The 57,671-nt window shown below is 70.3% G+C and carries 44 protein-coding genes and 4 pseudogenes; 26 read left to right on the top strand and 22 right to left on the bottom strand.

Features of this window, described 5'->3' with window-relative positions:
• Positions 1-76: 76 nt before the first annotated feature.
• The 5 genes from JXZ78_RS17495 to JXZ78_RS17475 all read right to left on the bottom strand — a co-directional run bounded on the left by JXZ78_RS17495 (position 77) and on the right by JXZ78_RS17475 (position 4,243).
• The gene (locus tag JXZ78_RS17495) at positions 77-811 is read right to left on the bottom strand and encodes a GntR family transcriptional regulator (RefSeq protein ID WP_050502707.1); all 735 of its coding nucleotides are present in this window, start codon (positions 809-811) and stop codon (positions 77-79) included.
• 127 nt (positions 812-938) lie between these two features.
• Complete coding sequence (locus JXZ78_RS17490) at positions 939-2,240, bottom strand: ATP-binding protein (protein ID WP_078624459.1); 1,302 nt, start codon at positions 2,238-2,240, stop codon at positions 939-941.
• A 480-nt stretch (positions 2,241-2,720) separates the two neighbouring features.
• Positions 2,721-2,933, bottom strand: a complete 213-nt coding sequence (locus JXZ78_RS17485) for a hypothetical protein (RefSeq protein WP_030021842.1) — start codon at positions 2,931-2,933, stop codon at positions 2,721-2,723.
• A gap of 2 nt (positions 2,934-2,935) precedes the next feature.
• Positions 2,936-3,184, bottom strand: a complete 249-nt coding sequence (locus tag JXZ78_RS17480; protein WP_030021841.1) for a hypothetical protein — start codon at positions 3,182-3,184, stop codon at positions 2,936-2,938.
• Positions 3,185-3,655: 471 nt separating this feature from the next.
• Positions 3,656-4,243 (bottom strand): TetR/AcrR family transcriptional regulator, encoded by a 588-nt coding sequence (locus tag JXZ78_RS17475; protein WP_030021840.1) that lies wholly within the window; start codon positions 4,241-4,243, stop codon positions 3,656-3,658.
• A gap of 100 nt (positions 4,244-4,343) precedes the next feature.
• Here JXZ78_RS17475 and JXZ78_RS17470 point away from each other — a divergent pair, with 100 nt between their 5' ends.
• The gene (locus JXZ78_RS17470; protein WP_030021839.1) at positions 4,344-4,802 is read left to right on the top strand and encodes a nuclear transport factor 2 family protein; all 459 of its coding nucleotides are present in this window, start codon (positions 4,344-4,346) and stop codon (positions 4,800-4,802) included.
• A gap of 170 nt (positions 4,803-4,972) precedes the next feature.
• On the opposite strand, the gene JXZ78_RS17465 is transcribed toward JXZ78_RS17470, so the two are convergent.
• The 3 genes from JXZ78_RS17465 to JXZ78_RS17455 all read right to left on the bottom strand — a co-directional run bounded on the left by JXZ78_RS17465 (position 4,973) and on the right by JXZ78_RS17455 (position 8,933).
• Entirely contained in the window at positions 4,973-6,583 is a 1,611-nt protein-coding gene (locus tag JXZ78_RS17465) for a M4 family metallopeptidase (RefSeq protein WP_030021838.1), read from the bottom strand.
• Positions 6,584-7,040: 457 nt separating this feature from the next.
• On the bottom strand, positions 7,041-7,568 hold the full coding sequence (locus tag JXZ78_RS17460; RefSeq protein ID WP_030021837.1) for a DUF4232 domain-containing protein: 528 nt from the start codon (positions 7,566-7,568) through the stop codon (positions 7,041-7,043).
• Between the two features lie 210 nt (positions 7,569-7,778).
• A complete protein-coding gene (locus tag JXZ78_RS17455; protein ID WP_030021836.1) occupies positions 7,779-8,933 on the bottom strand; it encodes a right-handed parallel beta-helix repeat-containing protein in 1,155 nt (384 codons plus the stop codon).
• A 449-nt stretch (positions 8,934-9,382) separates the two neighbouring features.
• On the opposite strand from JXZ78_RS17455, the gene JXZ78_RS17450 reads away from it, so the two are divergent.
• From JXZ78_RS17450 to JXZ78_RS17435, 4 genes are all read left to right on the top strand, one after another.
• Positions 9,383-9,697 (top strand): hypothetical protein, encoded by a 315-nt coding sequence (locus JXZ78_RS17450; RefSeq protein ID WP_030021835.1) that lies wholly within the window; start codon positions 9,383-9,385, stop codon positions 9,695-9,697.
• Positions 9,698-9,879: 182 nt separating this feature from the next.
• Positions 9,880-10,425: a hypothetical protein gene (locus tag JXZ78_RS17445; protein WP_030021834.1), complete on the top strand. Its 546-nt coding sequence runs from the start codon at positions 9,880-9,882 to the stop codon at positions 10,423-10,425.
• Between the two features lie 164 nt (positions 10,426-10,589).
• Positions 10,590-11,207 (top strand): flavin reductase family protein, encoded by a 618-nt coding sequence (locus JXZ78_RS17440; protein WP_030021833.1) that lies wholly within the window; start codon positions 10,590-10,592, stop codon positions 11,205-11,207.
• Between the two features lie 187 nt (positions 11,208-11,394).
• The gene (locus tag JXZ78_RS17435; RefSeq protein WP_106968842.1) at positions 11,395-12,384 is read left to right on the top strand and encodes an endonuclease/exonuclease/phosphatase family protein; all 990 of its coding nucleotides are present in this window, start codon (positions 11,395-11,397) and stop codon (positions 12,382-12,384) included.
• Here JXZ78_RS17435 and JXZ78_RS17430 read toward each other — a convergent pair.
• On the bottom strand, positions 12,333-12,626 hold the full coding sequence (locus JXZ78_RS17430; RefSeq protein ID WP_030021831.1) for a DUF2277 domain-containing protein: 294 nt from the start codon (positions 12,624-12,626) through the stop codon (positions 12,333-12,335). The two genes, JXZ78_RS17435 and JXZ78_RS17430, sit on opposite strands and share 52 nt — an antisense overlap.
• A 119-nt stretch (positions 12,627-12,745) precedes the next feature.
• Here JXZ78_RS17430 and JXZ78_RS17425 point away from each other — a divergent pair, with 119 nt between their 5' ends.
• Positions 12,746-13,237, top strand: a complete 492-nt coding sequence (locus tag JXZ78_RS17425) for a pyridoxamine 5'-phosphate oxidase family protein (protein ID WP_078624447.1) — start codon at positions 12,746-12,748, stop codon at positions 13,235-13,237.
• A 112-nt stretch (positions 13,238-13,349) separates the two neighbouring features.
• On the opposite strand, the gene JXZ78_RS17420 is transcribed toward JXZ78_RS17425, so the two are convergent.
• The 3 genes from JXZ78_RS17420 to JXZ78_RS17410 form a co-directional block, all read right to left on the bottom strand.
• A complete protein-coding gene (locus tag JXZ78_RS17420; RefSeq protein WP_030021829.1) occupies positions 13,350-14,018 on the bottom strand; it encodes an alpha-ketoglutarate-dependent dioxygenase AlkB family protein in 669 nt (222 codons plus the stop codon).
• Positions 14,019-14,154: 136 nt separating this feature from the next.
• Positions 14,155-15,150, bottom strand: coding sequence for a GNAT family N-acetyltransferase (locus tag JXZ78_RS17415; protein ID WP_308281043.1), 996 nt, complete (start codon positions 15,148-15,150; stop codon positions 14,155-14,157).
• A gap of 143 nt (positions 15,151-15,293) precedes the next feature.
• Positions 15,294-15,479: a hypothetical protein gene (locus tag JXZ78_RS17410; RefSeq protein WP_063726126.1), complete on the bottom strand. Its 186-nt coding sequence runs from the start codon at positions 15,477-15,479 to the stop codon at positions 15,294-15,296.
• Between the two features lie 500 nt (positions 15,480-15,979).
• Here JXZ78_RS17410 and JXZ78_RS17405 point away from each other — a divergent pair, with 500 nt between their 5' ends.
• From JXZ78_RS17405 to JXZ78_RS17375, 7 genes are all read left to right on the top strand, one after another.
• Positions 15,980-16,186 carry a hypothetical protein gene (locus tag JXZ78_RS17405; RefSeq protein ID WP_157851783.1) on the top strand — a complete coding sequence of 69 codons (207 nt, stop codon included), beginning with the start codon at positions 15,980-15,982 and terminating at the stop codon, positions 16,184-16,186.
• Positions 16,187-16,313: 127 nt separating this feature from the next.
• Entirely contained in the window at positions 16,314-16,565 is a 252-nt protein-coding gene (locus JXZ78_RS17400; protein WP_157851782.1) for a hypothetical protein, read from the top strand.
• Positions 16,566-16,729: 164 nt separating this feature from the next.
• Positions 16,730-17,233: a hypothetical protein gene (locus tag JXZ78_RS17395; RefSeq protein ID WP_030024983.1), complete on the top strand. Its 504-nt coding sequence runs from the start codon at positions 16,730-16,732 to the stop codon at positions 17,231-17,233.
• A gap of 124 nt (positions 17,234-17,357) precedes the next feature.
• The gene (locus JXZ78_RS17390; RefSeq protein WP_157851781.1) at positions 17,358-18,443 is read left to right on the top strand and encodes a VanZ family protein; all 1,086 of its coding nucleotides are present in this window, start codon (positions 17,358-17,360) and stop codon (positions 18,441-18,443) included.
• A gap of 477 nt (positions 18,444-18,920) precedes the next feature.
• A complete protein-coding gene (locus JXZ78_RS17385; RefSeq protein ID WP_050503084.1) occupies positions 18,921-23,219 on the top strand; it encodes a DUF6603 domain-containing protein in 4,299 nt (1,432 codons plus the stop codon).
• A gap of 4 nt (positions 23,220-23,223) precedes the next feature.
• Positions 23,224-25,488 (top strand): hypothetical protein, encoded by a 2,265-nt coding sequence (locus JXZ78_RS17380; RefSeq protein ID WP_050503083.1) that lies wholly within the window; start codon positions 23,224-23,226, stop codon positions 25,486-25,488.
• Positions 25,489-25,502: 14 nt separating this feature from the next.
• The gene (locus JXZ78_RS17375; protein ID WP_157851780.1) at positions 25,503-29,333 is read left to right on the top strand and encodes a hypothetical protein; all 3,831 of its coding nucleotides are present in this window, start codon (positions 25,503-25,505) and stop codon (positions 29,331-29,333) included.
• Between the two features lie 1,335 nt (positions 29,334-30,668).
• Here JXZ78_RS17375 and JXZ78_RS17370 read toward each other — a convergent pair.
• Positions 30,669-31,580 carry an IS110 family transposase gene (locus JXZ78_RS17370; RefSeq protein WP_050503082.1) on the bottom strand — a complete coding sequence of 304 codons (912 nt, stop codon included), beginning with the start codon at positions 31,578-31,580 and terminating at the stop codon, positions 30,669-30,671.
• Between the two features lie 651 nt (positions 31,581-32,231).
• Between JXZ78_RS17370 and JXZ78_RS17365 the strand changes: the two are divergent.
• The 3 genes and pseudogenes from JXZ78_RS17365 to JXZ78_RS17355 form a co-directional block, all read left to right on the top strand.
• A pseudogene (locus JXZ78_RS17365) lies at positions 32,232-32,432 on the top strand (IS630 family transposase); the annotation flags it as partial.
• Between the two features lie 65 nt (positions 32,433-32,497).
• Positions 32,498-33,341 (top strand): annotated as a pseudogene (locus JXZ78_RS17360) (IS5 family transposase).
• Between the two features lie 100 nt (positions 33,342-33,441).
• Positions 33,442-34,605 (top strand): IS4 family transposase, encoded by a 1,164-nt coding sequence (locus tag JXZ78_RS17355; RefSeq protein WP_208870251.1) that lies wholly within the window; start codon positions 33,442-33,444, stop codon positions 34,603-34,605.
• Here the strand turns inward: JXZ78_RS17355 and JXZ78_RS17350 are convergent.
• A complete protein-coding gene (locus JXZ78_RS17350) occupies positions 34,580-34,858 on the bottom strand; it encodes a hypothetical protein (RefSeq protein ID WP_157851779.1) in 279 nt (92 codons plus the stop codon). The genes JXZ78_RS17355 and JXZ78_RS17350 overlap by 26 nt on opposite strands.
• Before the next feature lie 18 nt (positions 34,859-34,876).
• Between JXZ78_RS17350 and JXZ78_RS17345 the strand changes: the two are divergent.
• Positions 34,877-35,648, top strand: a pseudogene (locus JXZ78_RS17345) (transposase).
• 92 nt (positions 35,649-35,740) lie between these two features.
• On the opposite strand, the gene JXZ78_RS17340 reads toward JXZ78_RS17345, so the two are convergent.
• From JXZ78_RS17340 to JXZ78_RS17330, 3 genes are read right to left on the bottom strand one after another with little or no spacing between them, the layout of a single operon-like run.
• Entirely contained in the window at positions 35,741-36,211 is a 471-nt protein-coding gene (locus JXZ78_RS17340) for a hypothetical protein (protein ID WP_030024972.1), read from the bottom strand.
• Positions 36,208-36,726 carry a hypothetical protein gene (locus JXZ78_RS17335; RefSeq protein WP_157851777.1) on the bottom strand — a complete coding sequence of 173 codons (519 nt, stop codon included), beginning with the start codon at positions 36,724-36,726 and terminating at the stop codon, positions 36,208-36,210. Before JXZ78_RS17335 ends, JXZ78_RS17340 begins: the two co-directional genes overlap by 4 nt.
• 6 nt (positions 36,727-36,732) lie before the next feature.
• On the bottom strand, positions 36,733-40,776 hold the full coding sequence (locus JXZ78_RS17330; RefSeq protein ID WP_167745496.1) for a polymorphic toxin-type HINT domain-containing protein: 4,044 nt from the start codon (positions 40,774-40,776) through the stop codon (positions 36,733-36,735).
• Between the two features lie 349 nt (positions 40,777-41,125).
• Between JXZ78_RS17330 and JXZ78_RS17325 the strand changes: the two genes are divergently transcribed.
• From JXZ78_RS17325 to JXZ78_RS17315, 3 genes and pseudogenes are all read left to right on the top strand, one after another.
• Positions 41,126-41,644: a hypothetical protein gene (locus tag JXZ78_RS17325; RefSeq protein ID WP_050503079.1), complete on the top strand. Its 519-nt coding sequence runs from the start codon at positions 41,126-41,128 to the stop codon at positions 41,642-41,644.
• A gap of 53 nt (positions 41,645-41,697) precedes the next feature.
• Positions 41,698-43,302 carry a S1 family peptidase gene (locus JXZ78_RS17320; protein WP_238783184.1) on the top strand — a complete coding sequence of 535 codons (1,605 nt, stop codon included), beginning with the start codon at positions 41,698-41,700 and terminating at the stop codon, positions 43,300-43,302.
• A gap of 1,690 nt (positions 43,303-44,992) precedes the next feature.
• Positions 44,993-45,487: pseudogene (locus JXZ78_RS17315) on the top strand (transposase); the annotation flags it as partial.
• A gap of 319 nt (positions 45,488-45,806) precedes the next feature.
• Here JXZ78_RS17315 and JXZ78_RS17310 read toward each other — a convergent pair.
• From JXZ78_RS17310 to JXZ78_RS17300, 3 genes are all read right to left on the bottom strand, one after another.
• Positions 45,807-46,325, bottom strand: a complete 519-nt coding sequence (locus JXZ78_RS17310; RefSeq protein ID WP_050502466.1) for a DnaB-like helicase N-terminal domain-containing protein — start codon at positions 46,323-46,325, stop codon at positions 45,807-45,809.
• Positions 46,326-46,911: 586 nt separating this feature from the next.
• Positions 46,912-47,799, bottom strand: a complete 888-nt coding sequence (locus tag JXZ78_RS17305) for an undecaprenyl-diphosphate phosphatase (RefSeq protein WP_030020119.1) — start codon at positions 47,797-47,799, stop codon at positions 46,912-46,914.
• 182 nt (positions 47,800-47,981) lie between these two features.
• Positions 47,982-48,683: a TVP38/TMEM64 family protein gene (locus tag JXZ78_RS17300; RefSeq protein ID WP_030020118.1), complete on the bottom strand. Its 702-nt coding sequence runs from the start codon at positions 48,681-48,683 to the stop codon at positions 47,982-47,984.
• Positions 48,684-48,861: 178 nt separating this feature from the next.
• On the opposite strand from JXZ78_RS17300, the gene JXZ78_RS17295 reads away from it, so the two are divergent.
• The 4 genes from JXZ78_RS17295 to JXZ78_RS17280 all read left to right on the top strand — a co-directional run bounded on the left by JXZ78_RS17295 (position 48,862) and on the right by JXZ78_RS17280 (position 52,575).
• Positions 48,862-49,116 carry a hypothetical protein gene (locus tag JXZ78_RS17295; protein WP_030020117.1) on the top strand — a complete coding sequence of 85 codons (255 nt, stop codon included), beginning with the start codon at positions 48,862-48,864 and terminating at the stop codon, positions 49,114-49,116.
• A gap of 123 nt (positions 49,117-49,239) precedes the next feature.
• Positions 49,240-50,415 carry an elongation factor Tu gene (gene tuf / locus JXZ78_RS17290; RefSeq protein WP_030020116.1) on the top strand — a complete coding sequence of 392 codons (1,176 nt, stop codon included), beginning with the start codon at positions 49,240-49,242 and terminating at the stop codon, positions 50,413-50,415.
• A gap of 264 nt (positions 50,416-50,679) precedes the next feature.
• Entirely contained in the window at positions 50,680-51,522 is an 843-nt protein-coding gene (locus tag JXZ78_RS17285; RefSeq protein WP_030020115.1) for a patatin-like phospholipase family protein, read from the top strand.
• A gap of 261 nt (positions 51,523-51,783) precedes the next feature.
• Positions 51,784-52,575: a spermidine synthase gene (locus JXZ78_RS17280; protein WP_050502471.1), complete on the top strand. Its 792-nt coding sequence runs from the start codon at positions 51,784-51,786 to the stop codon at positions 52,573-52,575.
• Between the two features lie 192 nt (positions 52,576-52,767).
• Here the strand turns inward: JXZ78_RS17280 and JXZ78_RS17275 are convergent, their stop codons facing one another.
• Positions 52,768-54,168 (bottom strand): MFS transporter, encoded by a 1,401-nt coding sequence (locus tag JXZ78_RS17275; RefSeq protein ID WP_050502465.1) that lies wholly within the window; start codon positions 54,166-54,168, stop codon positions 52,768-52,770.
• Between the two features lie 172 nt (positions 54,169-54,340).
• On the opposite strand from JXZ78_RS17275, the gene JXZ78_RS17270 reads away from it, so the two are divergent.
• Complete coding sequence (locus JXZ78_RS17270; RefSeq protein WP_030020112.1) at positions 54,341-54,805, top strand: DUF4442 domain-containing protein; 465 nt, start codon at positions 54,341-54,343, stop codon at positions 54,803-54,805.
• Positions 54,806-55,283: 478 nt separating this feature from the next.
• The gene (locus tag JXZ78_RS17265; RefSeq protein ID WP_030020111.1) at positions 55,284-55,928 is read left to right on the top strand and encodes a DedA family protein; all 645 of its coding nucleotides are present in this window, start codon (positions 55,284-55,286) and stop codon (positions 55,926-55,928) included.
• A gap of 15 nt (positions 55,929-55,943) precedes the next feature.
• Here the strand turns inward: JXZ78_RS17265 and JXZ78_RS17260 are convergent, their stop codons facing one another.
• On the bottom strand, positions 55,944-57,638 hold the full coding sequence (locus tag JXZ78_RS17260) for an ATP-binding protein (protein WP_050502464.1): 1,695 nt from the start codon (positions 57,636-57,638) through the stop codon (positions 55,944-55,946).
• Positions 57,639-57,671 lie beyond the last annotated feature (33 nt).

Raw genomic sequence — 57,671 nt, 5'->3', positions numbered from 1 at the left:
CGGCTGCTCAGCGCTCCGGCCCGTCGTCCCCGGACGCCCCGCCCCCTGCCGGCCCGGACCTCGCCCGCAGCCGCTCTCAGGACCCCGAAGCCGTACGGGCCCGGGCCGCGGCCGTCCTCCGACCGCCCCGCACGGCGTGTCGCCCGGCAGGCTCGTCCCCGGGCCGCGCCCACAGTGACCTCACGTGCCCCAGATGGCGCGCCATGCACGCCTCCGCCCCCGTGGCGTCGCCCGCCAGCGCCAGGTCCAGCAGCTCCAGGTGCTCCTGCGCCGAAGGCAGCAGCTCGCCGCGCTCGTCGAGACCGGTCAGCCCGTACAGGCGGGAGCGCTTGCGCAGGTCGCCGACGGTCTCCACGAGCCGCGCGTTGCCCGAGAGCGCCAGAAAGCCCAGGTGGAAGCGGCGGTCGGCTTCCAGATAGCCGATGAGGTCGTGGTCGCGCGCGGCGCGGACGATCTCCTCGGCGAGCGGACGCAGCGCGGCCAGCTGGTCACGGGCGGCCAGCCGGACCACCCGGCCCACGGTCGGCACCTCGATCAGGGCACGGATCTCCGCGAACTGGTCGAGATCGCGCTCGCTCACCTCGGTGACCCGGAACCCCTTGTTGCGCACCGGCTCGACCAGCCCCTCCCGTGCCAGGTCGAGCATCGCTTCCCGTACGGGCGTCGCCGAGATGCCGAATCCGGCGGCGAGCGCCGGGGCGGAGTGCACGGTGCCGGGGCGCAGTTCGCCGGCGATCAGCGCGGCGCGCAGGGCGTGCGCCGCACGGTCGCGCAGCCGCTCCTGGCCGGTGATCGGTCCGAGGTGCTTCACATCGCTCCCTGGGTGGGCCCCTCGCGGGGGCTCCGTACCGGCGTCGGGCAGGTGTCCAGCGTACCGGTGACGTTACGTCAAGGTGCGGACAGACGGGTCCTGTTGGGCCGATCCGTCCGCAACGCCCTCAGTGTTCCTGCGGCCCTTGCGGAGCGTCCGCCCCCGGAGGCAGCGGTGTGTCGCCGCGCTGATCGTCCCCCGCCGGAGAAGTGCTGTCCGTCGCGGGACGCCGGTCCGTGTCCGGCAGGCGGACGGTGAGTTCGGCGACGGCGCCACCGTCGGGGGCGTTGGAGAAGCGCAGGGTCGTACCGAGGACGCGGGCCTGCCCGACGGCGATCGTCAGCCCGAGGCCGTGCCCGCCGCCCTTCCGGCCCTTCCCGGGCCGGGTGCGGAAGCGCTGGGGTCCTTCGGCCAGCAGCTCGTCGGGGTAGCCGTCCCCGTGGTCGCGCACCGTGACCACCGGCCCGTCGACGGTCAGGACCACCGGCGGACGGCCGTGCTTGTGCGCGTTGGCGACGAGGTTGCCCAGGACGCGCTCCAGCCGCCGCTGGTCGGTCTCCACCCGGCAGTCCCGTACCACCCGGACCTCCGCCGTGCGTCCGGTGGCCCGTACCGCGCGCTCGGCCAGCGGCCCGAGCAGGTGCACGTCGAGATCGGCGCGCTCCACCTCCGCGTCCAGCCGGGAGATCTCCAGCAGGTCCTCGGTCAGCCGCCGCATGGCCTGGACGCGCTCCTGCACCATCTCGGTGGGCCGCCCGGCGGGCAGCAGCTCGGCGGCGGCGTGCAGACCGGTGAGCGGGGTGCGCAGCTCGTGGGCGACGTCGGCGGTGAACCGCTGCTCGCTGTGCAGCTTGCTCTGCAGGCTTGCGGCCATCGCGTCGAGTGCGGCGGCCACGGCGGCGGTCTCGTCCCGCGCGTACCCGGGGCACTGCGCGCGAGGATCGTCCACCCGCGCGTCGAGATCGCCGTCGCTGATCCGGCGCGCCACCTGCGCGGTGCGGTGCAGACGCCGGGTGACGCTCCTGGTGGCGTAGAGGCCGACGACGAGCGTCAGGGTGATGGCGACGGCCGACGACCCGATGATGGCCTGGTCGAGCCCGCTGATGACCGCCGCCCGCTGGCTGTAGTCCTGGCCGACGGCCAGAACCCTGCTGTCGGCGGGGGTCACCGCCCACATCGTGGGGCGCCCGCCGCGCTCGCCGAGCTGGGTGCCGCGCTCGCCCCGCCGTGCCATGTCGCGCAGCGCGGGCGGCAGGCCCGGCGGGTCCAGGCGCGCGTCATGGCTGAGCGGTTCCCCGGCCACGTACGTCTCGACCACCGAGTCCAGCCGGTCCAGGGCCGCGTTCCGTGCCTGCTCCTCGCTCTGCCGGCTGACCAGGACGTGGACCAGCACGCCGAGGACCGCGGCCAGGAAGCAGCACATCACCATGATGAACAGCGCGGCCTTCCACCGCAGCGTCGCCGTCCAGGAAGGCAGACGCCGCCACCGGTGCGTGCCGGCCCCCGGCTGGCCGGCGCTCACCGTGTGGCCTGTGAGGGCGCGGCGGCCACGGGCACCTCTGCGAGTACAGGTGTACGGGCCCGGGTCCGCCCGGGGAACGGCCGGGAGCGGGGGAGGTGCACAGTGTTTCCAGTCGATGGTTCGGGGCGCGGGCCAGGAGGAAAACCCTACGTCGAATGATGTTGGCTCCCCTCCGTTGCGGCAATCCGGCGATCGCGTAACGACTGCTCATAAGAGGGTGAACGGTGTCGTCACTGCCTGTGGCGACGGCGGCCGACCGCCGGAGGGGCCCGTCCCGCCTGTCCCGCCCGCCCCGCCTGTCCCGCCCGGCGGACCGCAGCGGAACGCGGCCCCGGCCTGAACCGGGGGCCGCGCCTGCTTTTCCTGCCGGTTGTCCGTTTCCGTGCCTCAGCCGAGCAGGTTGGTCCGGAGATGGGTGTGGAGCTCCGCCGGAGAGCCCTCCAGCAGCGCGTCGGCGACCTCGACCTCGACCAGCTGCTGACCCGGCCCGGCCACGAGCCCCACCTGTTCCGGGGCGGATTCGCCGGAGGCGGAGTCGGGGCCCTGCGTGGTGCCCACGATCGCGCCCGATTCGTCGAGCAGTACCTGAATCGTGGCCATGGCTACACGCTCCCGCCGCGCCATTGGAAGGTGACGGTCAGGGGCCCGGCATTACGGACCCGGGCCCGGTAGGAAAGGTGGTTGTTGCCGTCCAGCACTTCACCGATCTCCGTGGTGAACAAGAGCCCGTTGGGGTTGAGCGGGCGAGCCTGAATCAATTGCGGGCCGACGTCCCCGTTGCCGCCCCAGTCGAACGTCCATTCCTGTGTGGCACCCGGTGCGATGGTGCCACCTCCGGCGGTCCACGCCATGCCGTGCTCCTCGGTCCGTAGAACTCGTGCTCGGATTTCCCGTCCGTACGCACGGGGAGAACCCCGCAGGTGAGGGCGGGACGGCAAGCGTCACGGGTGTCCGGCGGCCGGACAAGAGGAAGGCCGAATTCATCGCGCACTTCACCGAGGAATTGGCGCAGCCGCGTGGACGCGGCGAATGCGGCGGACTGACCGGCTACGCCCGACGAAGGAATCCGCGGCTGCCGCGCGTGACGCAGTGCCGGGCGTGAGGCAGTACCGGGCGCGACGCGGTACCGGGTGTGATGCGATACCGGGTGTGATGCGGTACCGGACGTGACGGAGGCCGAAGTGCGGGGGTCGGGAAACGCGGTGTTCCGTTTCTGTTTCCGGATAAGCACGGCGTGCCGAAGCTTTCCCCAAAGCATGGTCCGAGGAGCGCGTTGTCCCCTGTCTCGGGGGCGTGACTCAGGACCTCAGGACCTCAAGGCCTCATGCGCTTGATTCCCCCCGCGGTCCCGTCGCCGCCCTCACCAGTGTCACGGCGGCATCGCGGGCGCGCAGAGCCGTGTCCGGGTCGCCGTTGATCGTGGCCGTCGTGATGGCGCCGTCGATCAGCAGCGTCAACTGCTCGGCCAGCGCGGCCGGATCGCCGGCCGGCAGCTCCCGTACGAGGCCGAAGACGTACGCGTACACGGCGTCCTTGTGGTCGCGCGCGGCGCGGGCCACCCCTTCGGAGACCGCGCCCAGCTCGCCGAAGGCGTTGATGAAGGCGCAACCCCGGAAACCCGGCGTGGTGAACCAGGCGTGCAGCCAGTCGAAGACGGCCGCCGGCGCGTCCTCGGGCGTGGCGGCGTGCTCCTTCACGTGGCCGGCCAGGGCCGCGCGCCAGCGCTCGTCGCGGTGCCGGAGGCAGGACTCCACCAGCTCGTGCTTGGAGGGGAAGGACTGGTAGAGCCGCTTGAGGGACACGCCGGACGCGGCACGGATCTCGTCCATGCCCACGGCCTGGATGCCGCGGGCGTAGAACAGTTCCTCGGCGGCGTCGAGCAGCCGTACCCGGGCTTCTTCCTGGTGCACGAGGGCCTCCCGCTTTCGCCGAGAACGATCGTTCTCTAGAGTAGCGGAGGATGCGGAGAACGACCGTTCTCCGTGTGGTTCCTCCTGCAAGGAGTCCGTCATGACGCCACGCCCCCCGCTCCCGCCGTTCGACCGGGAGAGCGCCCTGCGGAAGGTCCAGGCCGCCGAGGACGCCTGGAACACCCGCGACCCCGAACAGGTGGCCCTCGCCTACACCGAGGACACGGTCTGGCGGAACCGGGACACTTTTCTCACCGGCCGCGCCGAGATCACGGCCTTCCTCCGCGAGAAGTGGTCCCGGGAGCTCGACTACGCCCTGCGCAAGGAACTGTGGTCCTTCCAGGACGACCGGATCGCGGTGCGGTTCCAGTACGAGTGCCACGACGCCACCGGCCAGTGGTGGCGCGGCTACGGCAACGAACTGTGGGAGTTCACCGGCGAGGGCCTGATGCGGCGCCGCGAGGCGAGCATCAACGACGTACGGATCAGCGAGGCGGAGCGGCGGATCTTCGGACCGCGGCCGGCCGAGGAGGCCCGGACCCTGATCCCGGTCCGGTGAGTCCGGCGACCTGAGCCCACGCGGTCTCCGGCACCGCGACGCGCTCCGCCGGGCCGGGAGCCGGGTGTACCGGAGTCCCGGCCCGGCGGAGCGGAGCCGTGCGGTGGTCCCGGCGCGCCGCTGACGACGACGGGCGCGCCGGGACCGGTGTCACATGGCGTTCACGGGGTTCACCTGACGTTGATCGCGGTCCAGGCGGCCGCGACCGTCTTGTACTCGGTGCTGGAGGCGCCGTACAGGTCGGCGGCGGCCTTCAGCGTGCCGGTGCGGGCGCCCGCGTACTTCGTGGTCGAGGTGAAGTACGTGGTCAGCGCGCGGTACCAGATCTTCTCGGCCTTGCCGCGGCCGATGCCGGTGACCTTCGAGTTGTCGTAGGTCGGGCTGTTGTAGGTCACGCCGTTGATCGTCTTGCTGCCGCTGCCCTCGGACAGCAGGTAGAACCAGTGGTTCGCCGGGCCCGAGGAGTAGTGCACGTCGACGCCGCCCAGCGACGAGGACCAGTAGTCCTTGGACGCGCCGTCCTTGGAGGGCTTGTCCATGTAGCGCAGCGGCGTGCCGTCACCGTTGATGTCGATCTTCTCGCCGATGAGGTAGTCGCCCTTGTCGGTCGCGTTGTTGGCGTAGAACTCGGCCGCCGTGCCGAAGATGTCGGACGTGGCCTCGTTCAGACCGCCGGACTCGCCGCTGTAGTTGAGCTTGGCGGTGGCGGCGGTGACACCGTGGCTCATCTCGTGGGCGGCCACGTCCAGCGCGGTCAGCGGGTTGCTGTTGTTCTGGCCGTCGCCGTACGTCATGCAGAAGCAGGAGTCCTGCCAGAAGGCGTTGACGTAGCCGTTGCCGTAGTGGACGCGGGAGTAGGCGCCCTTGCCGTCGTTGCGGATGCCGTTGCGGCCGAGGACGTTCTTGTAGTAGTCCCAGGTCACCGCCGCACCGTAGTGCGCGTCGACGGCCGCGGTCTGGCGGCCGCCGCCCCACTTGTCGTCCGCGTCGGTGAAGAGCGTGCCGGTGCCGGACGTGCCCTGGCGCAGGTCGTACGTCTTGTGCTGGCCGCGGGCGCCGTCGGTGAGGTTGTAGGTGCTGCCGCTCTTGGTGGTGGTGAGCGGGACGGTGCCGCTGTACGAGCTGGTGCCCGTACCGGTCTCGATCGTCTCGTCCTGGAAGAGCTTGGCCCCGGTCTTCGCGTCGGTGATGACGTGCAGCTCGCTGGGCGTGCCGTCCTTCTGGACGCCGGTCACCACGGTCTCGTACGCCAGGACGGGCTTGCCGGAGGCGGCCCAGATCACCTTGCGCGGCGCGTCCTTGGCCTCGGCCTTGGTGTTCTTCTCGGCGGCGGAGGCGGACAGCGCGCTCTTCTTGGCGGTGGCGGCCGGCTGGGCGGCGTCCGTGGTGGACACGGCTATCTTGGCCTGCGTCGCCTTGTCGACCGTGCGGGTGCCGTTCTTCTTCTCGTGGACGACCAGGTCCCCGCCGAGGACCGGCAGGCCCTCGTACGTGCGCTCGTAGCGCGTGTGCACCGTGCCGTCCGCGTCCTTGATGACATCGCGGGCGACGAGCTTCTCCTGACCGCCGAGGCCGATCCGCTGCGCGGTGCCGGCGGCTTCGGCCTGCGCGCTCTTGATCGCGGTCACGCGCTGCTGCGCGGACAGCGCGACGGCCTCGGCGCCGGTCACGGCGTCGGGCTGCGCGGTCGCCGACCCGGTCTGGACGGTGACCGCGACCATCGCGGCGGAGGCGACCAGGGCTGCGGCACGGAGGGTGTACTTGCGGGGGGTGGAGGTCATGCGTCTCAACTCAGTCTCCTAGCGCGGACCGTACGGTTGCGGCCCGAATGAGGGGGAGGGCAGCCCTGTCGGGCCGCCCGGTGGTGCAGGAGTGAATCGAGAGGAGAGTGCCATCACCTGACCGTCTTTGTCAGGTCTTCAACAAGGATTTCACAGGGGGTTTGCCGAAATGCGGTTGTTTGTCGCCGATTTCTGGTCGGTTGCGGACCGCTTTTGTGAACAGTCTGTGGCGCGTGGGGTGTGGGGTGGATGACCAGGTGCGTACGGAAGGGTGTCGACGGTCCGCCGCTTCGCCACTCGGCCGTTCTGTCGGTCCGGCGTTCCGACGGTCCGCCGGTCCGACGTTCGGTCCGGCGCGGAGTACGCCGACACCGCACGCACGCCGGCCCGCACCGCGCGCCGGAAGCCCGGCGCCGCCATCGGGCGCCGGGCCTCCGTACCGCTACGTGATCCCGCCTCAGGCAGTGGGCAGCTTCGCCGACCAGGCCGTCACGGACAGCGTGCCGTTGTCCACTTCTTGGTCGAACGGGAGCACATTGTGTCCATTGCCGCCCCGCGGCGAAACCTGAAGGTACTTGGCGTGCGCGGTGTTCGCGCCGGTGTGCGTCCACACCAGGTCGGCGTAGGCGCTCTTGCCCGGCTTCAGCGTGACCGGGTGCTCGCCCGGGTCCTTGGCGAAGTACGTGTCACCGTGCCGCGCCGTGGTCTTGATCGCCGTGTGGCCCGCGCCCTCCAGTGCCAGGCCCGGGTAGCCGGATATCGTGCAGGTGCTCTTGCCGACGTTCTCCATCCGCAGGTAGGTGCCCGCGTGGTTCATGCCGGCCTGGCTCTCGCCCGCGTCCGTCGTGCTGACCTTCAGTGTCCCGGGCTGGCAGGCCTCGGCGCCGGACGCCCTCGTGCCGGCGGCGGAGGCGACGCCCGCGCTCGCTCCGGCGGCCAGGGCGGCGGCAGCGGCAACGGCGGCTGCGGTACGCAGACCACGCATGTTCGATCAACTCCCTCTTCCCCGGCATTCCGGGGAAAACGCTCGTGATGCACCCACCCGCCTGCCCCCTACACGCAATGCGACACGTGCCCCGACGGGGCGGCGGGCCGGTACGGCCTTCCTTGTTCCCGTGCACTCCACCCTGCGTGCGGGCGCTGATGAACGGCTAACACGCGGCTAACGCCGGGGGCGGGGCGGGCGCCGTCCCGGTCAGTTCATGGTCGACCCGATGGGCGCGTTCCCGGTGGTCAGGAAGGTGGTCGCCGGGAGCGAGCCGTCCGCCCGGCGGGGCCCGTACGCGGTACGGGCATCGGTGGACCGGAACGCGGGCGTCGCCACGCCGCGGTCCCAGTTGTTCCCGGCCGACACGGCGGAGGAGCCCACCTTGGCGGGCCGGTCGCCGTTGGCGGCGGCCAGATTCTTCGCCAGCCGCGCCTTGCCCGTGGCGAAGTAGAACCCCGCCTTCTTGTTGGCGTACGCGGTGTTGCGCTGGAGAGTGGTGGCGCCGGGGTTGCTGTTCTCGGTGAAGCCGTGGAGCGTGTTGTCCCAGGCCGCGTTGTTGACCACCGTGTGGGCGGCGACCGTACCGCCGCCACCCAGCTTGAAGCCGTTGCCGTTCCCCTCGAAGGCGGGGTCGTGCCAGCGGTTCTTGCCGTTGCCGTAGGCCCAGGTGTGCTCGATGGTGACCGGGCCGGCGAACTTCCAGAGGTCCAGTCCGTCGTCGGCGTTGTCGGACAGCCGCGCCCCCGTGATCCGGTTTCCGCTGCCCGAACCGAACTTCACGGCGATGCCGTCGGCGTTCTGGCCGTGCGTGGCCCGGTCGTAGTTGCCGTGACTGTCCAGGTTCCGTACGAGGTTGTCGTTGGTTCCCGCGCCGCGCAGGGTGAAGCCGGAGTTGCCGTTGTCGGCGGTCACCAGGTTCTCGAAGACGCCGCCGGTGGAGGAGGTGACGACGAAGCCATGCGCGGGCGACTTCTGGAAGGTGAGGTTCCGGACGGTCCAGTAGTCGCCGGATATCCCGGCCAGCCAGGACCCGGCGGGCAGCTGCGAACCGTCGATCCGCACCTTCTCGCTGCCGTACGCGGCGAGGGTGATCCGGGCCGTGGGCCTGCCGTCGGCCGAGCTCTTGAGGCTGCGCGTCGGGTAGTACGTACCGCCGCGCACCTGGATGGTGGTGCCGGCCGCGGCCCGCGCGACGGCGTCCTGGAGGGCCGCGGTGGTCGAGACCACGACGGCCTGGGAGGCCGCCCCGGCCGTACCGGGGGCGAGCGCGAGCCAGGCACCTCCCGCGCCGGCGGTCACGGCGACGGCGGTGGCGACGGTCAGGGTACGGGTCCTGCGGTGACGGCCGGTGCTGCTGCTCACGGCAGTTGATCCTCTCGTGGGGGACGGAAGCGGCGGCCGGCCGGGCTTGCTGCCCGGGGCCGCACATGTCCTTGTCGCCGCTGCGGAGGGAAAGGTTGCCGTGGTGGGGGAGGCGGGGCGGCGGTGGGTGCGGCGGGGTGGGGGTGGGTGTGACGGGTGTGGCGCGTGTGACGGGTCTGGGGCGCGACCGGGGCTGCGGGGCGCGTGCGAATGCGTAATGTCGTCTCACATTGAGACAGGGAGATTATGCCGGCGAATTCCCGATCCCGAGCATGCTCCGGTACGTACGAAACCCGCGTCCGCCGTGTTCGTCGCTCCGGAATTAAATAACACCGGAGCGGCGGTAAACTCGCTCTTTTGGCGACGCCCGGCTGTCTTGCCGGTGTCACCGTCGGACCAATTTAATTACTGCGGCAGGCACAGTTCACCCCCGTAGTAGGAGACTTCGAATGAAGCGCATTCCCCGCATCCTCGCCGGCCTGGGTATCGCGACGGCGGTCGCACTCGGCGCGACCACACCCGCCCTCAGTACAACGGGCTTCTTCCTGTACACCGCACCTACAGGTCAGCAGGAACAGCTCGACAATCCGCGGAGCAATACCTGCCACACGATCGAAGGGAACGGCCGGGCCTACAACGGCACCAACAAGGTGGTCGCCCTCTATGCGTCGAGGGACGACTGCGAGGGGACCGCGACCCAGTTCCTGAGGCCGCGACAGCATGGCGCGGACGTGGAGTTCCGAAGCGCCGAATTCATCCGCTAGCCACTCCCGTCGAGCCCGCCGCTCCGGCCGCCGCCGCGTCGGCCCTGCCCTTCCACCGAGTGCCGGGTGGTCGGAGCGGGCCGGCGCGGCCCGGCCGGGCGGTGCGGCCTCATAGGCAGCCCTCGCGGGCACCCTCACGGGCACGCGGAACCGTGCCCGTTCCGGAAGAAGGAGGCGGTGCAGTGGTGCACCGACGGTGGAACACCCTCGCGGTGGCGGCCGCGGCATTTCTGCTCACCATGGTGGCGGCGCCGCCTGCCGCTACGACGACCGGTTACTTCGAATACACCGAACCCGGCCCCGCCCAGACCATCAGGGATTTCTCGGGCGGTACCTGCCACACCTATTTGCAGGCCTCCGGACGCGTCTGGAACATGACCGACGTCGAGGCGGAAATCTATGCCTCGAAGAACTGCTCGGGGAACATTCTGCGCAAGTTGCAGCCCGGTCAGGAAACGCGGGCGACGTTCGGCAGTGTGAATTTCAGGACGCGACCGAGCTCGGGCTATTTCCGTTTCCGGGAAGCCGGCCGCACGCGGACGCTGCACAATCCCCGTAGTAATACGTGTTTTACGATCCGGAGTGACGGGTTCGTCTACAACGCGACGAACAAGACGGTTGAGACCTGGACCAGCGAGGAAGCGTGCCAAGGCACCGCTGACCATTTTCTCCGCAAGGAGGAGCATGCGGACGCGATGTCATTCGAGAGCGTTCAATTCATCAGGTAGCCGCACGGGCGGAATCAGCGGATTCAACTGGCTCCGCCGGCTGACGCGCGGTGCCCGCGCCCGGCACCCGGCACCCGGCTCTCGACATCTGGCGCCCGTGTCCGTACCGGACTGTCCCACGGAGGCGCTGGGCCCCGGTTCGGCAGGGATGGATACTGATCTTCATGCGTATCGACTTCGACCCCGCACAGTTCGACCGGCAGGGCTTCTACCGGCTGCTCACGGCGACCGTGGTGCCGCGGCCCATCGCCTGGGTGTCCACCATCTCCGGCGAGGGCGTGGCCAACCTGGCCCCGCACTCGTTCTTCAACATCGCCTGCGTCGCGCCGCCCGTCCTGCAGTTCTCGGCCGTCGGACGGAAGGACTCCCTCCGCAACATCGAGGAGACCGGCCAGTTCGTGGTGAACTTCGCACCGGAGGAACTCGCCGGACAGATCAACGAGACGGCGACCGACTTCCCGCACGGAGTCAGCGAGTTCGACGCGGTGGGGGTGGCTCCCGAACCGAGTCTGCGGGTCAAGGCGCCGCGGGTCGCCGCCTCGCCGGTGGCCTTCGAATGCGAACTGCACAGCACGCTGCGGTTCGGTGACTCGACCGTCGTCTTCGGCCGGGTGGTGCACGCCGCGGTGGCGGAAGAAGTCATGACCGACGGCCACCCGGAAATCCGGAAGATGCGGCCGCTGTCCCGGCTCGGCAAGGACGAGTGGGGGACGACCGGCGACGTACGGGACATCTCCCGTATCCGGTACGCCGACTGGCAGGGGCCGGCAGCGGGAGCCTGACCGGAGACGGAGACGGAGACGGAGACGGGAACGGGAACGGGGACGGAAGCGGAGGCCGGAGCCCGGTGCGAGAACAGCGCGTTTCGGCCTCCTCCCCCTTCCGTCCACTTCCGCATCACCCTGGTCTCCGAGACTCTTCAGTGACCCGGCCCGCAGCCGTAGCGGGCCACCGGCCACTGGAGATGCGATGACGAGATCGACGGGCTGCTCCGCCGCGGTGCCGGAACCCCTGACCGGCACGGCATCGGAGCCCGCGGGCGCCGCTCGCGCCTCCGTGGGGCCCTTCAGCCGCCGTACGGCACTGCGCGCCGTCGCGGCGACAGCGGTCGGTACGCCGGCACTGGCTTCCGGAGGCGGTACCGCGCACGCCGCCCGAGGCGACCGGCGGCTGCGCGTCATGACGTTCAACCTCCGGTACGCCTCGGACCAGCGACCCAACTCGTGGCCCGAACGCCGCCCGGTCATGCGGAAGTTGCTGCACCGGGCCGCACCGCACCTGATCGGTACGCAGGAGGGGCTGTACCACCAGCTGCAGGACATCGCGGAAGACCTCGGCGACGACTACGCCTGGCTGGGCACGGGCCGGGCCGGCGGTAGCCGCGACGAGTTCGCCACCCTCTTCTACGACATCCACCGACTGGCCCCGGTCGAATACGACCACTTCTGGCTCTCCGACACTCCCTACCTGATCGGTTCGGCGACGTGGGGCAACACGGTCATCCGGATGGCGACCTGGGTGCGCTTCCGGGACCTGCGTACCGGCGGGGAGTTCTACGCCCTCAACACCCACCTCGACCACCTCAACCAGTACTCGCGCGAGCGCTCCGCCACCCTGATCACCGACCGGTTGCGCGCGCTGGACCCGGCGATTCCGCGCATCGTCACCGGCGACTTCAACGTCCCCGCCCACAACAACCCCGTGTACGACACGATGCTCAGCCGGGGCGCGCTCGTGGACAGCTGGAACACGGCCGACTCGCGCAGCACCCTGTACGCCACCTACCACGGCTACCGGCCGCTCGTACGGGACGGCGAACGGATCGACTGGATCCTCACGTCACCGTCCATCCGGACCCACCGCGCCGTGATCGACACGTTCTCCGACGGCGGTCAGTTCCCCAGCGATCACCTGCCGGTGCGCGCGCTGCTGGAGTTGCCCGAGGCTCCCAAGGCCTGAGCGGCACCGCCACCGTCGCCGCTGCCGCCCCCACTGCGGCCCCGCACCTGGAGCCCGGCCAGCAGGTCGTGCGTCGCGGCCGTCACCGCGTCCACGGCCTGCTCGAACACCTCCCGGTTGTGTGCGGCGGGCGCGCGGAATCCGGAGACCTTGCGGACGTACTGGAGGGCGGCGGCCCGTATGTCGTCCTCGGTCACGTCGGGCGTGGCAGGGGGCCTGAGCGTCCTGATGCTGCGGCACATGTCTCCAGTGTGCCTCCCCGTCCCGGCCCAGGCAGGCCTTTCACTCCACTCAATCAAACATGCGCTCGAAATGATGACCCGCAGTCCCCGCCCCTTCCCCTCTCTGCTGGAATGCCGACATGAATGATCAGGATCGCGCGCGGCCCTCCGCTTCGTCCGTCGGCGCCAAGCGCTCCCAGGCCCTCGACCCGGCCGTCCGCGACCGCCTGGCCACCGAGCGGAACGTCTGGCTGTGCACGCTCCGGCCGAACGGTTCGCCGCATGTGACGCCCGTCTGGTTCGTCTTCGTCCACGGCACGTGGTGGATCGGCGCGGACCGCGCCTCGGTGAAGCTGCGCAACATCGAGAACGACCCGCGGGTCTCGCTCGCCCTGGAGGACGGCGAGGCCCCCGTCGTAGCGGAGGGGCGTGCCCGGACATGGCACGTGCCGCCACGCGCCGAGGCGGTTCCGGGCGCCGCCGTGCCGTCCGAGGTCGTCGCCGCCTTCCTCGCGAAGTACGACTGGGACGTGACCGCCACGCCACCGTCGGCGTCGGCGTCGGAACGGTCGGGCCGGGTGCTCTTCGAGGTGCCGGTCGACCGCTGGCTGCTGGCAGGCGTGGCCCAGTAGGCAGCCGCCGGCCCCAGCAGCCGCCGGCCCCAGTAACCGCCGGGCCTGGTGGCCCATCGTGCCCGGTGGCCAACGGCTGGGCCCCAGCGGCCGGCGGGCCCCGCCCCTGCCCCTATTCCAGCCCGGTGACCCGCAGCGTGATGTTGAGGCGCCCGCCCGCCAGCCCCGTCGCGGGGTCGCCGGTCCCCGGACGTACCTTCGTCACCCCGTGGTAGGCGAACCGCGACGGCCCGCCGAAGACGAACAGATCACCGGAAGCCAGCTCGACGTCGGTGTAGGGGCGGCCGCGGGACTCGGGGTTCCCGAAGCGGAAGACGCAGGTGTCGCCGATGCTGAGCGAGACGACCGGAGCGCCGGACCGCTCGTCCTTGTCCTGGTGCATCCCCATCGTGGCCCGGCCGTCGTAGAAGTTGATCAGGGCGGTGTCCGGCGTGTAGCCGTCCCCGGCGGCCGCGTCCTCGTACGCGTCGACGAGCGCCGCCCGCCCCAGCTCCACCAGCCAGTCCGGGAACGCGGCGACGCGGGCACCGTTGACGTCGTCGGCGGTGCGCCGGTACGTGTACGGCTGCCAGTGCCAGCCGAGGCACACCGTCTGTACGGACATGACGCCGCCGCGCGGCAGCCGGGTGTGCCGGAGCGGAACCGGCCCCCGCGCCCAGCCGCGGCAGGCGGCGACCAGCTCCCGCTGCCGCTCCAGGGACAGCCAGCCCGGCACGTGCACCGCGCCGGGCGCGGGCCGGGACCGTACCTGCTCCGGACCGCCGAAGCCGGGCAAGGGCATGTCCACAACAACCTCACTCCCGGACCTGGACCGGACCCAGTGTCGGTTCCGACTCCGGCCCGATTCCGGCCTCAGACCTGGCCCGTTTCCCCGGCCTGCTCCTGCACGCCCCATTTTCCCCCACCGGCGCTCCGGACTACTCCGCGGGCTCCCCACCCTCCGCAGGGTTTGCGGCATCCCCAGCCCCCGCGGCATCCCCAGCCCCCGCGGCATCCCCAGCCCCCGCGGGCTCCCCGCCCTCCGCAGGCTCCGCGATCAGCGCGGTGGCGACCCGCCGGAATCCGAGCCGCTCGTAGATCCGTGCCACCTCGTCGTCGTTCGCCGACAGGAACACCGTACGGACGCCCCGCTCACGGGCGTCGGCCACCAGCGCGGCGGTCACCGCGAGCCCCAGGCCGCGGCGGCGGGCACTGGGCAGCGTCCCCACGCCGACGATCTCGCTGACCGCGCCGACCGGCTGGTGCTGGCCGGCGCACAGCGCGACGCCGTTCTCCTCCGCCACCGCCACCGCGGTGTACCCGTCCCGTATGCGCTCCGCCACGACGTCCACCGTCCCGTCCTCGACGAGCTGCCGGACCGCCTCCGCCAGCTCGCGGGTGCCTGCCGCGCCCACCTGGGTGTCGGGCTGCCCGAAGGCGATGTACGGCACGGCGACGGCGTACGGCAGCGCCGGGTCACCGTCCTCGATCACCCGGACGCACATCGCCTCCCCGGCCCCGCCCACACCTTCCGCCCCGGCTGACGCGCCGCCACCTGCTGTCCGGCCCGCGCTCAGATCCAGGGCGAGCAGCGGGTGCTCGTGCACCACCAGCCCCGCTTCCTCCACCGCGGCGCGCAGGTGCGGCGAGTTCTCGGCCACCCATTCGAAGTTCTCCGGCACGCTCAGCTCCCGCTGCCGGTCCCGGACCCGTTCCACCTCGGCGGCGCTCACCTCGTTCCCCGTCCGCCCGAGGGCGGGCCGCGCGTAGTACGGCCAGCCCCGGCCGTCGCGTACGAAGAGGGTCAACGCCCCGAAGTCCTCGGCACGGGCGGCGCTGCGCGGAACGGCGTCGTAGTACTCCTCGATCCGGCCGAGCAACTGCTCCAGCAGCAGGTCGGCGTGGCGGTTCTCGTCCATCTCGGCAGCGTTCACGCCCGCATCCAAGCAGCGGTACGCCCCTCACCGCCATCGTTTTCCGATCACGCGCCGTCGCGAGTTTCCCTTTCGCCGTCCTCGGCCGTCGTGGCTCTCCGTTCCGCCGTCCTCGGCTCTCGCGCTCGCGGTCCGTGGTCGGCTCAGACGGCCTCGACGACAGCTCTGCGGGCCGCGAGCGTCCATATCTCCAGCAGCCGCGCATACTCCGCACGGTCCTCAGCCGTCCACGACCGGCCGCGGCGGGCACGCACGAACCGCCGGATCGCTTCGTTCGCGTCGGCCGCAGCAAGGGGCGCACCCATGCAGGGGGGAGGAGTTGGGGACATGCCGTCCATGCTAGGGGCGGCCACTGACAACGTCCCCTCGCCGAAGTGCCCCCGTCCGGCGCAGCGCTGCGCCGGCCCGGCCATGGGCACCGTACGCGCGCGGCTGACCTGCCACGACCGCTACGTGCCCGGCACGCGGGATGCTCCATATGTGTCCAGACCCACACCCTCTGACCACGCTCCGTCCACGCCCGCCATGCCCGTACGCCGATCGGGTGACCCCAACGGTCCCCGCATCAGGGCCATTGCGCCCCTTGAGCCTCCAAGGCCCCGCGACACCTGTGGCCCCTACGGCCCTGGCGGCCTCCGACGCTCTCTCCGTAGCTGCCCGCCCCGAGCCCACCCCCACCCCTCGCCCACCCGTCCTCCCACCTTTCCCTCGCTTAGGCCAACCGGGTAAATCGGGAGAAAAGGCGCGTTTCTCCTTTCATATGACCGATCGCCGAGGGTTGAATCGAAGCGTCAGTCACTCTCAGCACGCCTCAAAGGAGGATGTTGGTATGCGTTCTGTCATGCGTCCGCTCTTCGTCGGCCTCGCGGTGGTGGGCCTGTCCGCCGCCGGCGTCGTTGCGGCCCAGGCCCACGGTCACGACGACGACCTCGTCAACATCAGCAAGTACACCAACGCGCCGAGCCACGCCTCGCACAACTGGGGCAGCGGCAACTGGAACTCGGCGGCCCGATTCGGGGACCTGGAGCAGGACTGATTGTCCCAGCGCCTTGATGGCGGGCACATCCGGCTTCCCACCGGGTGTGCCTGCCGGCACGCGAACGGTCCGGGCGAGGCGCCTCTCCCGCCTCGCCCGCCGATCCGTGCCCGAGGACGCCGGCGCCATGGCGAATGACGACGAAACTTCCGAGCAGCGGATCGCCCTGCTGCAAGCCCGGTTGCAGCACTCGCAGTCCGAGCTCGCACAACTCGCCCGCAGGCGCGACGAGCTCGAATCCGCGCTGAAGTACGTGCTCGACAAGGCAGGCGGCGCGGTGACCGTCACCCGGCAGGACCGCGACCGCCTGCGCGCGGTCGCCCGCGTACACATGCGGTACGAACCCTCCGACGGCAGCTGGCACTACGAACTGCGCTGAACCGGCACCGGCCCCGGCAACGGCCCCACCGCCACCTCCGATTCCGCCACCGCCCCTGCCGCAGGCGGCAGTTCGAGAGGAATTCCCCCGCACCGCCTCCTTTCAACGGCTCCGGAACGGGTATCACACAGAAAACCCACCCACTGTGTGCCTCGGAGCCGCGGATGCAGCATGCCCTGCCCATGCCCGGAGACATAGGTCTCACCCGAATCAGCGGCAATGTGGGCCGCTTGATCCGTATCGGCCAGTGGCTGAACGGAAACGGTTTCGGGGATTACCAGCACGCCTTCCTCGTCCTGCCCGGCGACATGCTGATCGAAGCCGAACCCGGCGGTGCGACCGTCCGGTCCCTGTCGGCCTACGACGGCGTGGATGTCCTGTACGTGTGCCCGGAAGGACTCACCGACGCCCGGCGCGACGCGATATGCGCGGCCGGCCGCCGTTACGAGGGCGTCCCGTACAGCTTCCTCGACTTCCTGGCCATCGCCGTGCACCGGCTACGCCTGCCCTTCCCGGGGCTCCGGCGCTACGTCGCCGCCACGGGCCACATGATCTGCTCCCAACTCGTGGACCAGAGCCACCAGGACGCCGGAGTCCATCTCTTCGACGACGGCCGCTGGCCCGGCTATGTGACCCCCATGGCCTTGTACCAGCGCCTGGCTCATTGATCCCTCACCGCACCACCGAATACGTCGTCCGGTAACGTCACTCCGCGTCCGTCCTCCCCACCGATTCCGGTGCAGGCTCACGGGGTGGTGCTCCATCGCCTCGTCTCGACGAAAGACGTCATCGGTGATTGAAGCATCGGTCGGTGCGGTGCCCGGTCTTGTTCCGGCATTCGTCATCATCGCCCTCTTACTGGCCGTTCCGGTCGGCCTCATCGCCAAGTTACGTGGTCGTTCCGTCGTTCTGCCGACGTTGTTCACCATGGCGCTGGCCGGTGTACTCACCGTGACTCTGATGCCGAGCTCTTTAGGAAGCGAAGCGCCCGGCACATGCGATCAGGGGCTTCCCGGCGCTGCCTTCCTGGCCTCCGAATCAGCCCAGTTGAACATTCTGCTGTTCGTCCCGCTGTGCTTTCTGGCCGTTCTCCTCTTTCGGCGGCCGGTACTCGTACTCGCCGGGACGGTGATACTGACCAGTGCGATAGAACTCGCCCAGGGGCACCTGACGCTGGGCCGAACGTGCAGCTACGACGACATCAAAGCGAATGCCCTGGGCGGCATCATCGGCCTGTCCCTAGGCTGCCTCAGCCTCTGCCTCTTCCCAGGGCGCCGCCGACGCCGCTCGCCCTTCACCCGGCGGGACACGCTCTGGGGCTCCGGCGCTGTCATCGTGAGCGCCTGCGCCGTCGCGACGGCGTTTCCCGCCACCCTCACCATCGAGGACCACGAGGCGACGACCTACCGTTCGAGAGCTGAACTCGGCAGCACCGCAGCCATGCAGGAGTGGTTCGCCGGCACGGTCACCGAACTGCTGGGAGAACAAGCCAACGGCACGACAGAGATGCGCAAACCGCAGGACGGGCAGCGACGGTGGGTCCTGCGCGCCGACACCAGCCGCGGATCCGTCGTGGCCACGTGGCCGGACCGCAAGCTCGTAGAACTCAGAACAGTCAGCCACCAGCACGCAGCAGACGCCTCCTCCCGTTCCCTCCCCGACACGGAGACACGGAAGTCGGCGGAACGATTCGCCCGCACCTGGTTCCCGAAGGAAACAGCCGACGCCGAAGCCCGGTTCGAACACCCGAGAAACGATCCGCACACCCGCCTGCTCAGCTACCGGCGCTACGACCACGGCGTCATGACACCGATGCGGCTCGACATCGCCGTATCGACGACCGGACGCATAACGGGCCTGACCACCAAGGTTCTCTAGGAGCACGGCGCGCCCCGGGCTGCCCCCGCGCATGCGGGGACCAGCCGACGGCCAGCGCGACCCGCCAGCGTCCCGCCTCCACCTCTTGCCAGTGGTCGGTCACGATGCGCAAGAACGACGCCACCAAGGGGACCGACGCCGAGTCCTTCGCTGTCGGGGCGGGACCTCGTCGCACCCCGACCGACAGCCTGCGCATCGAATTGTGGCCACACCGCCGGACCTGTCGTCGAGACCGCCAGCGGCTTGACGCTGCCACGGCGAAACCGCCGCCCCGTGCATGGTCTACGCGGACCGCGTCCGCGAACTGCTCCCCGGTACCCACGGCATCATCACGCTTTTGCGCCACGCTGGGCGATTGGCACCCTTTCCCCCGACGGATACGCGACGCTAGGTTCCGAGATCGGAGGGTCACCTTCCGGTCGCATTCCGTTATTCCGTGGGCCCTGCGACGTGCCACGACAGGGGATTGATGCAGTCATGCCGCTTGCCGTCAGTGATCTTCGCAAAGCCCTGGAGATCGCCCAGGGTGAGGGCTCGTTCCAGCTCGGGCCGGCCGACCTCGGCATGCCCGACATCCTCGGCCTCTTCGGGCGCTTCCTCCCGGAGGGTGTGATCGACCTCGTCGGTGACGTGGCCGTGGAGGTGGAGCGGCTGTCCCTGGCCGGTACGATCCGGCTGGCCTCGCAGGTGACCTCCGCGGCCACCGTGTTCTTCCTGCCGGACGAGGCGTGGGCGTACGTCGCCGGGGTGCGGGTGGATGTTCGGCTGCCCGAGGGCGAGGGGCTGCCGGACGAGGTGAAGGCAATCCCGGCCGCTCTGGAGCGCGTGGGGCTCGGCGCCTTGCATGTGGTGTTCGGGGCTGAGCCGAAGGCCGGCGGCGGGGTGGAGGGCCGGCTCGGGTTCGGGACGGACCTGAATTTCCCGGATGCCGGGGCCGATCCGAAGCCCTATGTGTGGGGCTATGCGCCGCTGGGCTCCGGCCAGCAGTGGTTCGTCACCGGCAGGTTCCCGGACGTGCCGCTGGACAGTCCAGATGACCTGCTGGACTTCGCGAACCTGCGGCCCGGTGACTTCCGGCTGCCGCCGGACGTGCCCAGCGCCGTCGCGCTCGCCCTGACCGCACTGGCGATCAAGTTCGTGCCGCGGCAGGCCGAGCAGGCTCCAGGCGCGGACACCGTGGAGTACGACTGGCTGGAAGCGGGCATGGCGGTCTCGCTCGGCACCGAGTGGGAGGTGATCCCCGGCGCGCTGACGATCGAGGCGCTGGCTGCGGAGTTCCAGGTCGAAAATCCGTTGAGCAGGTCCCCGGCGTTGGTGGTCGGTGTCGGCGGGCGGGTGCGGCTGGGTGCCGACGTGCTCGTGGAGGTGCACGTCGCCTACCCGGACAAGGCTTTGAGCGGGACGCTCACCGAGCCGTTCCCCCTGGCCTCGCTGGCCGGCTCGCTGCCGTCGGGGATGGGGGTCCCCGCCGACGCGATGGTCGGTGCGCTGACCGTCGAGGGCGATCTGAACCCGCCTCCGGCCAGTGGCTACAGCTTTTCCGCCACGCTGGAGAACGCCTGGCGCCTCGGCGGCGACCGGATCGAACTGACCGGGGTGACCCTGACCGTCTCGCGCTTCGGCGACGAGGCCGCGGGTGAGGTGGGCGCACAGTGGCGGATCGGCGAGACGGGAACACTGGACGTCACCGGAGCCTGGACGAGCGCCGGCTGGTCGTTCCGGGCGCAGGGCTCCGGCATCCGGCCCGCCGACGTGTTCGCCGCAGTGGGGTTCACGCCGCCGGCGTTCGTCGCGGACCTGGCCATCGAAGAGCTGCTCGTCGAGTTCGACGACCAGGCGAACGTCACCGTGGTGCTGCACAGCACCGTCGTCCTGGGCGAGAAGAGTGCGGCACTGGAGCTGCGTCTGGCCGCGAGCGGCGGCGAGACGGCCGTCTCCGGGACGTTGGAGCTGACGCTGCCGACCCGGCCGATGAGCTTCGGCGTGCAGGCGGCGCGGGACGCGGCCGGGAAGTGGCTGGCGGCGCGGTGGGACGCGGGTAACGAGCCGGTCGAGGGCCTGGACCTGCTGCCGGCACTGGGGCTCGACGGCCCGGCCGGCACGCCGGCCGCGCTGCTGCCCCGGCTGGACTCCCTGATGCTGTGGTACGAGCCGGGCACCGGGCGGGTGGCGCTCGTAGTGGCGGCTGGATACACCTCGTGGGCCTTCGTGGCGGTGGGCCGGGCGTTCGGGGCGGCGGCCCGGCTGGAGGTGCGCGCCGCGGCCACGCAGCTGCCGATGGTCGGGGAACTGGTCCCTGCGGAGAGCGACGTGGTGGTGGAAGGTGTCGGGTTCGCGCTCACCTCGGCGGGCTGGGACGAGGCAGCCGCCGTAGCGGCGAACGCGTTGCTGGCGGAAGTGGGGGAATTGGGCACGGCAGATCACGGGCGGATCGCTCAAGGGCCGCTCCCGGCCGGCCGGGAGGCCGCAGCGTTGGCGGCCCCGGACGGCATCGCCTCCACCACCGTGCCCGCCTTCCCCGAGCAAGCCCCCGACGCAGGACTCTGCCTGACCCTCGCCTACACCTTCGGCGGGGACGGGCAGCCGCCCCTGTTCTTGGAGATCTGGAACCGCCGGGGCGGCGGCAACCTGCGGGCCCGGCGGGCCGGGCCCGCCGACGCAGGCCGCGACCTGGACCTCGCCGTCGGCCCGCTGCGCCTGAAGCGGCTCGCGGTCGGCTACACCGCTCCGCAGGTCTTCCTCGCCTTCGACGCGACCCTCCAGGTCGGCCCGGTCGAGTTCGCCTTGCTGGGCCTGGGCATCGCCGTCGACGCCGACCTCGCCACGGCCGGGGCCCGGCCGGTGCTGTCCGGCGCGACGCTGCGTATGGACCAGCCGCCGCTGAGCATCGCCGGCGCGTTCGAGAACCGCCCCGACCCTGACTTTGCCGTGCTGCTCGGCGGTTCGGTCGAGGTGGAGGCAGGGTTCTTCGCCATGACCGCGCTGGGTACCTACGCCCGCAGCATCGACGGCTGGTCCTCGGTCTTCCTGTTCGGTGAGGCCGGCGGCGCCGGGGACGTAGCCCTGTTCGGACCGCCGGCGTTCACCGTCACCGGGCTGTCCGGCGGCTTCGGCGTCAACAGTGACCTGCGACTGCCGGCGGTCGACGAGGTCGGCACATTCCCGCTCGTCCGACGCCTGACCGGCTCCGGGGCGCCGTCACCGCAGGACATCCTGGAACTGCTGATGGGACCGGAGGCGTGGCTGAAGCCGGCGCCCGGCAGCTACTGGGCGGCGGTCGGCGTCCAGTTCACCTCGTTCAGGTTCATCCAGTCCCGCGCCCTGGCCGTGGTCACGTTCGGCAAGGACCTGGCCGTGATGCTGCTCGGCCGCACCACGGTGACGTTCCCCAGGAACGCCCAGCCAGGCCGGAAGGTCCAGGCGCGCCTCAACATCGACCTCCGGCTCGCTTACGAGGACCGCAAGGGCCTGCTGTCGATGGACGTCGCCGTCGCCGACGGCTCGTTCCTCTTCCACGAGTCCGCGCGTCTGACCGGCGGCATCGCCGTCCACATCTGGACCGGAGGACCCAACCAGGGCGATTTCGCCATCACCGCCGGCGGATACCACCCCTCCTGCAACGTCCCCGCGCACTACCCGCGCCCGGCGCGCATGGGCTTCATCTGGTCACCGGACAACAACATCCGTGTCAGTGCTGAGCTGTACACCGCGCTCACCCCGAATGCGATCATGGCCGGCGGCCGCCTGGAGGCCCGCTACGAAAAGGGCCTGCTGTCCGCCTGGTTCACCGCGTACGTCCACGCTCTGGTCCAGTGGAGCCCTTTCCACCTGGAGGTGAACGTCGGCGTCCGCGTCGGCGTCGCCTTCACGATCAAGGTCTGGTTCGTCAAGGTCCGGGTCTCCATCGAGGTCGGGGTGAGCATCGACCTGTGGACCCCGCCGCTGGGCGGCCGGGTGAACGTCAAGGTCTGGTTCGTCAGCTTCAGCTTCGGCTTCGGAGCCTCCCGGCCTGCGCTGCCGCCCCAGGACTGGCGGGAGTTCCGCCAACAGCTGCCCGACCCGCTGGCCATCACCCCGCTCGCCGGACTGCTGCCCGACCTCGACCCCGCCGAGCTCGCGGCTCGCACCGCCGCGCACGCGCCGACCGCCATCACCGCCGCCGGGTTCGTCGTGGAGACCACCTCGGCGCTGCCCGCGTCGCAGACCTACGTCAACGACGACACCTTCGGTGAAGACGGCGAAGCCGTCGACATCCGCCCCATGGGAAAGCGGAATCTGACCTCCGAGCACCGGGTCACCATCAAACGCAACGACAGCGTGTTCCCCTGGAAGCAGTACGGGTGGACGATCACCCAGATCAAGCGAGGCGTGCCGAGCGCACTGTGGGGCCCGCCAGGGGAGCCGGGCCTGGGCGAGGGCCTGCTCCCCGGCCGCCTCGTCGGCCTGCGCGTCGAGGTCCCCGATCCCTCGACCGGAGACGAGGTCGGGCCGATCAGCACGGAGGCACTCGGTGTGGAGGCACTGCCGGAAGGCCGGATGCCGCTCCGCGACGCGGCCCCTGCCGGGCCGGGCCCCGCGGCCGACCCGGCCAGCCCGCGTCTGATCGCCGACACCCTGGCCGCGAGCGGGGTGACGGCCAGGCGAACGGCCGTCCACGACGCGCTGGGGCGCTGGGGGCACGCGCAGGCCGACGGGGCACTCGACAAGTACGCGGCCCGCGCGCAGACCACCCTGACCGACGCACCGCTGGTGCTTCCGACGACGATGGCGAGCTGACACCGTGGCCACCCGACCCTCCACCGCCGGCACCCGCGCCTCCCAGGAACTGCTGGACGTCACCTTCATCGACCACATGCGCCCGGCCGCGACCGCCGGCACGTACACGATCGAGGTCGAACACGTCCTCAAGGAGGGCACCACCCCGGTCGACGGCAGCGCCCCGCTGCCCTGTGCGCACGAAGAGTTCGAGATCCGCGCACCGCAGTTCATGCTCGACGGCGCCACCGTGCAGGCGGTCTACCCGGCCCGCGGCGCGAGCGGCGACTTCCGGCATGTGCTGCCGCACATCACCCTGACCCGCGCATACCTGCCGTGGGAGCGGGAGCCGAAGTGGTCGCTGGCCCAGCGGCGCGCACCGTGGCTGACGTTGATGCTGTTCCGCGCCGGGGAATTGCCCGATGACCCCGAGGCGCTGGCTCTGACAACGGAGCGGACGGTGCGGGAACTACGCGCGGACGACGAGGAGACGGTGCTCGGTCCAGAGCTGACCGGACTCGACGACCCCGCGCTGGCAGGCAACTGCCGCACCATCGACGTCCCGGCGGCGGTGTTCGAGGCCGTCCTGCCGAGAGAACAAGAGCTCTACTATCTGGCGCACGTCCGCGACGTCGACGAACCCAAGCTGCTGGCCGACGGCGAGGTCCTGACCAAGGGCACCTTCAGTGTGGTCACCGCCAACCGGTTTCCCCGCGGTGAAGGCGACCATGTGGCGCATCTGGTGTCGTTGGAGGGCTTTGACAAGCATCTGGGCGGGACCCTGCCCGGCGGCATCCGGCACGTGCGGCTGGTGACACTGTGGTCGTGGTCGTTCCGCAACGATCCGGCAGCCGCGTTCGACGGGGCCGGGATCCTGGCGAACCTGGTGGCGCCGGGCGACACCGACGCGGAAAACCTGGCCCTGCGGATGCCGCGTCCGGCGAACGCCCCCGGCACGCCGAGCGCGGAGGAAGCGTACGCACTGGAGCGGCTGCGCCTCGGGTACGTGCCGGTGCCGCACCGCCCCCTCACCGGGGAACACACCTACGCCTGGTACCGCGGCCCCTTCACGCCGCTGACCGCGCAGGACGTCCCGGACCTGGACACCTCCAACGCGCACACCACCGCCGACTTCGCTCTCGTCTACGACCAGACGTACGGCGTCTTCGACGTCTCCTACGCCGCTGCCTGGACGCTCGGCCGGACCGTGGCGCTGGCCGACCCGTCCTACGGGAAGGAGATGACGCGGGCGCGGCGGGAGCTGGCGAACACGGCGGTGCGGATGATGGCCGTGGCGAACGACCCGGTGCGCTCCGCGGCCGGCGTCTCGTCGGCCGACGGCACCCGGTTCGGTCTCGGCGCCCTGGCCCGCCTGGCCGCGCACCGCGGCGGCCGGACGCTGGCCGATGCGCTCGGCGCCCCGCAGCTCCCACAGGAGGCGGTGCCCGAACCCACCCCGTTCGCCCGGCTGAGCCGGGCCGACGCCCGCGCCTCGCTCGATGAGGACGGGCGGGCCGCGACGCTACTGTCGGTCGCTCGCCACCGGGCCGGAGCACTGGCCGACCGGCTCGACGAACTCAGGGCCCTGCGATCAGTGCCGTTCTCCTACCTGGTGCCGGACTTCCGGATGCTGCCCGAGGAGTCGCTGCGCCTGTTCCGCGTCGACCCGGTGTGGATCGACACGCTGCTGGCCGGGGCTCGGGACGTCGCCGTGCACACCTCCCTCGACCAGCGCTGTGACCGGTCGTTGCGGGCCGCGACGCTGTCCGGGGACCGCTCCGGTTACCCGGCGGCCGGACTGCTGATGCGCTCGGGCCTGGTGCCCGCGTGGCCGGACATGGCCGTCGTCGCCCGAAAGGGGACGCGGCAGCTGACGGAGATCCGGCGCGAGTTGGTGGCCTCGGACATGCTGCTGTGCTTGTTCGACGACGTTCCCGACCGTGTCCTCATCCGCGAACCGAGTGAGGGCATCCACTTCGGTGTCGACACCGACGCCGCCGGGCGCGAGGTGATCGGTCTCCGCCAGCTCCAGACAGGCCAGGACCCGCCCCTGGGCGCCACCTTGCCCGGTGAGTACTTCCCCGCCGGCTCGGACTCGGTGTTCTCCCTGTACCTGCGCCCGCCGCAGGAAGGCGGCGTCGCCGACGTCCTGCGCCTCGAAGGAGACGACGGTCTGGTCAAACGGCTGGCGCAGGCGCACTCGCTGTCCGACCTGCATCCGGCGCAGCTCGCTGTGCAACTCGTCAACGCGCCGCTGGAGCAGCGGCTGATGCCCGGCCAGGACTCGTGAAGGAGACCCCCGAGATGAGCGAAGCCATCGAGCCCGCCCCGGGCGCGGAGCCGGGCGACGCGACCGACCTGATCGTCCCCGTCCGGCTGCACGCGCTGGTCTCCAACGACCTGGTGAACTCCGCCGGCGGGCCGTTCTCCCGCTGGCGCACGGACTACGAGCTGATGCTGGAGGAAGGCACCCCGCCGGAACCGTCGGCCGGGCAGGGCGCCGAAGAACAGGTGCCCTTCGGCGTACGCCTGCAGTGGCAGTTCCCCGAAGCACTCGCCACCGGCCACTACGACGAGAAGACCGAGGAGACCACGTTCCCGCTGGTGCCGAACCGGTGGCTGATCGTACGGTACTTCGACCCCAAGGGGCAGCCGGCGCCGGACAACCGCAACACGGTGCACGCCAAGGGCTGGCTCGTGCACAGCGACTACCTGGAGAGCGACTACCCCGACCGGGACGACTTCGCCAAGCTGAAGGTGCCGCGGCTGCGGGAGCCGGAGTCGGCGGAGACGACGTTCCTCAGCCTGGTCACCGACGTCACGGACGAGCCGTGGACCGACCCGGGACGGCGCGCGCCGTACCTGACCGCGGTCGGGCCCGGACTGCCGGCCTTCGCCGCCTACGAGCCCTACCACGACGGCGTCTTCTCCTTCCACGACGACCTCGAAGACCTCAAAGACGGCGTGATCGACACGTATCCGCCGGACAACCGGCTGTCCTACCTGGCCGTCGGCTGGTACTCCGAGCAACCCGCCGACATCCTGGCGCAGGCGCTCACCATTCCCGGCCTGCTGCCACCGGACCGCACCGACCCCGAGGCCGTGCTGGCAGCGCTCGGGTGGGCGCTGCCCGGCACCGCCCCCGGCACTCTGCGCAACACGCTGTATGTCGGCACCGCGCTGGGTGTCACCTGGCAGCAGCGGAACTACCTGCCGCCGTCGGACAAGCCCGATCCCGTCAACGACCCCCTCAAGGTCGCCGTCGGGCACAGCGTCGGCGACGCCGCGGCCGCACTGACCACGCTCCAGACCCGCTCGGCCGAGACCGGTGATCTGCTGTCAGCCCTGTACCACGGCACCATCGACTCCTTCGACGACCCCGGCGGGGACGACGAGCTGGACGAGGCGCTGCGCAGCACCTGGTTCGCCGGGCACGAAGCCGGCTACACCTGGCGGCTGGTGGAGCGGCGTGACGAGGGCTTCGACGACGACGCCCCAGGCAGCGCCGCAGCACGCCGTGCCGCGCGGACGAGTGATCCGCAGTGGCTGGTACGGCTGAACGACCAGCAGATCGCTTACGACACCGAGCTGCCCAAGCTCCGGAGCCTGCAATGGCGGACCTGGACCCTGTGGTTCCTGCGGAACCGGGCGACGCGCGAGGGCGCGCACGCGCCGGGCTTCGACGCGTCCGCCGACGCGCAGCTCGACCCGGCGGCGAGCCCGGACGGCACGGCGTCCATCGCCAGGCTCACCAAGGCGCAGTACGAGAAGGTCGCGGCGCTCGCAGAGGGACTGCCGCGCGGCAACACGCCGGAAGAACTGGAAGCGGCGATCGCGGATTTCACCGCCCGGCCGGACATCGACGTCCCGGAGGGGACAGCACTCCAGCGTGAGATGTCGGAGAACTACTACACACCGGCCGACCCGGTGGTCGTCGTCGAAGGCGCCAACATCACCGATCCGCTGGCGCACGACGAGCCGCTGCCCGTGCGGCTCGCCGGGGACCTGCTGCACTCCCTCAAGATCGACGGCTCGTTCGAGGACGTACCGGCAACCCCTCCGTCTCCACAATTGGACGGGTTCCCGCCGCCGGTCAGCTCGCTGCTCGCAGAATTCGCGCTGCTGGACAAGGCGGCGTGGACACCGGCCGCCGCCCCCGGCCCGACCGCGCTGCACAACGCGATCGCTCATCCCGACCTCAACATCACCGGAAGCCTGGCCGCGTACACGGCGTACTGGAAACAGCCCTGGCTGCCGATGTACCTCCAGTGGGACGTGCGGTATGTCCCCACACCGTTCCGGACCGAGGACACCGAACACTGGGAGTTCGACGGCAACGCGTACACCTGGAAGGGCACCGGATCGACCGCCCAGGACGCCTCGTCGTCACTGCGACGGATCTTCAAGGGCCGGTCCTTCTTGACACCGACCGTGCGCTACGCGGTGGAACGGCAGCTGGACCGGTACCTGCAGACGTATCCGGACGCCGAGGCCATGGGCGTGCGCCAACTCCGCCACGACGCATCCGACCTGGACATGCTGTCGCAGACCCTCGACGGATTCCACGACTGGCTGCTGACACGAAGCGGCGAGGCCCGGCCGCTGCGCTCCCGCAACCCGGTCCCGCCCGCCCTGCAACCGCTGCTCGGGGACGCGGCCGCCTGCCCCGCGCCGAGCGGTCACAGCGACACCGACCCCGCCGACGACACCTTCCAGCCCGTCCGCGCCGGGCAGTTCTTCTTCTACGACCTGCGGATCATCGACCGCTTCGGGCGGGTTGTGGACCTCACCAACGCAGCACAGAACAATTACGAGCGCTTTGCACCCGTCCGCTCCCTCAGCGTCCTGCCCGATGCGCGCAAGCCGCTGTATCCGGACCCGATCGGCGCGCAGCGGTTCATCCAGCTGCCGCCGCGCCTGCTGCAGCCGGCACGGGTACGGCTGACCGCCGTGCCCGCCTCGGACGGCGCCGCCTCTCCCGCCCCACCGAGGGCCCGTGACGCGGGGACGCCCGCCACGCCGATCGCCGGATGGCTGCTGGCCAACCACCTGGACGAGACGCTGATGGTCTACGCACCGGATGGCTCGCCACTGGGCGAGATGCGGGTCCTCAACACCACCCGGGCGATCGCCTGGAACCCGCTCCCGCACTCGCCCTTCCCCGACCCGGCATCGCCCGGCTTCACCGCCGCCTACCCGCGCCTGGCCGGGTTCATCGCGGGGCTGCGCGGCCAGACTTCACCACACCTGGCGTTCGCCGCACTGCTGGAGACGATCGACGGCGCGTTCGACGGCATGGTGGACCCGTCGGCCCAGGACGACGCGGTCCCGTCCCGGCTCATCGGCCGCCCGGTGGCCCTGGTCGCCGCCGACCTGGCGATCGACCTGCAAGGGCTGCCGCTGACCGACCCGGCCTGGAGCACCGCCCCGGTCCCGCCCTCGGACGGCGTGGTCGCCGGGACCGCCTCGGTGGACACCGCCTCCGGTCAGGACTATCCGGGCCGCGACGGCTACTACTGGCCAGTCCGGCTGGGCTCGGCCGTGCGGTTGACCGACGGCCTGATCGGCTACTTCGCCTCGGCCACCGGCCCGGACGGCGACATCAGTTACACCACCCTGTTCACCGAGCAGCCGACCGACGCGCACCCCTATCTGCAACCGATCAGCACCGGCCACGGCCTGGCGCTGCCGGCCACGCTCCCCGGCGAGGCAGCCGTCACCCACCACCTCAGCGTCCTGACGAACCCACACGCCGCCGTGCACGCCACCACCGACATCCTGCCGACTGCCCGCCTCGCCCTGGACGCGGACTTCGTCCACGCCTCGCTGGCACGGATGAGGGCATCGTTCCGGCTGCACCCGCTACTGGCCGTGGCCCGGCCGCCGGCCGCGGAGGACGAGGCGGCACTTGCTCGGCAGCCGGAGCAGCGCTCCGGGCTCGAAGCGGACTCGATCGTCATGCCGCACCCGGCGGCCTGGCACGGTGACTGGGCCTGGGCCGAACCCCGGGACCGGGGCGGGGACGTGCCGGAGTGGCTGGAGTTCCCGATCGCGATGGCAGACACGTACGCGAATCCGGGGGAGCCGGTCGCCGAGGCGCGCGCCGGATACCTGCAACTGAAGCCCCGGACCTGACTGAGAGGCCTCTTCTCCATGAGCATCACCGTGCTGGCCGACTCACTGCTGAGCTACGCGGTCGAACCGAACCCCGACCCTCTGACGGTGTCCACGGCCAAGGACCCGGTCATCGGCCGGCTGGACATCACGGTCGGAAGCGCAGACTCCAGCCCCGTCTACTGCAAGAAGATCACCGTCCGGATCCCGATCGGCCCAGGCGCCTCGGCCCTCACCGAGAACCGCGCGCAGCTCACCTCGGCCACCGTCAACAGTGCGGACCGCTGGGTCGCACGTGAGGGTTTCGCCGACGACACGTGGCAGGTGTTCGAGTTCGTGCCGGAGCGGCCGGTGCAGGTCACCGGCCGTGCCGTCACCCTGGCCATCTCACAGATCGAGGTGAACCAAGCGGTCGGCGAGGCAGACATCAAGATCATCGAAGAGACCTCTCCGACCAACGGATCCTTCACCCCGCTGGCAACCGACGCCCCCGTGATGAAATTCCCGGCAGAGTTCCTGTTCCGGAACTTTCACCCGACCAAGATTTTGGTCGCCAACGGCGAGAAAGCCAGCCTGAAATGGGACGGCAGCGCAGACGCCAAGTACACGATGTTCTGGGGCAGAAACACCCGGGACGTCTCGGACGTCCGCGAGTGGACCACGCCCGAACCGCTCACCGCCCCCACCGGCTTCATGCTCCAGGCGACGGTGACCGACGGCGGCCAGACACTGACCCACGCTCTGACCACCGTCGTGATGGTCGAAGGCCCCGACCTCGAAGTGCGGAACCTCGTCGTCACCGGCGACCTCAAAGCCGAGTCGGGGACTGTACGGATCAAGGATCTGCGCGGCCCGTCCGGCGTTCCTCTGAAGATCGACAGTCACACCGAGTTCCTGAAGGGCAACAATGTGACCGTCACGAACCAGCTCACGGTCGGCGGCACCCTCAACGCGAAGGGCAACCTCAACGCCGTCGCCGACGACCGGACGGTTCGCATTCGTGATCTGCGGGGCCCGTACAACGTCCCTCTGAAGATCGACAGCCACACCGAGTTCTTGAAGGGCAACAACGTCACCGTCACGAACCAGCTCACCGTCGGCGGCACCCTCAACGCGAAGGGCAACCTCAACGCCGTCGCCGACGACCAGATGGTTCGCATTCGTGATCTGCGGGGCCCGTACAACGTCCCTCTGAAGATCAACAGCCACACCGAGTTCCTGGTAGGCAACAACGTCACCATCAACGGCCGGCGGGCGCTTCGAAATGGTGACACCCTCCGCTTCGTGAGCCACAGGGGCCGGTATCTTCAAGAGGAGCCCGACCGCAGCGGAGCCGCGAAGCGGAATGCAGAAACCTCACAGTCGCTCTATAGCAACGCCCGCTGGGTGACGCATCATGTCTCCTCTGCCAGCATGTCCCCTGAGGCGGGGGACGACCGAGAATCGCTGGAACCCGCGAAAGCGGAACCCTCCGACGCCGGCACCGAAACCTGATTTCTGAGGCGGCCTACAACTCGCCTTCCTCGGCCTCGGCCACAAAGTGGCAGGCATCCGCCGTACTGGATCGACATCGGGACGGGCCCCTCTCAGCGGGAGCGCCGTTGGATCGGATCCGGCGAGGCATGGAATCTCCGGGCGCCGGTGCGGCGCAGAGCAGCCGGCGTCTGGTACCGGGTCAGCAGCGTGACAGGGGCCCTTCTTGGTGAGGTCCAGGGCGCGCTCCGGCGCGGGGAAGAACGCCAGGAGCTGGGCGTGCAGTCGGTTGATCTGCCGGGTGCTGTCGAGGACGAGGCAGGCGCCGGGAGGTGAGCAGGTGCAGGTCGACGGCGGTCTCGTCGCCCGCCGCAGCAGGCTCACGTCGCGCCAGATTCGGGCCTGGTCGGCGATGATGAAAGCATCCCGGGCATCGGTCTTGCCCTCGCTGCGGTGGGTGGCTGAGGGCCGGTGCACCGTCCGGCCGGCCAGGTAGGCGATCGGCTGGCCGTGGTGGAGCAGCAGGCCGATCAGCGGGGCGGCCAGTCCGTGGTGGGTGTCGACGGTCCGCAGCACGTCCGTCGACACCGCCTGGGCGTCGCCGACGAGTTGGAGCAATTCGGGTTCGTCGTGCAGGACGCGGCGGGTCTGGCACCGCTCGCTGTCCGCGTTGATCACCACGCAGTGGTGGTGCTTCTTGCCGATGTCTACACCGGCCCACAAGTCGGGCACGGCTCCCTCCGGCGCTGTGCGGTTCGCGATGTCGCAGACGACCTCGCCGGCGTTGTCCAACATCAGCGATCAACCCGCGGCTCCCGATTAACGGTCAGGTCGTCAGGGGCCCCGGGTGGCCAAGTTGCCAGAGCTACCCGATCGGCGACGGGAAACGAGCCGTACCCGAAGCCCCCCGGGGCTGACCGGACGCACGAGGGAGCGGCGCGGTCCCGCGCCAGAAGGTAAGCCTCGGCCGGATTCGGGCAGTGAAGTTTTCGAGAGCCATCGAACGCCCGCTGGCAACCAGCTATGCCCGATGCCCAGTACAGCCCACCGGACGTAGGAAGGCGCCCGTGCAGCGCACATAGGGCATGGAACGTGCTTGCCTCGGCGCAATGGCCAACGAGTTCGTCGTCAGAGCGCACCAGGAATCCGGGAACCTGTCGGTTTTGACGGAGCCGGCGTGTGTTAACGGTGCTCATGCTGTCCTGAGGGCGGGCGGTGTGCGGAGGAGCATGTGTTTCGTGCGGGGCGGCCGGGCCCCGTCGGGAAGTCGTGTGGGGTGCAGCGTGCTGTTGTACATGGCCTGGCGAGGCGGGCTGGGGATACGGGGCTGTGGTGGTCGCAGACCGGCAATGGGGTGCAGCACTGGGTGCCTGAGCAGCGAGTGTTCGGTGCGGCGTCGCCGGAGCGGCCGGCGCTGACAGCATGGCGCGATCTGCTGTACCTGGACCGGGCCTGAACCCGGTCGAGGGCATCTGGTCCGTGCTCCGGCGCACCGGCCAGTCCAAGACCGCCTTCACCGACCCCGACCACCTGATCCGCGTCCTGCGATGCCGTCTTCGCGAGCTGCAGTACCGCAGCGACATCATCGACGGATGCCTCACAGCCACCGGACTCACCTTGACGACATCACGCCCAGAACCTCAGTAGAGGGTGTCTGAGAAGTCCCGTTCAAGGCAGGCGAGTCGGTAGTTGCTGTGTTGGGGGAGGCCGGGATGGCCGGGCAGCGTCGTGCATACCCGACGGATCTGTCTGACGCGGAGTGGGCGGTGCTTGAGCCGCTGGTGCCGCCGCCGAAGCCGGGCGGGCGGCGCCGAAACACTCACGTCGCGAGCTCATCAACGCCCTCGCCTACTGGGTGCGGGCGGGCTGCGCCTGACGGTTGCTGCCACACGATCTCCCGCCTTACCAGACCGTCTGTCACTACTGGCGGCAGTGGCGGATCGAGGGCCGCTGGGAGGAGATCCTCGCAGCCCGGCGGGTCCGGGAACGCGTCGGCCAGGGGCGTGAGCCGACGCCCAGTGCCGGGGTGGTGGACAGCCAGAGCGTCCGGGCCACCGAGCGCGGCGGCTGGCACGGTTACGACGGCGGCAAGAAGGTGCCGGCATCAAACGCCACCTGTTGCTCGACACCCTCAGCCTGGTGCTCGCGGCCTGCGTCAGCCCAGCCAGTGTCGGTGACCAGGACGGCGCCGCCGTGCTGCTGGCCCGCTGCGCAGGCTGGTTCCCGCGGCTGCGGCACATCTGGGCTGACCAGGGCTATCGCGGCCGGGACTGCCTGGACTGGATCCGTCAGGGCACCGGGATCACCATCCAGATCGTCCAGCGCGCGGACGGCGGCTTCCGCAGCACGTGGGCCAGGGCCGATGCTCCGCCACGCGTGGTGCCGAGGTTCGCGGTTGTTCCCTGGCGTTGGGTGGTCGAGCGGAGTTTCGCCTGGCTGGGCCGCTACCGGCGGCTGTCCAAGGATTACGAGTACTTGGCCGCCAGCCAGGAGAACGCGATCTACTTGGCGACCGTACTGCTTCTGCTGCACCGCATCGGTAGATCACTGTCCTGACCAGGACTTCTCAGACACCCTCTAAGGGCAATGCCGTTGTCTTACTGCTCGGCGTAGGCTTCTGTGTACTGCTCCCGGGGTGGTGCCGGTGTCTGTGAGTGTGTCTGACTTATCCGGTCTGGGGCTGTTGACCTGGGTGTATCCGCCGGGTCTGGTGGATCGGGTGGTGGCGGCCTGCGGGCGGGTGGAGCAACGCAGACGCCTGCTGCCGGCCCGGCTGGTGGTGTACTTCGTGCTGGGCCTGGCCCTGTTCTCGCCCGCTCCCTATCTGGACGTCATGCGCCACCTGGTCGAGGGCCTGCGGGGGCTGGGACTGCTGGGCGAGTGGCGCATTCCGGCGAAGTCCTCCCTGCTCCGGGCCCGGCAGCGGCTGGGCAGCGAGCCGTTGCGGGTGCTGTTCACCACGACGGCGAAACCGCTGGGCACCGAGGACACGCCGGGAGTGTTCTGGCGGGGCCTGCGGCTGCCGGCGGCGGACGGCACCTGCTGGGACGTCGCCGACACGGTGGCCAACGAGGCCGCCTTCGGCCGCCCGGGCAACGCCCGCGGCCCGGACAAGTGCTCCTTCCCGCAGGTGCGGACGGCCTGCCTGGTGGAGACCGGCACGCACCTGATCCTCGACGCCGAGCTGGCCGGCTGCCGCACCGGGGAAGTCACCCTGGTCCGTCGCCTGCCCCGCTCCTGCGGGCCCAGCCAGCTGGTGCTGGCGGACCGCGAGTTTTTCGGCGTGCCGTTGTGGCGGGCCTTCACCGGAAGTGGCGCCGAGCTGTTGTGGCGGGTGCCCGCCAACCGCGTCCTGCCCGCCGACCGGGTGCTGCGGGACGGCTCCTGGATCTCCCGCCTCCACGCCACGACCGACCGCGCGAAGCAGGATCCGGTCCCCGTCCGGGTTGTGGCCTGCGGGCTCGAGGGCTCCGGCCGTGCGGCGGCCGACGACTGCCGGCTGGTGACCAGCCTGCTCGATGTCCGCCGCTTCCCGGCCCGGCAACTGGCCGCGCTCTACCAGGAGCGCTGGGAGGCCGAGTCGGTCTTCGCCGAGCTCAAGACCCGCCAGCGCGGTGCCCGCACCGTGCTCAGCAGCAAGACCCCGGACGGGGTGCTGCAGCAGATCTGGGCCCGCCTGCTGGTCCACCGGGCCCTGCGCGAGCTGATGTTCCGCACGGCCGCCGCCGGCGGCCTGGATCCGGACCGGATCTCTTTCACCGAGACTTTGCGCTCGGCCTGGCGCAGCGTGACCGTCACGCCGGGCCGTTTTTCCCCCTGATCTCCTGGTCGCCGCGCTGGTCCTGCTCGAGCACGACCTGCTGGAGCGGCTCCTGCCCATCAGACGTCTGCGCAGCCAGCCCCGCGGGGTCAAACGCAAGATGTCCAACTACCGGCTCAAACGGGCCGAACACCACAACTGGCCCCAGCCCACTCGCGTCGGCGTCCAAGCCGTCCGCATCCAACGAGCTCCACCCACGAATCTTTAAGGCAACGGCATTGCCTCTAAGGGTTGTCCCGTAACTGCTGGTCACGGATGAGATGATCTCGCTGTGTCTGGTGTGATCACGGCGTCGGAGCCCTCCTGGACAGCCCCGTTCACCGGGCTGGGCTCGCGCCAGTTCGGCAAGCTGATCACCGTGCTCCGGCGTGAGGGCGCGGACCCGGTGCGCAAGGGCCGGCCCTGGAGTCTGCCGCTGGAGGACCGCGTGCTCCTGGTCGCCGCCTACTGGCGCACGAACCTGACCCTGCGCCAACTGGCTCCGCTGTTCGGGGTGTCGAAGTCGGCCGCGGACCGCATCATTGACCACCTCGGGCCCGCGCTCGCGCTCCAGCAGCGCAAGCGGTTCCGCAAGGGGCACCGTGCTGATCCTGGACGGTACCCTGGTCCCCACCCGCGACCACAGCATCGCCGAGCAGTCCAAGAACTACCGGTACTCCACCAACCACCAGGTCGTCATCGACGCCGGCCCCCGGTTCGTGGTCGCCGTCGGCCGGCCGCTGCCCGGCAACCGCAACGACTGCAGGGCATGGGAGCTGTCCGGCGCCAAGGACGCCGTCGGCAACACCACCGTGACCGCGGACGGCGGCTACCGGGGCACCGGCCTGGTCATCCCACACCGCCGCGAGAGAGGCGAGGCCGAACTCCCCGCCTGGAAAGAGGAACACAGCTCTTGCCACCGCAAAGTCCGCGCCCGCGTCGAGCACGTCTTCGCCCGCATGAAGGGATGGAAGATCCTGCGCGACTGCCGCTTGAAAGGCGACGGTGTCCACCACGCCATGCTCGGCATCGCCCGGCTGCACAACCTCGTCCTTACTGGGTGACGCAGAAACCAGCAGGTCACCCAGTGCGTCGAAGGTCATTTACGGGACAGACCTTAGGAACGGCCTGCGCGGTACGGCTTTCCGAGAAAGCCTCAACGAATGAATGCCGCCAGTAGGTTTTCCTCATCCCACAGATCGTCCACGACCTTTCGAAGAAAAATCAGCGCATCCTCGACGGAGGCTTTTTGGCAATGCTGCTCCCGTAGGATTCCAGATCTGGCAGGTAGGCTGTTGCGCACACTGGCAAGGTGGTATTCGACCGCGACTCGGGCGTCGCAGAGTGAGGGACGGACACTGAGGCTCGCCGTAATCCTGATGATGTCCTGCGTCGTCCAACCCGACTCCACGTCGTACTCATACACATGTGCGAGAGAAACGATGATTGCGTCACTCTGATGACTGATGGCAACGTCGGGCTTCAGGGTGATTCCATCGCCGAGAGTGAAGAGGAGTTCGAGGGCGAGGCGCCCCAGCTGCTCATTGATGCTCTCCAGCGCCGCGAGAAGGTCGAATACTTCTCGCTGATGCTTGGATTCCAGGTGGTGAGTCATCTTTCTCGTCACCCTTCCAGTTCCTGAAGCACATACGTCATCCGGCACAGCTCGTCCACGGCGTCCTTGAGGAAGGTGACGGCCTCTTCGAGAAGTACGCCGTCGAGCTGCCTCTCGTGCAGGATTCGTTCCCCTTCCGGGATGCTGCCCATCGCGGCGTCGAGACAGACGTCGACGGCGACCCGTGCCGCACAACCGGTTCGTGTCACCGAGAGGCGTGCGTCCAAACTTATCTCATTGAAGGTGGAGAAGTCTTGACTTGTTGGAATTGTCAGCAGGTGATTGAGAAGAACGTGCAGAGTTTCGCCGTTGTCGTCCTTTTCGATGCGGATCTGATGGCTCACGCCGACCTCGCAGCCAAAATCGTGATGCTTCACGAGTTTGGTGCAGAAGCTGGTGAGCCGATCGTGACTTTCCTGTATGTCATCAAGGAAAGTGAAAATGTTTCGGTAGCGCATTTGCGTGCTGTCGTTTTCTTTCCTGGTGGTGGGCTGGCCGGCGGCGCCCCATTGGGACGCCGCCGGCATTTCAGGCTAACTAGCCTTGATTGTGTGCACGACCCATCCTCCCTTGTGGCCACTTCCCTTCTGCTCAATACGTAGCACGATCACTTCGAGCGTATAAGCGTCTTTAACCTCTCCGCTCTTGTGTGCTACACGGCCGATCGGTGCGTCGAACTTCTTTTTCCAGATCCGTTTGAGGCCGTGTGCATGATTCTTCTGTGCCCACTCGTTAGGGCTGAGTTTTCCTTCTTTCAACGTCGCATTGATCAGGTCCTGAGCCCTACTTCCATCTATGGTGGAAGCGTAACCTGAGTCCGTTAGCGGTGCCCGCCTTCTGATGTCGTCATCGGACCTGTCGAGATGCGACTTGGCGTGGGCTCCGTAAATCCCCTCGTCCTTGTCGAGGTCGCCGCAGTTGTGCACCAGCACGGGCGCTTCGCCAACGAGCGGGTAGAAGGTGTGGATACCGTTCACGGTGAGGTTGTAAACCTGCTGGAGTGCGTCCCAAGCGTGGACGTGAATGACCTTGACCCACGAGCCGTTCGCAGTCCGTAGTGTGGTGCCCGGCTTGATCTCGCCGGCCGGGGACCATGCCTTGCGGTCGCCCGTCCAGAAGGGATGGTTGTCCGTAGCGGTGATGGTGCCGGTGGCGTTGCCCCGGGTCCCGTCGGTGTCGACCACGAGTTCCACCAGATGCTTCTCACCGTACCCCACGATGACGTCGTCGACCGGTCGTGCCTCTGTTCGGCCGGTCGCCGGGTCTGTGGCGACCACCTTGTCACCGATCATGATGTTCTTGATCGGCTTGGTGGTCCTGTCGCCCATCAGCACGGGCGTACCGGGTGCGAAGCTGTTCTTCGTCGGGCAGTCGTCGGGCCGCCTCTTGCCGCGACCAAAAGACTTCTTGACGAAACCCCAGAGCTTGGACATGCCCTTGCCGGCCTTGCCCGCGTTGACGAACCCAGCACCCGTTCCCGCGGCGACGCAGGACGTCGCGGCGTCGAGGTACTCCCCGTCCTTCATGTACAGGCCGCAATTGATGCCGTTGGCGGCATTGCTGAGCCCGGGAATGGAGGTACTGCCGACAGCGTCGAGGAACAGCTTGAGGCCGTCGTTCCAGGTGAAGTCCTCTCCGTCCTCCTCTTCCGCGTCTGCTGCCTCCAGCGCGGCATCGTCGGCTTCGATCTCCTTGATGCGCGTCTGTTCCGCGTCGCGGCGCGCCGCCTCCTCCTCTGCGTGCTTCTTGGTCATATAAGCGCTGTGGGCATCGTCGTAGGCCTTGGTAGCCGCGTCAGCGTCCTTGCCTGCCGCCACAGCGTCGGCCTGAGCCCGATCCGCGGCAGCCCGCGCGTCGGCAGCGGAACCGCGCGCCTGTTCGGCCGAGTTCTCGGCGCGAATTGCGGATGCCTGGGCACGAAGTGCCGCCGTGTGTGCGCTTGCCTCGGCCTCGCGTGCCCGCTTTGCGGATTCGGCTGCCTGGCGGGCGGAGGCTTCGGCGCGTTCCGCGGACCTCTTGGCCTGGTCGGCGTACTTCTTGGCCTCGTCGGCAGACTCCTTGGCCTGCTTCTTGTACTCCTCGGCCTTGTCCGCGGCCTTGCGAGCCCGGGCGGCCTGCTCATCCGCCAGGCGGGCGTTCTGCTGCGCCGTGGCGGCCACCGAAGCGGCACCGGCTATCAGACGGTCGATCTGTGCGCTGTGGGCGGCGGCCAGGTTGTCCTTGCGGCGGGCCATGTACTGGCCGGCTTCGACGAAGGTGTGCAGCACCTGTTGCGGGCCGGCCAGTGCGATCTTGGCGGCGGCCTTGGTTTCCGGACCACCGGTGCTGATCAACTGAAGGGCGGCCACCCGCTCGTCCGCGGCGCGGGCGGTGTACTGGCCTTGGTCGAGGAAGGCCCGCAGTTTCTCGGGCGAGCCGTCGTTCAGTGCGGCCTTGGCGGCTTCCTTGACCTGGGTGCCACCGGTGCTGTTGGACCGCAACGCCCGGACCCGGTACTCGCTCTTCGCGGCTTCGTGCTGGCCGGTGCGCAGAAACGCGCTGATGGCCTCGGCACCGCCGGTCAGTGCCTTCTCGGCGGCTTGCCGCACCCCTTCCGAGATGCCTTCGTCGGCGAGCCGCTCGACCCGGGCGTACTCGTCCTGCGCGGTAGCTTCCTTCCGGTGGGTACGTATGTAGGCGACCACCATCTGGTCCGAACCGGCCAGCGCGCCTTCAGCTGCCGCCTGGCTCCACGGGCCACGGTTCTTCAGCGCGCGCAACGCGACCTTGCGGCCCTGGGCGACGATCTGGTCGACGGGTGTGCCGGGGCCCGCGGCCTCGGTGGCGAGCTTGTCGGCCTCGCTGTTCAGCGCCTGGAACTCTTTGGAGGCGGCGGCTTCCTCGGCCTTGCGGCGGTCGTCCTCCTCCTTGAGGTCCGTGGCCTTCTCGACGGCGTCCGCGGTGCGGATGGCCAGGCCCTCGGCCTCCGCCTTGGCGGCCAGTTGGTGGGTGATGCCGGCCTGCTTCACCGCATCGGTGGCGGCATCCGCGGCGATATGGGCAGCCTTCGCGTGAGCTTCGGCCTGGCCGGCTGCCTTGTCAGCCTCACCTGCATGCTTGGCCGCTTCCTCGGCGGCATCGGCCGCCCGCTCGGCGTGCTCGGCCGCCTTGTTGGCGGCGTTGCGAGCCCGCTCCGCAGCGTCTGCGGACTGCCGTGCCAGGGCTGTGGCGGCGTTGGCGGCGCGGGTGGCCTCTGCGGCGTGTCGGCGGGCCTGAGCGGCGGCCGCGCGGGACTCGGCCGAGGCGACCCCAGCCGCGTCGGCGTAGCCGCTGGCCTGACCGGCGGCGGTGGCCGCGGCGTCGGCGTTGGCACTGGCATTCAGGGACGCGGAGGCGGCCTTACCGGCCTCGGTCGCCGCCACCTTCGCCTGGTCGGCGGCCTGGGCCGCCTTCTTGGCTCCCTTGGCCGCATCGCGGGCCGTCTCAGCCGCCTTGCGGGCGGCGGACGCCTTGGAGGCATCGTTGGCCGCGTCGGCGGCGGCACTGTTGGCCCGTGCGGCGGCGTTGGCCGCGCCCGCCGCGGCGGCCGCCGCGCGGGAAGCGGCGTTGGCGGCCACCCGTGCGGCGGCGTTGGCCCGTGCCGCGGCATTGATGGCCTGCTGGGCGGCGCGGGCGGCGCCCCGGGCGGCCTCGGCGGCCTCGTTGGCAGCGGTCGCCGCCTCCAGGCTGTTCTTCTTGGCCGCGGCGGTCTCGTTGGCCGCCTTCTCCGCAGCCTTCTTGGCCAGCGCGGAGGCGGTCACCGCGCGGTCGGAGGCTTCCTTGGCAGCGTCCGTCTCCCGCTTGGCCCGGTCACCGGCTTCTTTGGCCCGCTCGGCCAACTGCTCGACGGTGGCGAGCTCCTGGTCACGGGAGGCCGCCACGTCCTGACCGACGTTGAGGAACTCCTTGATGTCGTCCGCGCTGCCGGACAGTGCGACTTTGGCAGCTTCCTTGGTCGCAGGGCCGCCGGTGCTCAGGAGTTGCAGCACCCGAATCCGGTCGTCCGCCCGTTCGGCGGTGGCGCGTCCCCCGTTGACGAATGCCCGGACATCGTCGGGCGTGCCGTTGAGCGCGACCTTGGCGGCTTCCTGAACGTTGCGCCCGCCGTTGCTGACTGCCTGGAGGGCCTGAATGCGCTGATCGGCTGCCAGCGGTTTCTCCCAGCCGTCCTTGAGGAACGCCTCCAACTCCTCACGGCTGCCGCTCAACGCCTTCTCGGCCGCAGCCTGCACATTGACGCCGCCCAAAGAGTGGATCTTCAGGCCTTCCAAGCGGTCGTCCTGGGCCTGGGCGCGTATCCGTACGTCCGTCAGGAACCGCTGGACGTCGTCGTCGGAACCGAGCAGGGCAGCTTCGGCGGCCGCCTTGACACCCGGCCCGCCGGCCTTCCAGAACTCGACGATCCGACCACGGTCGGTGATCGTCGTCGTACCTGATTCGTCGTCCGTGTCGGCCGCGAAGACAGGTGCGGTGGCCAGGGACCCCGCGACGAGCGCCAGGGGAAGGGAGCCGAGGATCACCACGCGTGAGGCGTGCGTCCACTTTCTTTTCACCTTCACGAGGAAGGCTCTTTGTCTCACCGAGTATGCCTCTCGAACTAGTTGCGCCTGCCATGGCGCAGTAGGGCGCGGTGAGCATAACGCCCCGAACGGTTCGGTCCATCGTGTTGAGGCCGCAAAAGCGGCCCGGTCCGGGGTCCTGGCTGAAAAGTGTGGCCAGATAACGCCGCCGCTGTCGATGCCGAAGTTGGCTAAGTCGTACGCGATCAATGACCGTCTCCATACTGTGACCTGACTCGCGGGCGGCGTTTCCGCCCGGAGTGTTCCGGTGGTACATTCCCGTCCTCCCTTGGATGGGCGCTTATGCGGCCTTATGCCATCGCCCCCAAGACTTCTGGAAGGAACTGCGTTGATACTTCGCGTACGCGGAAAGCGGGCTGTCGGCGTCCTCGCCGCTGCCGCCGTCGTAGCCGGGTTCGGCGGCCTTGCCGCGGCCCAGGCCATTCCACAGCCCGCCGTCGCCGTCGGTGGCGTGCTGTCGTCCGCGGTCGAGGACTTCACGTACCCGGGCGCGGAAGCGATCCTGCAGGACAAGGGCGTGAAGCTCGTCAAGGGTGATGGTCACATCCTTCTGGTCGAGTGCGCGGCCAAGGACTGGAAGATCAAGGTCGAGGCCAACAAGCAGTTCGACACGGTCGCTTACTGCTTCAAGGTGACCGGGAAAAAGGGCAACCTCTCGATGCAGGTTCCCGATGTCACCGGCATCTGGACCGAGAACCAGGTCGTACACGCCAAGGTCACCACGGACGGCAAGACCAAGATCGTAGATACTCCCGGTGGTGCTAACCAGGTAACCCCGGTGGGTATCGCGGATGTCGGTTCCGGCGGTAAGCCCGCCGTGCTGATCGAACTCAACGTTAACGGCTGAGTTGCCCGGTTAACGAACCGATTCGAAGTCACGGGGAATTGAGAAAAGAGAATATGTTTAGCACTCGTGCCCGCGCCGGATTGCTCGCGGGAATCCTCATCACCACTGTCGCGGCGGGCACGCTGACAACCGCCACCGCGTACGCCGTATCTAGTACCCCGGCCGCCGTCTCCGGTGCCTACACGTTCGCCGCCAAGCTGGACATCGGCAATGGCCAGCGTGGCTGCTCGGGCGCGTTGGTGGAGCGGCAGTGGGTGATCACCGCCGCCAGTTGCTTCTCGGACAACCCGGACGACCCGCGAGTTGCCGAAGGTGCGCCGAAGTGGAAGACGACGGTGACCGTGGGCCGTACGGACCTGCCCGCCTCGGGTGGTGCGGTCTCCGAGGTCAGTGAACTGGTGCCGTACGCCGGGCGTGACCTGGTGATGGCGAAGCTGGCCAAGCCGGTCAGCGGCGTGACTCCGGTGGCGGTTGGCTCGGCCGCGCCGGCGCAGGGCGAGGAGCTGAAGGTCCTCGGCTTCGGTCGTACCAAGACCGAGTGGGTCCCCGACAAGCTGCACGCGGGCACGTTCACAGTCGGCTCGGTCCAGGCTGGGAAGCTGGGCGTGACCGGCAAGGACGCGGCGGTCTGCAAGGGCGACACCGGTGGTCCGGCGCTGCGGGAGCAAGCTGGCCGGGTCGAGCTGGTCGGCGTGAACGGCGTCTCCGCGCAGGGCGGGTGCTTGGGTACGGACGTGGCTGAGACCCGTACGGACGCTGTGTCGGCCCGGGTGGACGACGTCAGCACCTGGGTGCAGAAGGTCGCTTACGGGCCGGTCTTCGCCTCTGCGCCGTGGGGCAAGGCCACCCACATCGCCACGGGTTACTTCACCGGCGGTTCGGCCGGTGGCACCCGGCACATGGACATGATCGTGCGCTGGGCCGACGCCGAGATGACCCTCTACCAGGGCGCGGACGACAAGGACGCCAAGCACCCCTTCGTCGCCGAGTACCAGCTCGCGGCGCCCAACACCACCGCCAAGAGGAGCACCTGGGACTACGCGCGGGGGATCACCGGAGCCAGCTTCGGCAACGGCTCGGACGGCCTGGTGGTGCGCTGGAGCGACGGTGAGCTGACCCAGTACACCCACGTCGACAAGAAGGGCTTCCACGGCGAGAAGCAGCTCGCCCCGGCCAACAACAAAGTGTGGGGCCACGCCGCGCAGATTACCGCCGGCCGCTTCACGGCCAATGCGGGGCGCGACGACCTGGCGGTCGTGTGGGATGACGGTCATGTCACGCTCCACCCCGACCTGGACACCAACGGCGTCAAGCCGGCCGCGGAGAAGACGCTGGTCAAGCCCAACACCACCTGGCCGCACGCTACTCAGGTCACCTCAGGCGAGTTCACCGGCAAGAAGACTGCGGACCTGTTGGTGCGCTGGTCCGACGGTGAGGCCACCATCTACCCGGGTGTCGACGCGGCGGGCCTGCACGGTGAGACACAGATCCGGCCGATGCAGTCCGACTGGCTCAAGGCGACCGTGATCGGTGCTGGTGCCTTCGTGGCCAATGAGCGGCCCAACGACGTCATGGTGCGCTGGGCGGACGGCTCGCTGAGCATGTACCCGGGAGTCGACGCCAAGGGCTTGCACGGCGGGGTTAAGATCGTAGGCTGAGCCGCGTCAGTGATCGGGTCCGGCCGTCTTGCCCGCAGTACGGGGTGCGGGACGGCCGGGCCTTTCGCCTTTCCAGCTCCCGCCGCCTGGCGGAGGTGTCATTCGGCACGGAACCGGGTGTCGAATCGTCGTCGTCCGTCGCGTCGTTGAAGAGGGGAGGCGGGGCGGATGCGGAAGCCGGAGGCGCGGCCCGGTCCGTTCCGGTACTCGGTGGTGAGGACGGGGACCGCGGTGTCCGGGATGAGGCCGCGTTCGTGCAGGTTGCCGCTGATGCGTTTGGTCGGCCTGGTGAAACCTCGGAGTCTGCGGTCGTCGTAGGCGCGATCTCGTAGACCGCTGCGGCTTCCACATGGCTGTCCATCTCTGCCGCGCTGGGCCACCACGGCGCCGACGATCCGGAGGTCCAGCTGCGCCTGGAGCGGGCCCGGAGCCTGTTCCGTCTCAGCTACGCCGCAGCGTAGCGCGAGACGCTGCAGGGCGTCTTTCCTGGCCGCGGATGAAGCTGTGGGCAGGTCTGGTGTCGGCTGCCCTTCGACGGCGGGGCAGAAGTGGCGGTGGACTTCCAATGATGCGGTAGCTTTTCGGTCTGACTGACCGGGGGCCGCTGATACAAAGCGCCGGGAGGCGCTCGGTGGCATCGAACGCCTCCCGGCTGCCGTTTAGTTGATGGGAATGTCGTGCTTTGCGTTCCGAGCCCCCACTGGCTTGGTGGGATCGTCCCCTGTCGCAGAGGGCCAGGGTGGCCGTCTGCGCCTTCATCATGGCTGTGCTGGCGCTGACGGGCGGGCTCCTGCTCGTCGCCCTCACTGATCAGTGGCTCGCCTAGGTTCCATGGGATTGGAGACGGCGGACATCCATACAGTCTTCGGGCTGGCCTGTGCCCTGGCTATCGCGCAATGATCAGGTCCGGTTGACTCCGAGTGCCGGACGTGGCCCGGCCCATCAGGCCTTCCTGCATGCCGCTGACCGGTCCCACCGGTTGCTGAAGGATACCCGGGAACGGGTGGCGGAGGTGACGATACCGGGCAGCACCTAGCGCACAGTGCGACCGGCCGTTGGTACAGGTCGGTGCGGTCGGCGGATAACTGGGATAAGAGCTGCGTGCCGGAGTAGAAGCTGGCCGGGCCCGGGGCGGTGCGCATCCGGGGAGGCGAGGTGTCGAGCAGGAGACGGATGAGTGCCGCGGGTGTACGGGTGGTGGCGGTGGCGTGCCAGAGGCGCTCGCCGACGGGGGAGCTGTAGGTGTCGAAGACCAGGCCGTGTCCTTGGGTGCGGCGTCGTGGGTGAATGCGGCGCGCCAGGTGAGGGATTCGTGACTTGGCGACGGTTGTGTCGTCGTTCCAGGCGCGTTCCCTGTCGAGTTGAGCGTGTCGGAGGGGTGAGGTGCGACCCGCACCTTGGGGGTGTGCGGCGGGTGGATCAGACCGTAGTGCCGTGAACCGGGCCAGTGGTCGTGGATTTCGGGAATCTCAAGGTGTGGCCGCCCGCTCGTGGTCACCCAGTGGCCTGACGTGCGCACCGCTCGGGCTGTCCACCACTGCCCTCCAGGCCCGCGACGTAGGCCGAAGGCATCTCTACTGCCACCTCCACCGTTCCCAGACCATCCGCTCTCTGGCCGCGAAGGCCAGGGGGCTGGCTTCCACGCGTTCTCCGCCCTCCCGGTGTGGGCGTAGACGAGACCAGGTGATCTGGACGTAAACCGGTGGTCCGGGTTCACGGCCGGTCCCAGCGCCGCTTCTCTATCTGCCCTGGTCTGCTACAGAGTCGGCGAATGCTCCCGAATGATTTTTCTGCCCGACCGGCACGTGGACCACAAGCGGGGCGGCCAGCGCAGCTTGACCTGGACCGATTACCACGACCTGCTGACCGCCGCCTACCACCAGCTCAACGCACCGCTCGTGCTCGTACGGGACAACTTGAACGTGCACCGGGACCACCATCCAGGGGGACTTCATCGCCGCTCGGGACTGGATCACATGCTTCCAGTTGCCGCCCCACGCACCGGATCTGAACCCGGTCGAGCCGACGGACCGGTCAGTGCAACACCGCATTCAACGACCCCGACCACCTGATCCGCACCCTGCGACATCGCCTCCGCGATCTGCAGTACCGCAGCGACGTCATCGACGGATGCCTCGCCGCAACCCGACTCACCCTGACGACATCATGCCCACAACCTCAGTAACCGTGAAACGGGGCCTGCGTCGGAAGTACCTGATACACCAGCACCCGAAAGTTCTCGAATTCCCAAAACATACGCCACCGGCACACATCCACCGTGCTCAATTCTTCAACGCGCCGATCCAGCCGGGAAGGTGCGGTATGTCCCCTAGTCCCGGTGGATGTCAAGGAAGTCGGCCAGAAGCGCTTCATGGTCGTCGGCATCGGCGGCGTAGACGGGGACGGTCCGGGGCGTCGGTTGCACCTCGTTTTCCGTCTGCGTTTCGCGAGTGAGGGTCAGGGCCTGTGCGGCTGCTTGTTCGGCATCGGTGGCGGGGGCCGGGTCAGGGCGCGCGGCGGCGCCGTGCAGGCGCTCGAGTTCGGTGATGGTTTCGGTCGGATCGGTGGTGGGCTATCGGCTCGCGCGGGTGGTCGGGGAGTGGTCCGGCGCGGGGTACGGCCGGGGCGTGGGAGGCTGTGGCGGGCTGGGTGGCGCGCTGCCAGAGGGGACGCAGGGCGGTCAGGTCGGCCAGGGCGCGGCGGCTGCCGGTGGCGAGCTGGTGCGGGGTGTTGGCCGGGTCGTCGGTGAACGCCTGGATGCCCAGGGTGGTGGCGCGGGCGTGGGTGACCAGGGTGAGCCGCAGGACTTGCTCGCCCCAGTGTTCGGGCGTGCCGACCGGGGTGGCGAGCAGGTCGATCAGATCGGCAGGAGTGAAGTCGGCGTGCAGCAGGTACCGGTGCTGGGCTTCCGGCAGCACGGTGACCGCGTCGATGGGCTCGCGGCGGTACGCCAGTGTGGTCAGGCACTCGTAGAGCTGCCCGTGCAGGTGCATGGCGAAGTCGTCGGGCTGAAGCCAGCGCATCTTCCGGAGCCTGGAGGGTTACGCCGGCGCACACGAGAGCAGTGCTCCTCCCTCCTCCAGCACTTCCTCGTGCCGCGGGTGGGTGTGGGGGCTCCAGAGCAGGGAGCCGGGGCGCGAGGCGAAGAGACCCGACAGTGAGGACGGTAGCGGCCGCGTCGGGCAGGGACACATCGGTGGCGGCCGGGGCGAGATGTTCGGCGTGCTCCCACACGGTGCGGCGAGCGTGGTCAGCCCGGATCATGTGAGCGTAAGCCACTGTGGCCCGGGCCAGGAGCAGCGTTGGACGAGAGGACGCAGGGAGGAGGTGGTCAGCCCGGTGCCCTCGTCGTGTCAGGGATGTCGGGCATCAGGCCGGCCGCGGTGACGTCGTCGAGGCGGAGGGGCGGCCCATCTCAGGGTGCGCCTGCGCCTGGCCGGTCCGGAGCAGCGGTCCGGAGACGTTTCGGACGGTCGGTGGCCAAGGTCAACTGGGAGCGGAATGGGAGTCGACCATGGAAAGCGCCCGCGCGGAGCTACGGGAATCTGACGGTTTCTGCGGGTGGGTGAGCGCAGAAACCGTCAGGTTCCGGGGCCCGGAACGGCCTCCTCAGCCTGCCGATTCGCCCGCGTGCGGGCTCAGGACGCCCGCCCCCACCAGGGCGAAGAGGGCGATGCCGAGCAGGATGCGGTAGATGACGAAGGGCATGAAGCTCTTCGTGGTGATGAACTTCATGAACCACGCGATGACGGCGTAGCCGACCACGAAGGCGATGACCGTGGCCAGGATGGTCGGGCCCCAGGAGACGTGGCTTGCGGTGGCGTCGCTGCCGAAGGCGTCCTTGAGTTCGTAGACGCCGGAGGCCAGTACGGCGGGGATGGCGAGGAGGAAGGAGTAGCGGGCCGCCGCTTCGCGGGTGTAGCCCATCAGGAGGCCGCCGCTGATGGTGGCGCCGGAGCGGGAGACGCCGGGGATCAGGGCCATGGCTTGGCAGATGCCGTAGATCAGGCCGTCCTTGACGTTCAGGTCGGTGAGGGTCTTGCGCTGTTTGACGGCGCGGTGGCGGCCGCCGGACTCGTCGCGGGCGGCCAGGCGGTCCGCGATGCCCAGGACGACGCCCATGACGATGAGGGTGGTCGCGATCAGGCGCAGATCGCGGAAGGGGCCCTCGATGGCGTCCTTCAGGGTGATGCCCAGGACGCCGATCGGGATGGATCCGACGATGACCAGCCACCCCATCTGGGCGTCGTGGTCGTGGCGCAGGTCGCGGTTGACGAGGGAGCGCGCCCAGGTCGAGACGATCCGCGCGATGTCCTTGCGGAAGTAGATCAGTACGGCGGCCTCGGTACCGATCTGTGTGATCGCGGTGAAGGCGGCGCCGGGGTCGTGCCAGCCCGCGAACGCCGCGGTCAGCCGCAGGTGTGCGCTGGAGGAGATGGGCAGGAACTCGGTCAACCCTTGGACCAGGCCGAGGATGAAGGATTCAAACCAATGCATCGAAGCTACGCTATCCAGAGGGTGATCAAGCGCTTGCCCAGCAGAGACCCGGGTCAGGCGACACGAGGGCGGAAGGGACGGGAATGCGTGCGTGCGGTCGGCGGGATCGGTGACCGGTCGAGGGCAGCGTAGCGCCCGAAAGTGTCCGAGTGCTCAAAGGGCTCTTTCCGGACGCCCGCGGGTCAACGCCCCCGGAGTGACGCGCGCTTGCGCCACGCCACGAGCACCGCGGCCAGACCGGAGACCGCGATGAAGGCCGTGGAGATCAGGAAGGCGGGCGAGGTGGGCGTCGAGGCCTGCGCGCCGGCGATGACGTACGCGGCCGTGTTCGGCACGCTGCCGACCGTGGTGGCCAGCAGGAACGCGCCCCAGCCCATGCGGGAGACCGCGGCGCAGTAATTGGTGGCGCAGAACGGCAGGCCGGGGAAGAGCCGGATCGCCAGCATGGAGCGGAATCCGTGTTCGCTGAGCTGCCGGTCGGCGGCGGCCAGCCAGCGGGCGCGCAGGAAGGGCCGCAGGGCGTCCTGCCCCAGCAGCCGGCCGAGGGCGAAGGCCAGGCCCGCGCCGAGGACCGTACCGGCCAGGGCCGACAGGAAGCCGGACAGGCTGCCGAAGATGGCACCGGCCGCGAGGTTCAGGACCGGCCGGGGGACGAAGGCGGTGGTGCACACCCCGTACGCGAGGCCGAAGATCACTACGGCGCCGCCGCCGGCCCACTCGGGCGGCCAGCCGTGCGCCAGCAGCCGCTGCGGCTGCCAGACGATCATCGCGGCCGCCGCGGCGGCGAGCAGGACGAGGAGTACGGCGAGGCGGGCCCAGGGGGAGAAGAGCACACGCGTGCAGCGCGCGGCGAGGCCGTCGGGCGTTGCGGCGGGTTCGAGCATCCCGGGAGCGTAACCGACAAGCGTGGCGAGCAGGTGTATTCGTGACCGCTGCGGGGTGAAGTGGGGTGGAGGGGGGTGGGGAGGAGGAAGGGAGGGAGGAGGGAGTGGGGGAGGCGGGCGGTTTCGGGGCGCTGATAAATCGTTCGACGTGGCGTGCCCCGCGCGAGATCCTTGGCGCATGTTCCGGCAGCCGTACTTCGCGCTCACGTCCGCAGTCGCGGACGCGCCGAAGGCTGCCGTCGACTCGCTCGCGGTTCTGATCATCGCGCTCAAGGCCGAGGTCGAGGCCCAGGCCGAGACCGGCACGGTGCCGTCTCCCGGCACCGCCGCAGCAGGCACCGCCACCGCTACGGCCACCGCCGTAGCAGGTACCGCCGCATCCGCGGCCTCGGCAGGCACTGCCGCCACCGCGACCGGCGGCGCGCGAAGCTGACCCTCTCCGGATCGACCGGCGGACCCCGCAGGGGGAGGGTCGGTGGGGCTCAGGGGTTCCCACGGCGGCACGTCATGCCGACGCCGCCGTATTCACCGCAGTGCTTCGCGAGGAAGAACAGCCATGTCCAAGACGGCATACGTGCGGACCAAGCCGCACCTGAACATCGGCACCATGGGCCACGTCGACCACGGCAAGACCACCCTGACCGCCGCGATCACCAAGGTGCTCAGCGAGCGGGGCAGCGGCACCTTCGTGCCCTTCGACCGGATCGACCGGGCCCCGGAGGAGGCCGCGCGCGGCATCACCATCAACATCTCGCACGTCGAGTACGAGACGGACACCCGGCACTACGCCCACGTCGACATGCCGGGCCACGCCGACTTCATCAAGAACATGGTCACCGGCGCGGCGCAGCTCGACGGCGCGATCCTCGTCGTCTCCGCGCTCGACGGGATCATGCCGCAGACCGCCGAGCACGTCCTGCTCGCCAAGCAGGTCGGCGTCCGGTACGTCGTCGTCGCGCTGAACAAGGCGGACGCGGGCGACCCCGAGCTGACCGACCTGGTGGAGCTGGAGGTCCGTGAGCTGCTGACGGCGCACGGGTACGACGGGGAGCACGTACCCGTCGTACGGGTCTCGGGGCTGCGCGCCCTGGAGGGCGACCCGCGCTGGAGCCAGGCCATCGAGGCGCTGCTCGACGCGGTGGACACGTACGTGCCGACGCCGGAGCGGTACCTCGACGCGCCGTTCCTGCTGCCGGTGGAGAACGTCCTGACCATCACCGGTCGCGGCACCGTCGTCACCGGCGCCGTCGAGCGCGGCACGGTACGCGTCGGCGACCGGGTGGCGGTACTGGGCGCCGACACGGAGACGACCGTGACCGGCGTGGAGACCTTCGGGAAACCGATGGAGACGGCCCAGGCCGGTGACAATGTCGCGCTGCTGTTGCGCGGCCTGCACCGGGACGAGGTGCGCAGGGGGCACGTCGTCGCGGCGCCGGGCAGCGTGACGCCGAGCCGGCGCTTCACCGCCGAGGTGTACGTGCTGTCCACGGAGGAGGGCGGCCGCCGCACACCACTGTCCACGGGCTACCGCCCGCAGTTCTACATCCGTACGGCTGACGTGGTCGGCGACATCGACCTCGGCGAACGCGGCGTCGCCCGGCCCGGCGAGACGGTGACGATGACCGTCGAGCTGGGGCGCGACACCCCGCTGGAGCCCGGGCTGGGCTTCGCCGTCCGCGAGGGCGGCAGGACGGTGGCGGCGGGGACGGTCCGTACGGTCGCCGAGGCATAGCCGTAGCCGCAGCCGCCGGCCGGGCAGGGTCGTAGTCGGGGGCGGGTGTGGTGGACGGGTGCGGTAGGAGGGCCGCGTCCGTACGGCACCCGTACGGCACCCGTACCGCGCCCGTACGGCACCCACGTCGCGCCCGTATCGCACCAGTACAGCCCCCGCGCAGGCCCACCGGTGCTGCCGGGTACCGGAACGGCGCGGCTGCCACACTGCCGTACGAGACCGCTGCACCGGGGCGGCCCGGACGCAACCGGAGAGGGGACCGCGATGACGGGTACGGCGCTGGTACTGGGCGGCGGAGGCTACACCGGTATCGGATGGGAAATCGGCATGCTCGCCGGATTCGCCCAGGCCGGCGTCGATCTCGCGACGGCCGACGCGGTCATCGGGACCTCGGCCGGTTCGATCGTGGGCGCCCAGCTCACGTCAGGCCGGCTGGCCCCGGACGAGCTCTTCGCACGGCAGCTGGCCCCGGTCACGGGCGAGACCGCGGCGCGCATGGGGACGCGGGAACTGGCGCGGTTCGCCTATCTGGCGCTGCGTTCGCGCGACGCCGTGGACTTCGGCGCGCGGATGGGACGCCTCGCGCTGGGCTCCCGCGCGGCCGCGGGCCCCAGTCGCCGCGACGCCGTCGCCCGGCGCCTGATCAGCCATGATTGGCCGGCGCGTCGGCTGATGATCACCGCGGTGGACGCGGAGACCGGGCGGCGGACGGCCTTCGACGACACGAGCGGGGCGGGCCTGGTCGACGCGGTGAGCGCGAGCTGCGCCGTGCCCGGTGTGTGGCCGCCGGTGCGGATCGGCGAGAAGTGGTGGATCGACGGCGGGGTGCACTCCAGCGCCAACGCGGACCTCGCCGCAGGATACGGCCGGGTCGTCGTCCTGGCGCCGGTGGCGGCGGGTGGCGGGCCCATCGCCACCGCACGGGCGCAGGGCGCGGCCCTGGCACGGCGGGGCGCACGGGTGTGCGTACTGGTGCCCGACCGCGCGGCCCGCGCCGCCTTCGGCCGTAACGTCCTGGATCCGGCGAAACGTGCCGACGCGGCCCACGCCGGACGCCGCCAGGCAGCGGCTCATCTGAAGGAGGTCCTGTCGGTGTGGGGGGAGTGAGGAGGGAGGGGGAAGGGCCGGGTGAGGCTGGGGGCGCGAGCGGTTTCAGGCGGCCGGTTCGAGGTGGAGCGCCGCGCGTCGCCGTACCGGCACAATGGGACGGTGGACGAAGCAGCCGAGCAGATAGCGGGAACGCCGGTCGAGGGCCGGGCGGCCGAGCCGGTCACGGATCGGGACCCCGGCCCCGAGGGCCCCGACGTCGGCTCCGGCCCCACCCCCACCCCCGTCACCCGCGTCGTCGACTGTGGCACCGCCAAGCTGATGCCGGACGTGGACCGGCCGCGCGCCTGGCTGCTGACCGTGGATGGTGCTCCGCAGTCGTACGTGGACCTCGACGCGCCGACCGACCTGGAATTCGAGTACGCGCGCCGGCTCGCGGCCGTGCTGGACGCGGCCGCCGCCCCGGCCGAGCCGCTCGACGTACTGCATCTCGGCGGCGGAGCGCTGACCCTGCCGCGCTATCTCGCCGTCACCCGCCCCGGCTCCCGCCAGGACGTCGTCGAGGCCGACCGGGGACTGCTCGCGCTGGTCGCCGAAGAACTGCCGCTGCCTCCGGACCGCGGAATCACGGTGCGGGCCGAGGACGCCCGTACGGCGCTGGAGGCGGCGCCCGAGCACAGCGCGGACGTGATCGTGGCGGACGTCTTCGGGGGCTCTCGGGTGCCCGCGCACCTGGCCTCGGTCGAGTACGCGCGTGCTGCCGCCCGCGTACTGCGTCCGGACGGGATCTACGCGGCGAACCTCGCCGACAGCGCGCCCTTCGACTTCCTGCGGGCCCAGCTGGCGAACTACGCGTCCGTCTTCGACCACCTCTGCGTGATCGCGGAACCGGCCGTGCTCCGCGGCCGCCGCTTCGGCAACATCGTGCTGGCCGCGTCCCGTGTCGAGCTGCCGCTCACGCAGGTGGCCCGGCGCGTGGCCGCCGACGTGTTCCCCGCGCGGGTCGAGCACGGCGCCGCGCTACGGCGGCTGATCGGCGACGCCGCGCCCGTGCAGGACGCGCGGGCCGTACCGTCCCCTCGCCCGCCGGACGGCGCTTTCAGCATCGGTTGAAGCCGTTTCGGTGGGACCCGTTTCGGTGGACCCGCATCGGTTGGACCCGTATCGGCGGAACCCGCATCGGCCGAGTCGGCACCGGCCGAGTCGGTGTCGACTGATCCGGCATCGACTGATCCGGCGCTCACCGACCAGCCGAAGCCGGATCAGCCGAAGCCGGATCAGCCGACGCCGGATCAGCGCACGCCCCTACCGAGCAGGCGAGCCCGCCCCGCCCCCGCCGGCCGGCGCGACCGTATCGCCGACCGGGGACGCCGTATCACCGCCCGGGGCCGCCGGCCCGTCCCCCTCCGTCCCCGTCTCCGCGCTCACGGAACCGGAGAGCCCGGAAGCAGCGGCGGGGCGGCGGCGCGTCAGCCGGCGGACATCCGGTACGCACAGCACGGCCGCCGTCAGCAGCGCGATCAGCGCGGAGCAGCCCCACAGCGCGGCGGTCCGCCCGATGAGGTCCTGTACGGGCCCGGCCAGCGCGGTGGCCACCGGAGTGATCGCCAGAGAGCCGAACCAGTCGTACGACGAGACCCGGGAGAACTTCTCCTCCGGTATCTCCTGGTGCAGCGCCACCATCCACATCACGCCGAACACTTCGAGCGCGATACCGGTGCCGAACATCACCAGGAGGAGGACGGTCACCGGCACCGGCACGGCGAGCGCGGCCGAGGGGAGGGCGAGCGGGAAGACGCACAGGATGCCGGTGAGCAGGATGCGGCGCGGCTTGAGCCGCATCATGAGCAGCGCGCCGCCGACCGTGCCCGCGCCGAAGGCGGCCAGGGCCAGGCCCCACGGGCGGGACCCGCCCAGGTGTTCCTCGGCGACCATCGGCCCGTACACCGCCTCGGCCGCCACGACGACGGCGTTGACGACGGCGAACTGTCCGACGACGGCCCACAGCCAGGGCCGGGAGATCACCTCGCGCCAGCCGTCGCGGAGGTCCTTGAGGAGGCCGGCCGTGGGGGCGCGCCCGGGGATGTGGTGCACGTCGAGGAAGGCGCGCAGCGCGCCCGCGACGGCGAAGGCGGCGGCGTCGACGGCCAGCACCCAGCCGGGTCCGACGGCGGCGACCAGGGCTCCGCCGAGCGCGGCGCCGCCGATGTTCGCGCCGTTCATGCTCATACGGAAGAAGGCGAAGGCCCGGCTCGCGTGCTCGCCGGAGACGCTGGAGAGGACCATCCCCTCGGAGGCCGGCGCGAAGAACGCCTGCCCGGTGCCGCCGAGGGCGGCCAGCACCGCCATCTGCCACAGCCGCGCCTCGCCCGTCAGGACCAGGACGGCGAAGAGGCCCTGCGAGACACAGTTGAGCGCGTTCGCGGCGACCATGACGCGGTGGCGCGGCAGCCGGTCGGCGACCGCGCCGCCGATCAGCAGGAAGACGACGAGCGGGATCGTACGGGCGGTGGCCACCAGGCCGACGTCGGTGGCCGAGCCGCCCGTGCCGAGCACCGCGAACGCCGCCGCGATCAGCGAACCGGCGCTGCCGAGGTTGGCGACCACGGCGGCACTGGTCAGCAGGGTGTAGTTGCGTCCGGCCCAGGCGGGACGGCGGAAGCGGCGGCGGGTGCCGTCGCGGTCGTCCGCGCGGGGAGTCAGCACGGCCGCTCCCGGGTCCGCCACGGGACCGCGTGCCGCGCGGGATTCGGGTTCTGCTCGCCTCCGGGCGGCTGCTGACCTGGCCACATGAGCCACCACGATAAGCGCCGGGGCGGTGGGACGGAACGCCGGGCAGGGCTTCCCCCGACAAGCTACTCGTAGGTAACATGCTGCCATGTCCTCCGAGACCAAGCCGTCGATCGGCGAAATGATGGCGGCCACCGTGCCGATGGCCCGTACGCTCAACCTGGAGTTCGGCGAGACCAGCCCCGAGCGGGCCGTGGTCCGGCTGCCCGACCAGGCGGATTACCACAACCACGTCGGCGGCCCGCACGCCGGCGCGATGTTCACGCTCGCCGAGTCGGCCAGCGGCGCGATCGTGCTCGCGGCCTTCGGTGACCAGCTCTCCCGGGCCGTGCCGCTCGCCGTACGGGCCGAGATCGGCTACAAGAAGCTCGCCATGGGCCCGGTCACCGCCACCGCCGAGCTCGGTCGGCCGATCGCCGAGATCGTCGCCCAGCTGGACGCGGGGGAGCGGCCGGAGTTCCCGGTGAACGTCGCCATCACCAGGGAGGACGGCGCGGTCACCGGTGAGATGACCATCGTGTGGACGCTGCGTCCGAACGCTCCCGCCGCGTAGGACCGCCGCGCCTTCCGGCCGTGCAGGGGGTCGGAACGTTTCCGCCGCGTGAGGATCGGACCGTTTCCGGCTTCCCGCGGCGGGGCCCGCGCAATTTCCTCCGGGCCCGAGGCAACTCCATGCCTCCGAGGCGCGTCTCGTACGGAGAGTTCTCGCTGAGCGTTCGCGGCGTTCGCGCCCGCGAGCGGCACTCGTGACAGAGCACGTGTGAAACAGAGCGCGTGTGACAGAGCACTCGTACGGAGACAAGGCCCGGTCACCGGTCCGCCGGCCGAAGCGTCACCCCGGCCCGTCGCGCACGCCGCGGCGGGCCGGGGCCGTGACGCCGGTCAGCGGGGCGGCCCGAAGAGATCGAGTAGGCTTCCCGGGCGCGCCACGGCGCGCGGACACGGGGGAATCACGATCATCGACGGCGTCGTCGGACGCCGGGCGGCGGCCCACGGGGGCCCTACACCTAGTGGAGGATGCGGCGTTGCAGATGGAGTGGCTGGAGACGGTACCGGCCGTGAGCGTGTACCTCCTGGTGGGGTTGGTCATCGGCCTGGAGAGCCTCGGCATTCCGCTGCCCGGTGAGATCGTCCTGGTGAGCTCGGCGCTCCTGGCCGCGACGACGGACCACATCGATCCGCTGGTGCTGGGCGCCTGTGCGTCCGCCGGCGCGATCATCGGGGATTCCATCGGCTATCTGATCGGCCGCAAGGGCGGACAGCCGCTGGTCAACTGGGCCGGACGGAAGTTCCCGAAGCACTTCGGGCCCGACCAGGTGGCGATGGCCGAGGAGAAGTTCGACAAGTGGGGCATGTGGGCGGTCTTCTTCGGCCGCTTCATCGCCCTGCTGCGGATCTTCGCCGGCCCGCTCTCGGGTGTGCTGAAGATGCCGTACTGGAAGTTCCTCATCGCCAATGTGCTCGGCGGCATCGTCTGGGCCGGCGGCACCACCGCGCTGATCTACTACGTCGGTGTCGTCGCCGAGTCCTGGCTCAAGCGGTTCTCCTGGGTGGGCCTGGTGGCCGCGGTGCTGTTCGGCATCGGTTCGTTCGTCGTGATGAAGCGGCGCGCGGCGAAGGCGGCGGCCCGGCGCGAGGCGGCCGCCGCCCAGCCGGCCGAAGCGATGGCGGAGTGACGGGCGGACGTTCCGTCAGGTGAGGTGGAGCCCGCGGCGGGCCCCTGGACAGGGGCTGCTGCGGGCTCTGTCGTGTGCGGCAGGCGGCGTGACGGTGCCGCGGCCCGTGGTGGTGGCGCCCGTCGCGGCAACGGGCGCCAAGGCGGGAAGGGGGAGGGGAGCGGGGGCGGAGACGGGAAGGGGAACGGGAGCGGGGAAGGCCGCCGGGTCCGGTGCGGCCAGTGTGGTGGCGAGCAGGACCTGGCTGTGGGCCGGCCCGGGCCCGTACCAGGCGTCCTGATACGTGTGCTCGGCCGCCCGGCGCAGGCAGGCGGCGGCGGTACGGGTGTCGGAGCGGCGGAGCGCGAGGATGCCACGGACGTGTGCGACGCGGGCCAGCGTGTCCGGGTCGGCGTGCCGGGCAGCTGCCCGGCCGGCCCGGTCCAGCAGCGACTCGGCGGTGCGGTGCGCGTGGTCCTGCGCGGCGAGCCAGCCCGCCAGCCACAGGGCCCGGGCCCGTACGGCGGTGTCGTCCCGGGATTGCCGCAGCAGCCGGGCCAAGTGGGTACGCCCCTCGCCCCGGCCGCCGCAGACGGCCCACCGGAACCACAGGGAGACGGCGATGTCCAGCGCGGTGAGGGCGTCCTCCGCGTCCTGCGGGGGCAGGGTCAGCGCCGCGCGCAGATGGTGCCGCTCGGTCTCGGCCAGATGGACGGCCACCCGGCGGTCGGAGCCTTGCCAGGCGATCTGCGCCTCGGCGGCGAGCGCCGCGCAGGCCGTCCGGAAGGCGCGCAGCGTCGCGGTCTCCTCACCGGCCGCCCGGAGATGCGCGCGGCCCATGGCACGGGCGGCGGCGGGCAGGCGGTAGCGGGGCGGCTGTGGTGGCCGGGCCGGGGGCGATGGCTCGGGCGGGTGTGGCGGCCGGGGCGGGGTGGTGTCCGGTGCCGGCCGTACCAGGGCGAGTACGGAAGCCCTGAGCAGGCGGCCGAGCGCGGCCTCGACCTCGTAGGCAGAAACGTCACTGCGACCGGCTACGCACCCCGCCAGCCAACCGTCGAAGTCCCCGGGGAGGACGGCCAGCCGTGCCCACACCAGACGGTCCGCGGGGGAGCAGGAACCAAGCGCGGCGGCCGGGGCGCGGACCGCCATGCCGTACGGCGCGGAGGGCGCGGCCAAGGGCCCGCCGTCCCGCGCCACGGGAAGCGGCCCACCACCCCACGTCACGGGCACCGGCCGCACAGCGAGGACACGCTCCGCACCGAGCCCCAACGGCTGTCGCGCGGTGGCCACGATCCGCAGCCCGGCCGATGCGACCACCCCACCGCCGGCCCCCGCCCCAGCGCGCAGCAACTGCCGCACCAGCCACGCACACGCGCCGGCCAGCGGATCGCAGTCGTCCAGCAGGACGGTCAGGCCGCGCCGGGCGCAGTGGGCGGCCAGGGTCTGCGGCGGTGCGTCGTACGGCAGGCCCGCCGCCCGGCTGAGGGCGGCGGCGATATCCGAAGCGTCCACGCCCTCCCGGCACCCGACCCGCACGAAGCCGCCACCGGGACGGCCGTCACCCCACGCGCCCTCTCCCAGAACGGCGCGGGCGAGTGTGCTCTTGCCCACGTTCGCGGGGCCGGTCACGGTCACCAGCGGTGTACGGGCGAGCAGGCCGCGCAGTGCCCTGCGCTCCGCCGTGCGCCCCGAGCTCCCGGGCGGCGGCGGATTTCCGGCTCCCGTGCTCATCGATCACCCCGTCCGTGGCACCGCCTCATGCCG

It is taken from the genome of Streptomyces monomycini, assembly GCF_022271435.1.
In the GTDB taxonomy this organism is placed as follows: Bacteria; Actinomycetota; Actinomycetes; order Streptomycetales; family Streptomycetaceae; genus Streptomyces; species Streptomyces monomycini.
The sequence above is the reverse complement of the archived record's forward strand: the minus strand, read 5'-3'. Positions and strand labels throughout refer to the sequence as shown.

Bases quoted from the DNA above. Each gene is read 5' to 3' on its own strand.
- JXZ78_RS17450 (WP_030021835.1), top strand. From the start codon at position 9,383: ATGAAGCGCATTCCCCGCATCCTCGCCGGCCTGGGTATCGCGACGGCG.
- JXZ78_RS17270 (WP_030020112.1), top strand. From the start codon at position 54,341: ATGTCCTCCGAGACCAAGCCGTCGATCGGCGAAATGATGGCGGCCACC.
- JXZ78_RS17490 (WP_078624459.1), bottom strand. From the start codon at position 2,240: ATGGTGATGTGCTGCTTCCTGGCCGCGGTCCTCGGCGTGCTGGTCCAC.
- JXZ78_RS17470 (WP_030021839.1), top strand. From the start codon at position 4,344: ATGACGCCACGCCCCCCGCTCCCGCCGTTCGACCGGGAGAGCGCCCTG.
- JXZ78_RS17425 (WP_078624447.1), top strand. From the start codon at position 12,746: ATGAATGATCAGGATCGCGCGCGGCCCTCCGCTTCGTCCGTCGGCGCC.
- JXZ78_RS17480 (WP_030021841.1), bottom strand. From the start codon at position 3,184: ATGGCGTGGACCGCCGGAGGTGGCACCATCGCACCGGGTGCCACACAG.
- JXZ78_RS17430 (WP_030021831.1), bottom strand. From the start codon at position 12,626: ATGTGCCGCAGCATCAGGACGCTCAGGCCCCCTGCCACGCCCGACGTG.
- JXZ78_RS17435 (WP_106968842.1), top strand. From the start codon at position 11,395: ATGACGAGATCGACGGGCTGCTCCGCCGCGGTGCCGGAACCCCTGACC.
- JXZ78_RS17440 (WP_030021833.1), top strand. From the start codon at position 10,590: ATGCGTATCGACTTCGACCCCGCACAGTTCGACCGGCAGGGCTTCTAC.
- JXZ78_RS17420 (WP_030021829.1), bottom strand. From the start codon at position 14,018: ATGCCCTTGCCCGGCTTCGGCGGTCCGGAGCAGGTACGGTCCCGGCCC.
- JXZ78_RS17465 (WP_030021838.1), bottom strand. From the start codon at position 6,583: ATGACCTCCACCCCCCGCAAGTACACCCTCCGTGCCGCAGCCCTGGTC.
- JXZ78_RS17280 (WP_050502471.1), top strand. From the start codon at position 51,784: ATGCCGGACGTGGACCGGCCGCGCGCCTGGCTGCTGACCGTGGATGGT.
- JXZ78_RS17320 (WP_238783184.1), top strand. From the start codon at position 41,698: ATGTTTAGCACTCGTGCCCGCGCCGGATTGCTCGCGGGAATCCTCATC.
- JXZ78_RS17485 (WP_030021842.1), bottom strand. From the start codon at position 2,933: ATGGCCACGATTCAGGTACTGCTCGACGAATCGGGCGCGATCGTGGGC.
- JXZ78_RS17405 (WP_157851783.1), top strand. From the start codon at position 15,980: ATGCGTTCTGTCATGCGTCCGCTCTTCGTCGGCCTCGCGGTGGTGGGC.
- JXZ78_RS17400 (WP_157851782.1), top strand. From the start codon at position 16,314: ATGGCGAATGACGACGAAACTTCCGAGCAGCGGATCGCCCTGCTGCAA.
- JXZ78_RS17385 (WP_050503084.1), top strand. From the start codon at position 18,921: ATGCCGCTTGCCGTCAGTGATCTTCGCAAAGCCCTGGAGATCGCCCAG.
- JXZ78_RS17300 (WP_030020118.1), bottom strand. From the start codon at position 48,683: ATGCTCGAACCCGCCGCAACGCCCGACGGCCTCGCCGCGCGCTGCACG.
- JXZ78_RS17410 (WP_063726126.1), bottom strand. From the start codon at position 15,479: ATGTCCCCAACTCCTCCCCCCTGCATGGGTGCGCCCCTTGCTGCGGCC.
- JXZ78_RS17370 (WP_050503082.1), bottom strand. From the start codon at position 31,580: ATGTTGGACAACGCCGGCGAGGTCGTCTGCGACATCGCGAACCGCACA.
- JXZ78_RS17285 (WP_030020115.1), top strand. From the start codon at position 50,680: ATGACGGGTACGGCGCTGGTACTGGGCGGCGGAGGCTACACCGGTATC.
- JXZ78_RS17265 (WP_030020111.1), top strand. From the start codon at position 55,284: ATGGAGTGGCTGGAGACGGTACCGGCCGTGAGCGTGTACCTCCTGGTG.
- JXZ78_RS17395 (WP_030024983.1), top strand. From the start codon at position 16,730: ATGCAGCATGCCCTGCCCATGCCCGGAGACATAGGTCTCACCCGAATC.
- JXZ78_RS17310 (WP_050502466.1), bottom strand. From the start codon at position 46,325: ATGCGCTGGCTTCAGCCCGACGACTTCGCCATGCACCTGCACGGGCAG.
- JXZ78_RS17260 (WP_050502464.1), bottom strand. From the start codon at position 57,638: ATGAGCACGGGAGCCGGAAATCCGCCGCCGCCCGGGAGCTCGGGGCGC.
- JXZ78_RS17295 (WP_030020117.1), top strand. From the start codon at position 48,862: ATGTTCCGGCAGCCGTACTTCGCGCTCACGTCCGCAGTCGCGGACGCG.
- JXZ78_RS17375 (WP_157851780.1), top strand. From the start codon at position 25,503: ATGAGCGAAGCCATCGAGCCCGCCCCGGGCGCGGAGCCGGGCGACGCG.
- tuf (WP_030020116.1), top strand. From the start codon at position 49,240: ATGTCCAAGACGGCATACGTGCGGACCAAGCCGCACCTGAACATCGGC.
- JXZ78_RS17460 (WP_030021837.1), bottom strand. From the start codon at position 7,568: ATGCGTGGTCTGCGTACCGCAGCCGCCGTTGCCGCTGCCGCCGCCCTG.
- JXZ78_RS17335 (WP_157851777.1), bottom strand. From the start codon at position 36,726: ATGCCGGCGGCGTCCCAATGGGGCGCCGCCGGCCAGCCCACCACCAGG.
- JXZ78_RS17305 (WP_030020119.1), bottom strand. From the start codon at position 47,799: ATGCATTGGTTTGAATCCTTCATCCTCGGCCTGGTCCAAGGGTTGACC.